59 protein-coding genes (2 of these 59 cut by a window edge) are annotated in these 57,671 nt (G+C 29.8%); 26 read left to right on the top strand and 33 right to left on the bottom strand.

Annotated features, from left to right (window positions below; translation table 11 throughout):
* The 5 genes from J3359_RS04305 to J3359_RS04285 all read left to right on the top strand — a co-directional run.
* On the top strand, window positions 1–1,182 hold the 3' portion of the coding sequence (locus tag J3359_RS04305; RefSeq protein WP_208079517.1) for a helicase HerA-like domain-containing protein. The gene continues 390 nt to the left of window position 1, outside the view; only the last 1,182 of its 1,572 coding nucleotides appear in the window; the start codon falls outside the window, past its left edge; the stop codon is at window positions 1,180–1,182.
* Window positions 1,183–1,226: 44 nt separating this feature from the next.
* A complete protein-coding gene (locus J3359_RS04300; protein WP_208079516.1) occupies window positions 1,227–1,793 on the top strand; it encodes a hypothetical protein in 567 nt (188 codons plus the stop codon).
* Window positions 1,794–1,953: 160 nt separating this feature from the next.
* Window positions 1,954–2,322 (top strand): cupin domain-containing protein, encoded by a 369-nt coding sequence (locus tag J3359_RS04295; protein WP_208079515.1) that lies wholly within the window; start codon window positions 1,954–1,956, stop codon window positions 2,320–2,322.
* A gap of 159 nt (window positions 2,323–2,481) precedes the next feature.
* A complete protein-coding gene (locus J3359_RS04290; protein WP_208079514.1) occupies window positions 2,482–2,916 on the top strand; it encodes a hypothetical protein in 435 nt (144 codons plus the stop codon).
* A 214-nt stretch (window positions 2,917–3,130) separates the two neighbouring features.
* Complete coding sequence (locus J3359_RS04285; protein WP_367890393.1) at window positions 3,131–4,468, top strand: transposase; 1,338 nt, start codon at window positions 3,131–3,133, stop codon at window positions 4,466–4,468.
* Window positions 4,469–5,090: 622 nt separating this feature from the next.
* On the opposite strand, the gene J3359_RS04280 is transcribed toward J3359_RS04285, so the two are convergent.
* The 3 genes from J3359_RS04280 to J3359_RS04270 are packed head-to-tail and all read right to left on the bottom strand — an operon-like array spanning window position 5,091 to window position 8,014.
* Window positions 5,091–6,476 carry a Sau3AI family type II restriction endonuclease gene (locus J3359_RS04280; RefSeq protein WP_208079512.1) on the bottom strand — a complete coding sequence of 462 codons (1,386 nt, stop codon included), beginning with the start codon at window positions 6,474–6,476 and terminating at the stop codon, window positions 5,091–5,093.
* Window positions 6,469–7,716, bottom strand: coding sequence for a DNA cytosine methyltransferase (locus tag J3359_RS04275; RefSeq protein WP_208079511.1), 1,248 nt, complete (start codon window positions 7,714–7,716; stop codon window positions 6,469–6,471). The genes J3359_RS04280 and J3359_RS04275 overlap by 8 nt, the downstream gene beginning before the upstream one ends.
* Window positions 7,706–8,014: a helix-turn-helix domain-containing protein gene (locus J3359_RS04270; RefSeq protein WP_208079510.1), complete on the bottom strand. Its 309-nt coding sequence runs from the start codon at window positions 8,012–8,014 to the stop codon at window positions 7,706–7,708. The genes J3359_RS04275 and J3359_RS04270 overlap by 11 nt, the downstream gene beginning before the upstream one ends.
* A gap of 429 nt (window positions 8,015–8,443) precedes the next feature.
* Here J3359_RS04270 and J3359_RS04265 point away from each other — a divergent pair, with 429 nt between their 5' ends.
* A complete protein-coding gene (locus tag J3359_RS04265) occupies window positions 8,444–9,478 on the top strand; it encodes an AI-2E family transporter (RefSeq protein WP_208079509.1) in 1,035 nt (344 codons plus the stop codon).
* A 309-nt stretch (window positions 9,479–9,787) separates the two neighbouring features.
* Here J3359_RS04265 and J3359_RS04260 read toward each other — a convergent pair whose 3' ends face one another.
* From J3359_RS04260 to msrB, 6 genes are all read right to left on the bottom strand, one after another.
* Window positions 9,788–10,294 (bottom strand): hypothetical protein, encoded by a 507-nt coding sequence (locus J3359_RS04260; RefSeq protein ID WP_208079508.1) that lies wholly within the window; start codon window positions 10,292–10,294, stop codon window positions 9,788–9,790.
* A 10-nt stretch (window positions 10,295–10,304) separates the two neighbouring features.
* Complete coding sequence (folD, locus tag J3359_RS04255; RefSeq protein WP_208079507.1) at window positions 10,305–11,180, bottom strand: bifunctional methylenetetrahydrofolate dehydrogenase/methenyltetrahydrofolate cyclohydrolase FolD; 876 nt, start codon at window positions 11,178–11,180, stop codon at window positions 10,305–10,307.
* Between the two features lie 96 nt (window positions 11,181–11,276).
* Window positions 11,277–12,605, bottom strand: a complete 1,329-nt coding sequence (gene ffh / locus J3359_RS04250; protein ID WP_208079506.1) for a signal recognition particle protein — start codon at window positions 12,603–12,605, stop codon at window positions 11,277–11,279.
* Window positions 12,606–12,680: 75 nt separating this feature from the next.
* A complete protein-coding gene (locus J3359_RS04245; RefSeq protein ID WP_208079505.1) occupies window positions 12,681–13,121 on the bottom strand; it encodes a hypothetical protein in 441 nt (146 codons plus the stop codon).
* Between the two features lie 16 nt (window positions 13,122–13,137).
* Entirely contained in the window at window positions 13,138–13,662 is a 525-nt protein-coding gene (locus J3359_RS04240) for a DinB family protein (RefSeq protein ID WP_208079504.1), read from the bottom strand.
* A gap of 312 nt (window positions 13,663–13,974) precedes the next feature.
* Window positions 13,975–14,457: a peptide-methionine (R)-S-oxide reductase MsrB gene (msrB, locus tag J3359_RS04235; protein ID WP_208079503.1), complete on the bottom strand. Its 483-nt coding sequence runs from the start codon at window positions 14,455–14,457 to the stop codon at window positions 13,975–13,977.
* A 209-nt stretch (window positions 14,458–14,666) separates the two neighbouring features.
* Here msrB and J3359_RS04230 point away from each other — a divergent pair, with 209 nt between their 5' ends.
* Complete coding sequence (locus tag J3359_RS04230; protein ID WP_208079502.1) at window positions 14,667–15,491, top strand: M48 family metallopeptidase; 825 nt, start codon at window positions 14,667–14,669, stop codon at window positions 15,489–15,491.
* A 71-nt stretch (window positions 15,492–15,562) separates the two neighbouring features.
* A complete protein-coding gene (locus J3359_RS04225) occupies window positions 15,563–16,858 on the top strand; it encodes an MFS transporter (RefSeq protein WP_208079501.1) in 1,296 nt (431 codons plus the stop codon).
* On the opposite strand, the gene J3359_RS04220 is transcribed toward J3359_RS04225, so the two are convergent.
* The 8 genes from J3359_RS04220 to J3359_RS04185 form a co-directional block, all read right to left on the bottom strand.
* Complete coding sequence (locus J3359_RS04220; protein ID WP_208079500.1) at window positions 16,855–17,619, bottom strand: CDP-alcohol phosphatidyltransferase family protein; 765 nt, start codon at window positions 17,617–17,619, stop codon at window positions 16,855–16,857. The two genes, J3359_RS04225 and J3359_RS04220, sit on opposite strands and share 4 nt — an antisense overlap.
* Window positions 17,620–17,764: 145 nt before the next feature.
* Window positions 17,765–18,337: a type 1 periplasmic binding fold superfamily protein gene (locus J3359_RS04215; protein ID WP_243765982.1), complete on the bottom strand. Its 573-nt coding sequence runs from the start codon at window positions 18,335–18,337 to the stop codon at window positions 17,765–17,767.
* Between the two features lie 10 nt (window positions 18,338–18,347).
* A complete protein-coding gene (locus tag J3359_RS04210) occupies window positions 18,348–20,753 on the bottom strand; it encodes a TonB-dependent receptor (protein ID WP_208079499.1) in 2,406 nt (801 codons plus the stop codon).
* Window positions 20,754–20,789: 36 nt separating this feature from the next.
* Entirely contained in the window at window positions 20,790–21,068 is a 279-nt protein-coding gene (locus tag J3359_RS04205; RefSeq protein WP_208079498.1) for a hypothetical protein, read from the bottom strand.
* A gap of 37 nt (window positions 21,069–21,105) precedes the next feature.
* Window positions 21,106–21,873, bottom strand: a complete 768-nt coding sequence (locus tag J3359_RS04200; protein WP_208079497.1) for a TerC family protein — start codon at window positions 21,871–21,873, stop codon at window positions 21,106–21,108.
* Window position 21,874: 1 nt separating this feature from the next.
* On the bottom strand, window positions 21,875–22,363 hold the full coding sequence (locus tag J3359_RS04195; RefSeq protein WP_243765981.1) for a hypothetical protein: 489 nt from the start codon (window positions 22,361–22,363) through the stop codon (window positions 21,875–21,877).
* 54 nt (window positions 22,364–22,417) lie between these two features.
* Window positions 22,418–23,761, bottom strand: coding sequence for an adenylosuccinate lyase (gene purB, locus J3359_RS04190; protein WP_208079496.1), 1,344 nt, complete (start codon window positions 23,759–23,761; stop codon window positions 22,418–22,420).
* 400 nt (window positions 23,762–24,161) lie between these two features.
* Window positions 24,162–24,755 carry a HEAT-like fold family protein gene (locus tag J3359_RS04185; RefSeq protein WP_208079495.1) on the bottom strand — a complete coding sequence of 198 codons (594 nt, stop codon included), beginning with the start codon at window positions 24,753–24,755 and terminating at the stop codon, window positions 24,162–24,164.
* A 34-nt stretch (window positions 24,756–24,789) separates the two neighbouring features.
* Between J3359_RS04185 and J3359_RS04180 the strand changes: the two genes are divergently transcribed.
* From J3359_RS04180 to J3359_RS04150, 7 genes are all read left to right on the top strand, one after another.
* Window positions 24,790–25,506 (top strand): toxin-antitoxin system YwqK family antitoxin, encoded by a 717-nt coding sequence (locus J3359_RS04180; RefSeq protein ID WP_208079494.1) that lies wholly within the window; start codon window positions 24,790–24,792, stop codon window positions 25,504–25,506.
* Between the two features lie 188 nt (window positions 25,507–25,694).
* On the top strand, window positions 25,695–26,882 hold the full coding sequence (gene mnmA / locus J3359_RS04175; RefSeq protein ID WP_208079493.1) for a tRNA 2-thiouridine(34) synthase MnmA: 1,188 nt from the start codon (window positions 25,695–25,697) through the stop codon (window positions 26,880–26,882).
* Between the two features lie 53 nt (window positions 26,883–26,935).
* Window positions 26,936–28,582, top strand: coding sequence for a S8 family serine peptidase (locus J3359_RS04170; protein WP_208079492.1), 1,647 nt, complete (start codon window positions 26,936–26,938; stop codon window positions 28,580–28,582).
* A complete protein-coding gene (locus J3359_RS04165) occupies window positions 28,582–29,526 on the top strand; it encodes an NAD(P)H-dependent flavin oxidoreductase (RefSeq protein ID WP_208079491.1) in 945 nt (314 codons plus the stop codon). Before J3359_RS04170 ends, J3359_RS04165 begins: the two co-directional genes overlap by 1 nt.
* A gap of 116 nt (window positions 29,527–29,642) precedes the next feature.
* Window positions 29,643–29,834 carry a cold-shock protein gene (locus J3359_RS04160; RefSeq protein WP_072554651.1) on the top strand — a complete coding sequence of 64 codons (192 nt, stop codon included), beginning with the start codon at window positions 29,643–29,645 and terminating at the stop codon, window positions 29,832–29,834.
* A 188-nt stretch (window positions 29,835–30,022) separates the two neighbouring features.
* Complete coding sequence (locus J3359_RS04155; RefSeq protein WP_046491490.1) at window positions 30,023–30,214, top strand: cold-shock protein; 192 nt, start codon at window positions 30,023–30,025, stop codon at window positions 30,212–30,214.
* 139 nt (window positions 30,215–30,353) lie between these two features.
* Window positions 30,354–30,512 (top strand): YwbE family protein, encoded by a 159-nt coding sequence (locus J3359_RS04150; RefSeq protein ID WP_208079490.1) that lies wholly within the window; start codon window positions 30,354–30,356, stop codon window positions 30,510–30,512.
* 151 nt (window positions 30,513–30,663) lie between these two features.
* Here the strand turns inward: J3359_RS04150 and J3359_RS04145 are convergent, their stop codons facing one another.
* The 5 genes from J3359_RS04145 to mtaB form a co-directional block, all read right to left on the bottom strand.
* Entirely contained in the window at window positions 30,664–31,911 is a 1,248-nt protein-coding gene (locus J3359_RS04145) for a transposase (protein WP_496559660.1), read from the bottom strand.
* Window positions 31,912–32,195: 284 nt separating this feature from the next.
* Window positions 32,196–33,116 carry a lytic transglycosylase domain-containing protein gene (locus J3359_RS04140; RefSeq protein ID WP_208079489.1) on the bottom strand — a complete coding sequence of 307 codons (921 nt, stop codon included), beginning with the start codon at window positions 33,114–33,116 and terminating at the stop codon, window positions 32,196–32,198.
* 45 nt (window positions 33,117–33,161) lie between these two features.
* Window positions 33,162–33,821 carry an alpha/beta fold hydrolase gene (locus tag J3359_RS04135; protein WP_208079488.1) on the bottom strand — a complete coding sequence of 220 codons (660 nt, stop codon included), beginning with the start codon at window positions 33,819–33,821 and terminating at the stop codon, window positions 33,162–33,164.
* Between the two features lie 3 nt (window positions 33,822–33,824).
* On the bottom strand, window positions 33,825–34,562 hold the full coding sequence (locus J3359_RS04130; RefSeq protein ID WP_208079487.1) for a DUF6438 domain-containing protein: 738 nt from the start codon (window positions 34,560–34,562) through the stop codon (window positions 33,825–33,827).
* 11 nt (window positions 34,563–34,573) lie between these two features.
* A complete protein-coding gene (mtaB, locus tag J3359_RS04125) occupies window positions 34,574–35,908 on the bottom strand; it encodes a tRNA (N(6)-L-threonylcarbamoyladenosine(37)-C(2))-methylthiotransferase MtaB (RefSeq protein ID WP_208079486.1) in 1,335 nt (444 codons plus the stop codon).
* Window positions 35,909–36,035: 127 nt separating this feature from the next.
* Between mtaB and J3359_RS04120 the strand changes: the two genes are divergently transcribed.
* Window positions 36,036–36,533, top strand: coding sequence for a GNAT family N-acetyltransferase (locus tag J3359_RS04120; RefSeq protein ID WP_208079485.1), 498 nt, complete (start codon window positions 36,036–36,038; stop codon window positions 36,531–36,533).
* Window positions 36,530–36,847 (top strand): antibiotic biosynthesis monooxygenase family protein, encoded by a 318-nt coding sequence (locus J3359_RS04115; protein WP_208079484.1) that lies wholly within the window; start codon window positions 36,530–36,532, stop codon window positions 36,845–36,847. The genes J3359_RS04120 and J3359_RS04115 overlap by 4 nt, the downstream gene beginning before the upstream one ends.
* Window positions 36,848–37,064: 217 nt before the next feature.
* On the opposite strand, the gene J3359_RS04110 is transcribed toward J3359_RS04115, so the two are convergent.
* From J3359_RS04110 to J3359_RS04075, 8 genes are all read right to left on the bottom strand, one after another.
* Complete coding sequence (locus J3359_RS04110; protein ID WP_208079483.1) at window positions 37,065–38,207, bottom strand: geranylgeranyl reductase family protein; 1,143 nt, start codon at window positions 38,205–38,207, stop codon at window positions 37,065–37,067.
* A 36-nt stretch (window positions 38,208–38,243) separates the two neighbouring features.
* Window positions 38,244–39,251 carry an endonuclease/exonuclease/phosphatase family protein gene (locus tag J3359_RS04105; RefSeq protein ID WP_208079482.1) on the bottom strand — a complete coding sequence of 336 codons (1,008 nt, stop codon included), beginning with the start codon at window positions 39,249–39,251 and terminating at the stop codon, window positions 38,244–38,246.
* A 1-nt stretch (window position 39,252) separates the two neighbouring features.
* Window positions 39,253–40,107 (bottom strand): rhomboid family intramembrane serine protease, encoded by an 855-nt coding sequence (locus tag J3359_RS04100; protein ID WP_208079481.1) that lies wholly within the window; start codon window positions 40,105–40,107, stop codon window positions 39,253–39,255.
* A complete protein-coding gene (locus tag J3359_RS04095; protein WP_208079480.1) occupies window positions 40,107–40,841 on the bottom strand; it encodes a rhomboid family intramembrane serine protease in 735 nt (244 codons plus the stop codon). The genes J3359_RS04100 and J3359_RS04095 overlap by 1 nt, the downstream gene beginning before the upstream one ends.
* Window positions 40,842–40,843: 2 nt before the next feature.
* Complete coding sequence (mutL, locus tag J3359_RS04090) at window positions 40,844–42,658, bottom strand: DNA mismatch repair endonuclease MutL (RefSeq protein ID WP_208079479.1); 1,815 nt, start codon at window positions 42,656–42,658, stop codon at window positions 40,844–40,846.
* The gene (locus J3359_RS04085; protein WP_208079478.1) at window positions 42,658–42,933 is read right to left on the bottom strand and encodes a riboflavin synthase subunit beta; all 276 of its coding nucleotides are present in this window, start codon (window positions 42,931–42,933) and stop codon (window positions 42,658–42,660) included. Before J3359_RS04085 ends, mutL begins: the two co-directional genes overlap by 1 nt.
* 197 nt (window positions 42,934–43,130) lie before the next feature.
* Entirely contained in the window at window positions 43,131–43,637 is a 507-nt protein-coding gene (ribH, locus tag J3359_RS04080; protein WP_208079477.1) for a 6,7-dimethyl-8-ribityllumazine synthase, read from the bottom strand.
* 71 nt (window positions 43,638–43,708) lie between these two features.
* The gene (locus J3359_RS04075) at window positions 43,709–44,476 is read right to left on the bottom strand and encodes a tetratricopeptide repeat protein (RefSeq protein WP_208079476.1); all 768 of its coding nucleotides are present in this window, start codon (window positions 44,474–44,476) and stop codon (window positions 43,709–43,711) included.
* A gap of 116 nt (window positions 44,477–44,592) precedes the next feature.
* Between J3359_RS04075 and recF the strand changes: the two genes are divergently transcribed.
* The 3 genes from recF (at window position 44,593) to J3359_RS04060 (ending at window position 46,894) form a co-directional block, all read left to right on the top strand.
* Window positions 44,593–45,672, top strand: coding sequence for a DNA replication/repair protein RecF (gene recF, locus J3359_RS04070; protein ID WP_208079475.1), 1,080 nt, complete (start codon window positions 44,593–44,595; stop codon window positions 45,670–45,672).
* 212 nt (window positions 45,673–45,884) lie between these two features.
* Window positions 45,885–46,181 carry a DciA family protein gene (locus tag J3359_RS04065; protein WP_208079474.1) on the top strand — a complete coding sequence of 99 codons (297 nt, stop codon included), beginning with the start codon at window positions 45,885–45,887 and terminating at the stop codon, window positions 46,179–46,181.
* Window positions 46,182–46,279: 98 nt separating this feature from the next.
* Window positions 46,280–46,894, top strand: a complete 615-nt coding sequence (locus J3359_RS04060; RefSeq protein WP_208079473.1) for a LysE family translocator — start codon at window positions 46,280–46,282, stop codon at window positions 46,892–46,894.
* Here the strand turns inward: J3359_RS04060 and J3359_RS04055 are convergent.
* Genes J3359_RS04055 through J3359_RS04045 form a run of 3 tightly spaced genes read right to left on the bottom strand, consistent with a single transcriptional unit; the run spans window position 46,891 to window position 50,279 of the window.
* Window positions 46,891–48,651, bottom strand: a complete 1,761-nt coding sequence (locus J3359_RS04055) for an APC family permease (RefSeq protein WP_208079472.1) — start codon at window positions 48,649–48,651, stop codon at window positions 46,891–46,893. The two genes, J3359_RS04060 and J3359_RS04055, sit on opposite strands and share 4 nt — an antisense overlap.
* Window positions 48,652–48,674: 23 nt before the next feature.
* On the bottom strand, window positions 48,675–49,973 hold the full coding sequence (locus tag J3359_RS04050; RefSeq protein WP_208079471.1) for an APC family permease: 1,299 nt from the start codon (window positions 49,971–49,973) through the stop codon (window positions 48,675–48,677).
* A 54-nt stretch (window positions 49,974–50,027) separates the two neighbouring features.
* Window positions 50,028–50,279 (bottom strand): hypothetical protein, encoded by a 252-nt coding sequence (locus J3359_RS04045; RefSeq protein ID WP_208079470.1) that lies wholly within the window; start codon window positions 50,277–50,279, stop codon window positions 50,028–50,030.
* 84 nt (window positions 50,280–50,363) lie between these two features.
* Between J3359_RS04045 and J3359_RS04040 the strand changes: the two genes are divergently transcribed.
* The 6 genes from J3359_RS04040 to J3359_RS04015 form a co-directional block, all read left to right on the top strand.
* The gene (locus J3359_RS04040) at window positions 50,364–51,221 is read left to right on the top strand and encodes a hydroxymethylglutaryl-CoA lyase (RefSeq protein WP_208079469.1); all 858 of its coding nucleotides are present in this window, start codon (window positions 50,364–50,366) and stop codon (window positions 51,219–51,221) included.
* A 49-nt stretch (window positions 51,222–51,270) separates the two neighbouring features.
* The gene (locus tag J3359_RS04035; RefSeq protein WP_208079468.1) at window positions 51,271–52,794 is read left to right on the top strand and encodes a bifunctional metallophosphatase/5'-nucleotidase; all 1,524 of its coding nucleotides are present in this window, start codon (window positions 51,271–51,273) and stop codon (window positions 52,792–52,794) included.
* 140 nt (window positions 52,795–52,934) lie between these two features.
* Entirely contained in the window at window positions 52,935–54,122 is a 1,188-nt protein-coding gene (locus J3359_RS04030; protein ID WP_208079467.1) for a DUF4856 domain-containing protein, read from the top strand.
* 88 nt (window positions 54,123–54,210) lie between these two features.
* Window positions 54,211–55,299, top strand: coding sequence for an imelysin family protein (locus J3359_RS04025; protein ID WP_208079466.1), 1,089 nt, complete (start codon window positions 54,211–54,213; stop codon window positions 55,297–55,299).
* Between the two features lie 163 nt (window positions 55,300–55,462).
* Entirely contained in the window at window positions 55,463–56,836 is a 1,374-nt protein-coding gene (locus J3359_RS04020; RefSeq protein WP_208079465.1) for an HTTM domain-containing protein, read from the top strand.
* A 1-nt stretch (window position 56,837) separates the two neighbouring features.
* Window positions 56,838–57,671: the 5' portion of a TonB-dependent receptor family protein gene (locus J3359_RS04015; protein ID WP_208079464.1), read on the top strand. Its footprint extends 1,575 nt past the window's final position; the window shows 834 of its 2,409 coding nt (coding positions 1–834); it begins with the start codon at window positions 56,838–56,840; the stop codon falls past the right edge of the window.

The following is a 57,671-nucleotide window of genomic DNA, read 5'->3' as shown; positions in this document are numbered from 1 at the left end:
ATGCGTGCCACAGTCTCGGAATTTGGACCTGTACTATTATCAAGAATTTTAGATTTATCGGAAACGCAAAGTGGCATTGTTGCCATTATTTTTAAATATTGCGATGATAATAAACTTCCATTATTAGATATTAAAGACTTCAAAAAAGTTTTACATTATGTTACAAACGAAGGAAAAGAAGAAATTCAGAACGAATATGGGCGAATTTCATCTTCTTCTACAGGCGCAATTTTGCGTAAAATTATAGAGATAGAACAGCAAGGAGGAGATTTGTTTTTTGGAGAAAAATCTTTCGAAGTAGAAGATTTAACAAGAGTAGACGAAGATGGAAGAGGAGTTATTTCTGTTTTGCGTTTAACGGATATTCAAGACAAACCAAAATTGTTTTCGACATTTATGTTGCAATTATTGGCAGAGGTTTACGAAACTTTTCCAGAACAAGGAGATTCAGGAAGACCAGAACTCATTATTTTTATAGACGAAGCACATTTGGTTTTCGAAGAAGCTTCCAAAGCATTATTAAATCAAATAGAAAGTATTGTAAAATTAATTCGTTCTAAAGGAATTGGGTTGTATTTTGTAACTCAGAATCCAAAAGATGTACCAGAGGATATTTTGGCACAATTAGGCTTAAAAGTGCAACATGCATTAAGGGCATTTACTGCAAAAGATAGAAAAGCAATTAAATTGGCTGCTGAAAATTATCCAAGTTCTAATTATTACGATACCAAAGAAGTTTTAACAAAATTAGGAATTGGAGAAGCATTTGTTTCTGTTTTAAATGAAAAAGGAATTCCAACACCTTTGGCAAGAACGATGTTGCGTGCGCCAATGAGTAGAATGGATGTTTTAACAGACAAAGAGTTAAAACAAGTTATCGATAATTCGAGATTAATCCATAAATACAATCAAGATTTAGATAGAGAAAGTGCTTACGAAATGCTAAATAGTAAAATTGAAAATATTAATTTAGCAGAAGAAAAAGCTATTAAAAAAGCTGCAGAAGAAAAAGAAAGAGAAAAAAGAGAAAAGGAGAGAGAAGAAGAGAGAAGAAGAGAAGAAAAAACAAGCAGAAGAACGTATTCTCGAAGAAGCACAAGGCAAAATCCAATTGTAAAAGTACTAACAAGTGCCACATTCATTAGAGCCGCATTTGGAATATTAAAAAAAGTATTAAAATAACAAAATCGAAAAAAAAACGTTATAAACGAAAAATATATTCAGCAATGATCAAAAACAAACTTTCAACAATCGCACTTATTCTAGTTTCAATATTTATAATCAGCTGTAGTGGAGGAGATAAATACAAAATCGAAAAAGGTAAAGTTGGTTACATCACTTCAAAAACCACCATTAAAGATTTAGACAATTTATTTAAAAACGATTCTATTGTTAAAAATTTAAGCGAAGGTGCTTTAGGAGACGATTATTTTCAGGATGATGATGAGTATTTAATCTTCGAAAAAGGAGGAAAGCACATTTTAACAGTCGTTCCAAAAGAACAATTAGATTCGGTTTCTACGATTAAAAGTGTCGAAATTCACGACTCTCGTTTCAAAACGGAATCTGGCATTAATTTAAACTCTAGTTTTGCAGAAATTAACAACAATAACAACATCAACAGAATAGAATCTACCATTTCTTCTGCGACTTTATTTATAAACGATTATAACATTACAATTGCGATTGATAAAGAAGAATTAGGACTTAAAAGCTTTAGCACACAAAAAGTTAGTTTACAACAAATACCAGATTTAGCGAAAATAAAATCATTAATTGTTTGGTTTAATTAGTGAAACTCATTTTTTAAATATTGCGAAGCAATGATTAAAAATTGTAAGTTGAACTAATCCCACTTTTTTAGCGGGATTTTGTTTTTATATTATTAAGATTTTATAATAAATTCGGGATTTTTCATAAAACCTTGGACTTTCTTTGTAATCATTAGTTATTATGGAAAAAAACTACAAAATTCAAAAATCGCCATTTGTGGTTCCAACAACCGATGGTAAATTAATAGAAGAACATTTTGGCAATGCAACCGATAAAAATTCTCAAATAAGCATTGCACACATGGTGGCACCTTCTGGTTGGAGCGAACCTTTTCAAACCCCAGAATTCGATGAATATACTTACATCATTAAAGGCAAAAAACAATTTATTATCGATGATGAAATTGTGGTTTTAGAAGCGGGACAATCTATAAAAATCAATAAAAACACTAGAGTTCAATATTCCAATCCTTTTGAAGAAGAATGCGAATATTTAGCCATTTGTTTGCCTGCATTTTCTATGGATTTGGTAAATAGAGAAGAGAATTAGTGATTTTTCAATATAATAATCAGTTTTAATTTAAAGAAATAATTCAATTGCAATGGTAACAAGTTTTTATATAATAAGCGTATTTTGGCTAAAGCCATTTGTTGTAATTTGCTTTATAACATCCAGTTACCTGTAAGCTAAAACCAATCTTACCCATTAATGAAAAAGAACGAATTTATTAAATCTGAAATTAAGATTTCAAATATTTTAATCCTTTTATTAGGAGCAATTGTTTACACTTTTTTTGGAATAAAATTCACAATTTCTGCAATGGAAAAACTTGGAATTCTTTTCGTAAGTATTCCTTTTTTATTTTTGGGAATTGCTTCAATTTACAATTTGATAAATTATGACATTCTTGAAATAACAAAGGAAAAATTAATTTTTAAATCTTTGTTTGGTTTTAAAAAGAAAGCTATTTACTTGTCCGAAATAAAATCGTATAATGAAATAAAAAAACAAAATGCGAAATTTAAGCACGAAATTGAATATATGGAATGGAAAGATTTGACTTTATTTGGAGATGATTTCAAATTTAAAATATCTTCCTCAAGTTATGGAAACTATCCTGAAATAAGAAGAGCATTAATTTAAGGAAAACAAAGAAACATAATATCGCAAAATGAATGGCAGAGAAAGAATAGTCTATATTATGGAATTGGCTTTTTAGGCACTTTCATAAAACAACGCATCCCTTGTTTTTACGAGGGATTTGTTGTATTTTGTAGCTATAATAAACCCCGAAAATGGCCAATATAGGCAAAAAACGGGGTTTTAATTTCGATAATTATGAAAGTACGAAGAATTTCTGAAATGCAACACCGCATTTCAATTTTTTCCCCTCAGCGAGAATTATGATGCTCATTATGCGCGATTTTTAGAGGGAGATTTAGGTAAAATCTACTCTGCAATTCCTTGGAATGATTTAGTTAGCTCTTTTGGTATTTCTGAACAATCAAAAGGGAGAAACTATCTTTTTAGTCCTAAAGGAAGACTAGGTTTAATGTTTTTAAAACATTATGCTAATTGTTCAGATAGAAAATTGATTGAGCAACTAAACTCGAATTTAGACTATCAATTTTTCTGTGATATAGAACTAGGTTTTGAACGCTTAACAAACTATAAAATAGTGAGCCAAATACGTTGTGAATTAGCAGAGAAACTCGATATTAATTCCATAGAAAAAATTCTATTCAACTCTTGGAAAAACGAAATTGAAAACCCCAATCAAATTGTAATGGATGCTACTTGTTATGAAAGTGAAGTTCGTTACCCTAGCATCCAAAAATTACTTTGGGAGTCGGTTCATTGGTTGTACAATCAATTACGTAAAACCTGCTCTATATTAGGGGTTAAAATGATTAGAAGTAAATATATCAAGTGGAAAAAACGTTATCAAGGATTTAGTAAAATGCGAAGAAAAACCAAGTCGAAACGTATTTCATTAACCCGAGGTTTACTCAATCTGTTAAGTAAATTTATCAACTTTGAAAAAGAGTTGTCAGAAAATCACAATATTGAGTTTATAGCTTTGTATTATAAGCGAATAAATACAATTCAAAGGATTTACAAACAACAAAAAGATCATTTTGATACAGGAGAAAAAATCAAAGATAGAATTGTAAGCATTCAAAAGGATTATATTCGTCCTATTGTTCGAGGAAAGGAAGTAAAACCTGTTGAATTTGGAGCAAAAGTTAACAAAGTTCAAATTGATGGAATTAGCTTTATCGAACATATTAACTTTAATGCATTTCATGAAGGAAATCGTTTTATTCAAACAGTCCAAAAAGCACAAGGATTAACTCGAAAAAAAGTAAAAATAGCTGGAGCAGATAAAATTTATGCCGCCAATAAAAATAGAAAACACTGTAGTTCTAAGAACATAGAAACAGACTTTATCCCCAAGGGAAAAAAGCCGAAAAATCATAAAGAAAAAAAGCAACTTAGAGCTATTATCGCAAAAGAAAGAGCTACAAGATTAGAAGGTTCTTTTGGAAAGGATAAAGAATATTATCACTTACGAAAAATAAAAGCCAAAACTAAAAAGAATGAAATTCTATGGATATTCTTTGGAATACACACAGGGAATGCTCTTGAAATTGGCCGAAGAAAAATAGCTAAAACAGCACAACAAGTAGCCTAAATTTGAAGCATTGAATATAGTTTTATGGGAGAGGTATGTCTTGTTGGGAAATTTTTAAGAAACTGAACCCTTAAAACAGCTTTAAAACAAAAATTGAGGGTAGAATTTAAATAATTATGCCCGCAATTTTAGCTGCATTTTTAAAAATAACCTATTTTCTGAATGTGCCTTTTTAATATTTGGAATTATTATTTCGATTTGGTTTGGAATAATTTCTAAAGAATTAAATGAAGTATTATTAAGCTTAACATTTTCATCTATATTTATAATTTATGGAATTTATCTAATTAGGAAAAATAGAAAAGCCTACAGGTAACGGTCTTGTGTATGAAACGTAGCGTGTAAATAGACACTAACTTTTCGGATTTAGCACGAGCCCAATTTTTTATTTTTATGTTTAATTTTCTTTTATAAATATAACCAAATAAAAAATTTGGCGTACTTTGTAAATATACAAAAACCTCTCGGGAAGCCTATAATAGCTATGTTTTATACACGTTGTTACCTGCTGGCTTTTCTTTCCGCAAACTTGCTAGCGTTGGCAAAGACATACTCTTTTGCAATTTTTGGCTTGTGTGGTGGCTGTAGCGAATTGCAAATGTGTATGGCTTTTAGCGTTGGCTTATTTCAGATATATTTCTTCTTTCACATAACTTGCGTTTAGCCAAAAACAATGCTTTGTATATTCAGTCAATCCTGTCAATTTATCTGCAATTGGTAATTCATACTTGTCTGCTGCATTTCTTGCGTGTGGTCTAACGTGACTCACTTTGTTTTCAGTCTTTTTTGGAAAATAAGTTTTTCTGACACCTTTTTCAGTTACTTCTTTTACTATTTCTCCATTTGAAACAGTCTTTACCATTTCTTCCCAAACATTTTTGGCTGTAAGAATATCGGAATGAGGCATATTCCAAAACTTTACCTTTCTTAAAATCAAATTTTCTCCCTCAAACTGATAGAACACAAAGAAAAATTTACTTTCTAAAATATTCTTAAAATCCGAATCTTCCCAATCGGTTTCTACAAGTTCTTGATATTCAAATGTTGGAAACGAAATATCTTCTTTTGGTAAATCATTTTCTTTAAGTCTAATTGTTTTTACTTGAATATCGGATTTTTCAAATTCCTCAATTTTTTGTCCGAGTTTAAGTCCAAGAATTGCATTTGTAAGATTTGCAAAATAACTTTTGGCGTTTTGATTTAATTCTAAACCCAATTCTTTTTCTATCTGTTCTGCTGATTTGCCATAAAATGGATGAAATTTTAAAATTACTATTTCTTCAATTGAACGTACTTTGTCTAAAATTTCAGGTCGCTCTATGATTTTTCCATAAACAGCAGTTTCTTCTTGAGCAATATTAGCAATTATGTGATTTACATAACCTTGTTTTAAAGAATATGCTCTTTGTTTTGCTTGTTCTTCACTAAATGGTTGATTTCTAAATGATTTTAGAGCAGTCGAACCTTTTGTACAAGCTCCAAGATAAAATGTATCTCCTTCTGATAATTCGTGAGCTTTTCCATCTTTTATTTTTTGATTGATAAATTCCCAATCTTGTTTGATGATTTTTAAATCTTCGTTTGGATATTTCCAACCGTCAACTAACTTTATTAAATAGTCAAGTAAATCTAAATCTCTGTCGTGTAAATAAAACACTAAAAGTAAATGTGCGTTTTTCTTCCAAAAAGTACTAGTCTCAAATTCTTCTTTATGAACTTCTAAATAGTTTATGATGTTTAAAACAAGTCTTTCTTTTGATCGAAAATCTCCGTTTTTTAAAGTTTTTAATGGACTTGATTTTAGTTCAATTCCTGCTTCTTTAAAATCTGGTTCTGCATCAGAATTTGGTTCATAGCCGAAATAAAACTTCTCTAATATTTGGCCAAAATTTCCTTTTCCTTTATAACCGTGTTTTTCTATTTCTGAACCACAAGCTTGTCTTAAAGTTTGGTTTTTAAGTTGTTTTGCAAATTCAATAATTGAATCAGCCGAAGTTATATCAAGCATATTCAAATTGGTTTATCTGTTTATAAAGTTCTTCTCCAATTTTCTCAATTACTCCAACAACTAAAGCATTTCCCATAAAAAACGCTCGTTTTGTATCTGTAATTCCCTCCAATTTGGTGTGATTATCTGGAAACATATTTAACCTTTCCAACTCTATTGGTGTTAATCTTCTCAAACCTCTGTTAGAAATAATTACGTGTTTAAATCTTGAAGGTGATTTTCCACCTTCTCCTGTTATAATTGTTCTTGAAGCATTGTCTAAAGCGTCTGGATAAATCATTCCACCTTCTGAATATTTATAAACAAAACCATCTGGCGACTTCCGTTCTATAGTTTTTGCACCTTTCAAATATTCCCATTTGTCTTTATCTTTTTCATCAATGAAAAATTCAGGTGTAACTTCTCCATTTTGCAATACGTCTGCTAAAACGGTTTTCTTTCCATCATAATTTGGTTCTGTTTTGGTAGTATAAACTTTACCTTTAATTAGTAAACCTGTATTTTGAAAAGGCGACAATTTTCCGTTTTTATTAAAATTGTTGGTTATTTCTACTAAATCTCCTTTTAATTCTACTTCTTGAATTGAATTTGTTTTAGCAACAGGAAAAGCGTTTGCAATAGTTCCTTCTTCTATTAGCCAATTTATTTTATTTGATTTTTGAAGTCTTTTGTAAACTTCTGTCGATTTATGATAGCCAATAAAGAAAACTCTTCTTCTCCTTTGTGGCATTCCATATTCAGCTGCATTTATAACTCGCCATTCTACTGCGTAACCTAAATCATTTAAGCTTTGAAGCATTACAGCAAAATCACGACCTCTTTGTTTTGCTGGCGATTTTAAAAGCCGATCAACATTTTCTAAAAACAAGTATTTTGGCTTGTTTTTTTTGTTTTCTAAAATTTGGTGAATTGACCACCAAAGAACACCTTTTTTACCTTTTAATCCTTTTGAATTGTGTAAAGTTGTTGCAACAGAATAATCTTGACAAGGAAATCCACCAACCAATAAATCGTGATCTGGGATTTCTTCAACATTTCTTGTTACTACTTCGTTTATGTCTTCGTTTGAGTGATTTTCTTCTCCAAAACGAGCTTCATAAACTTTAGAAGCGTGTTGCATTTTGGTTGATGGTTCCCATTGGTTGCTCCAAACAACTTCATAATTACTCTTTTCAAGTCCAAGACGAAAACCTCCAACTCCTGCAAATAATTCTGCAACTTTCATTTTCTTATTTTCCATTTTCTTGAGCTTTATAATAGTTAATTTTTTCTTCTGCTACTTTTAATATTTCGGAAGTAGATTCCGTGTATTTTAGTTCGTCCGCAATTTTTTCAGAGTACCAATTTATTACTAATTCACTTTCGGAAAGTCCATAAAAACTGGCAAGTCTCACGATTTGTTCCATTGTCGGTTTTCTTTCGTTTTTCTCGAACTTGCTAATCAAAGATTGATCAATATCGACTTCAGCTGCAACTTTTCGCAGTATCAAATTTTTTTCCTCTCTCGCACATTTTAAAGTGTCGCCTAATGTTTTCATTGGTCAAAATTGTTTTAGACAAATATTGTCCAAATATATAAAACATTTTTGAATTTCAAGATTTAATTCAGATTATTTTTCGGATTGTGGTGGTGGGAAAAGGCAAGCTCTTTTTGTTTTTTGAGGCACGAAAAAAATAAAATATGCTTGACTGTGCGGTTGGCTTTTCAGCTTGCAGGTAACACCGTATATAATTTATTGCTTGCTTCTTGCCTACTTGCGAAAGTCCTCGCGAACTTTCTTGGTCGGTAAATTTTTACTAAATTAGTTGCTTGAAACACGCAACAAACCATATATAAACACGCTAAGGTTAAACGCAATTGACAGGATTTAATTGATAGAAAATTATTGTTTTTATATAAGTCCATATAAAAATGGATTGTATTCATTTTAAAAGACTATTTTTAATAAATTGCAACAAAAAAATTTATGTCAAATACCATCGCTCCCAAAATAATAAGACAAGTTTTTGTTTTGTTATTAATTTTATTTATTGGAATTCTCATTTTTAGAGAAATGATGCCCTACTTATCTGGGGTTTTAGGAGCCATCACTATTTATGTACTATTAAGAAAATGGATGATTTATTTGGTTCGAAAAAAGTGGCATCCAGATTTGGCAGCTGCTTTTTTAATGGTTGTTTCCTTTGTTTGTATTTTATTACCAGTAACAGGAATTGTTTTAATGTTGGGGAATAAAATAGGCGATGCTGTAAGTAATTCCGAACAAGTAATGCAGGTTATTAAAGACCAATTTGGTAAAATTGAAGACAAATTTGGATACGATTTAGGCTCTAAGATAAACGTTTCGGAAGTTTCTAGTTTTATAACGAATAATTTAGAAGGTGTTGCAGGTAGTACCTTTAATATTTTTATTTCTGTAGGAATTATGTATTTCTTATTGTATTATATGTTTACCAATAGATCTCAATTAAGAGATTCTTTGTACCAATACATACCAATTAGCGAGAAGAATTTAAAAATAATTGGCAAAGAATCGCAAGCAATGGTCCGTTCGAATGCATTAGGAATTCCTTTAGTAGCAGTTGCACAGGGTATTATTGCATTAATTGGTTTTTTAATATTTGGAATAAAAGAGCCTTTCTTTTGGTTTACTATCGTAACAGTAGGTTCTATGATTCCGTTTATTGGAACCTTAATAGGTATAATACCTGTATTTATTTTAACAATGGCTTCTGGAAATGAATTTTCTGCTTGGGGAATTTTAATTTACGGTTTAGTAGTAGTTGGTTCTACAGATAATATTATAAGATTGTTTTTACTAAGAAAATTAGACAATGTACATCCATTAATTACATTAATTGGAGTAATTGTAGGAGTTCCTTTGTTTGGTTTTATTGGTCTTATTTTTGGTCCTTTACTAATTAGTTTATTTTTAGTAATTGTTAGAATTTATAGAAAAGAATTTGGACAACAACAAGTTTCTGAAGAATCTACTTTATAACGTGAGTTAGATGTGTTGCTGTTTTATTATCAATTATTTAAATTATTTTCTTTTGAGTATGAATGACGAAAGAAAAGTAATCTTGCAAATTGTAGTTATAAATAATGGAATGTATAAATAGACATGCTAATATCTACTTGTATTTTTACAAGAATTGCAATTCCTGTAACCACCACCTAAAAATTCGTTAGGTAATAGAAATTAAACCAATACTGGCGAGCATAATGCCAAAAAATATTTGAATGTACTCGTAGAAATTCCTAACAATTCTATTCTTTGTCATAATAGCTATAGGTTTAATACTTTTAATTAAGTGATTTTTAAAATTCTTTTATGTGTAATATTTACAATTAAAAGTCCAATTGTAAATACTGTAAAGAGCGTTGAAATTAAGAAAAATATTGTTGTTAAGCTTAAACTAATAAGTAAACTCGTAAAAACACCTAAAACATTTTCATCTTTCCAAGTTTTTATTAGAGTTCCAAATATAAATATAAAACCAATTAATGAAAATAACCTAATATTTATAAAAAGTGTAAAGAAAAAACTAGATTTTATTTCTGAAAATCCATTAGAAATATAGTGAGTTATTTTTCTACCTCCTTTCCATAAAAGTAATATGAAAGTAAATGGAATAAGACCTAAAGAAATTAATAGATTCCAAAATATATTTCCGTTAATAGTTGCAATACCAAAATCGAGCATTGGAAATAAAGAGAAATAGATAACATAGTATAAAAAAACTAAACCAATTGATGCTCCAATTAACAAGGCTGTTTTAGCTCCAATTTTTTCAAATTTTGATATATTATTCATTAATTATTTTTTAAGATCTTCTCTCACAAGCCAACAAAGTATTTTTTAGCAACATAGCAATTGTCATTGGTCCAACTCCTCCAGGAACAGGAGTAATAAAACTTGCTTTTTCAGAGACTTCTTTAAAAGCAACATCTCCTACTAATCTAAAACCATTTTTCTTAGAAGAGTCTGCCATTCTTGTAATACCTACATCAATAACAGTAACATCTTCTTTAACCATATCTGCTTTTAAAAATTCTGGAATACCAATTGCTGCTACAATAATATCTGCTTGTAAAGTAATGTTTTTTAGGTTTTTAGTTCTACTATGACACATGGTAACAGTAGCATTTCCTACTTTTCTTTTTTGTGAAAGTAAAATACTCATTGGACTTCCTACAATATGGCTTCTTCCTAAAACAACAACATGCTTTCCAGAAGTTTCCACATTATATCTATCTAACAATTCTAAAATACCAAAAGGTGTTGCAGAAATAAAAGTAGGTAGGTTTAATGCCATTTTTCCAACATTTGTTGGGTGAAACCCATCCACATCTTTATCAGGATCTACAGCCATTAATATTTTTTGTTCGTCTATATGTCTTGGTAATGGAAGCTGTACTATAAAACCATCGATATCTGTATCGACATTTAAGATATTAATTTCGTTTAATAAATCTTCTTCTGTTGTATCTTCTGGTAATCTTATTAAAGTAGATTCGAAACCCACACGTTCACAAGCTTTTACTTTTGCATTTACATACGTTAAACTTGCACCATCATTACCAACAATTATAGCGGCTAAATGAGGAATTTTTTTATCTCTATTTCGAAGTTCAGCGACTTCTAAAGCCAATTCTTCTTTAATATCTGCTGCTGTTTTTTTACCGTCTAAAATTGTCATACTATATTAATATTGGCTATTTTTTTAGTTTTAAAATTTAAAAAGAGACTGCAACTGCCAACTGAAAACAGCCAACTGAATACTGCCTACTAAAACTTACTTCATTCCTTTCATCATTTGCATCATCTTTTTACCTCCACCACCTTGCATCATCTTCATCATTTTACTCATTTGGTTGAATTGTTTCATTAACTGGTTTACTTCTTGGATAGAGGTTCCAGAACCTTTGGCAATTCTCTTTTTTCTGCTTGAATTTATAGTGGATGGTGTGCTTCTTTCAGAAGGAGTCATCGAATGAATAATAGCTTCAATTCCTTTAAAAGCATCATCATCGATATCTACATCTTTTAACGCTTTTCCAGCTCCAGGAATCATGCCCATAAGGTCTTTCATGCTTCCCATTTTTTTTATTTGCTGAATTTGGTTTAAGAAATCGTCAAAACCAAACTGATTTTTAGCAATTTTCTTTTGTAGTTTTCTTGCTTCCTCCTCATCATATTGGTCTTGTGCTCTTTCCACCAAAGAAATAACATCTCCCATTCCTAGGATTCTGTCTGCCATTCTATCTGGGTGAAAGATATCTATCGCATCCATTTTCTCTCCAGTACCAATAAATTTAATTGGTTTGTCTACGACAGATTTTATAGATAATGCAGCTCCACCACGTGTATCTCCATCTAATTTTGTAAGTATAACTCCATCAAAATTTAAAATATCGTTAAAAGCTTTGGCTGTATTTACAGCATCTTGCCCAGTCATAGAATCTACAACAAATAGTGTTTCTTGTGGCTCAATTGCTTTGTGAATGTTCGAAATCTCTGTCATCATTTCTTCATCAACAGCTAAACGTCCTGCAGTATCAATAATCACCACATTTTTTCCATTGGCTTTTGCGTGGGCAATAGCGTTTTTAGAGATTTCTACAGGATTATTATTGCCAACTTCTGCATACACTTCTACACCAATTTGTTCTCCAACAACTTGTAATTGGTTTATTGCGGCTGGTCTGTAAACATCACAACCTACTAAAAGAACTTGTTTTGTTTTTTTAGTTTTTAAGAAGTTTGCCAATTTTCCAGAAAAAGTAGTTTTACCAGAACCTTGTAAACCAGACATTAAAATTACCGTTGGCGAACCTCCTAAATTAATACCAACAGTTTCGCCCCCCATTAATTTGGTTAGTTCGTCTTTAACCAACTTAACCATTAATTGTCCAGGATTTAATGTAGTTAATACATCTTGGCCTAAAGCTTTGGTTTGTACTCTTTTGGTAAAATCCTTGGCAATTTTAAAATTTACATCGGCATCTAATAAGGCTCTTCGAACTTCTTTTAGTGTTTCTGCAACATTAACTTCTGTAATTTTACCATGCCCTTTTAAGGTGTGTAAGGCTTTATCTAATTTATCGCTTAAATTATTAAACATAATTTGTGTCTTTTTTTTGGAAGCACAAATATAGGAATTTAGAAGAATTTTTATGTTGAAAAATGGAGGTTTTTATCATGTTTTCTTTAAAAATAGGCTTGTAAAGAAGTTTACTAAATGAATAAATACAGAAAAAATAAAGATACTTATTGAAATTGCTATTATTAATTGTGCATTATTATTAAAAATAGGGAGTTCTTGTAGATTTTCTTTTCCAATCCAATTCCAATTTTGTTTGGTTAACAATAATAATAGGGAGATTGTTTGTAGAGAAATATGAGTAATCGTTAACCATTTTTTGGGTGTTTTTTCTGCCCAAGCCAAAGAGAAATAATTAAAACCTATTAAAAAGAAAAAAACAGCAGAGATGTAAAACCAAAAATCGATTGTTGTTACATAGTAAGTAGCATAAATGTTAATATCGATAGTAATTTCTCTATTTAAAAAACCTAAAATAAAAAAAGAAATTGTAAGCCCAAAGAAGAAAAGGTGTGGTTTTGCAATAATATTTTTCATTCTAAAACAACATTTCTTAGTATTTTTCTTTTAAAATGTTTGTGTGATGTTCTGTGTGATGAGCTGTCCACATAATAATTTCACGAATGGTCATTTTTCCCATTAATGGATGTGGAATTACCAAAGTATCTAAATTTAAATCACTAATTTTTCGTATTTTGTATTGTAATTTTTTTTGCTGAATTTGAAGTCTATTTAGCAACCTCTTTCTATTTTTTAATAATGGTTTTTTCAATTTTTTATTAAAAGCAACTGCTGTTTCTTTGTTTTTCATTAACTTTTTTTGATAATTTTTTACAATCGCATCATAATCTCTGGTTTCTCTGTTACAAGTGCCAAATTTATGTTTTAGAAAAAAACGAGGGTAACTTAAAACATTATTTAATAGTTGCAAACTATCTACTAAATGTTGTACTTGTTGGGCTGTCGTCCATTTTCCTTCAGGACCTTTTTCCCAAAGCTCTTCCGGTTGTTTGTTTAGCCATTCTAACAAATTACTATGTTTTTCTTCCAATAAATCTACAATAGCGTCTTTATTCATTTTCAGTTGTATTACATTTTAAATGTAATAAAAATTGATTTATAAGTAGTTAAAAAACAAAATGAATTTAATTTCAAATAAAAAGGATACATTTTTTATAGAAAACTTAAGATTTTTTAATTTACCCACTCAAATCAACATAGAGCCGATAATAACTATTTCAAAGAAAAAATAAGATTTAAAAAAAGATAAAATATCGTTTATTTCGCAAAAAAAGACTTGAAAACGTTAACTCTTTTTTAATTAAAATTTACCTCATAAAATAATTTAGAAAAATCATCTAAATTTGTAGAAATTTATATCTTAAAATCTCTATTTATTTTCAGGTATAAACTTTAAAGCGACTCCATTTATACAGTGTCGTTTTCCTGTTGTATTTTCTGGGCCATCATCAAAAGAATGCCCTAAATGTCCACCACAAGTATTACATTTTAATTCCGTTCTTGCATAGCCTATTTTATAATCTACGTCTAATTCTACATTTCCTTTTATAGCTCTGTCAAAAGAAGGCCATCCAGTTCCAGAATCGAATTTATGCTCGGATTTATATAGAGGTGTATTACACGCAGCACAAACAAAAGTTCCCTTTCTATATTCTTTGTTTAATGGACTTGTAAATGCTCTTTCTGTTCCTGCTTGTCTTAAAACGTAAAATTCTTGTTCCGAAAGTTGTTTTTTCCATTCGGCTTCAGTTTTAGAAATTTTGTAATTTTTTTTATTTTTTTTGGCAGATTGTGCGTTGCTAGAGCAGCCTATAAATAATGTTATTAATAATAAACCAAGTATTTTTTTCATAATATATTTTTAATTTTAAAATTTAGGTTTTATAAGAATAATCTAAACAAACCTCATAAAATAAGACGTTTTTTTATTGAAAACTAACAAATTTAATCATAAATATTCATAGTTTTTTTTCAAATAAGATATTTTAATTTCGTATAGAGTTCATTTTTTTAGTATAAAATGAATAAATTGCCATTGTTAAAAACTAAAAACATACAGAAATGAAAAAAATAGCAATTCTATTATTAACTGTTTTTTTACTTACAGAATGTTCTAAAGTACCAATTACTGGAAGAAATAGAATTAATTTTGTAAGTGATTCGCAAGTTTTACCTGCCAGTTTTGCAAAGTATAAAGGATTTTTAGAAGAAAATAAAATATCTAATAATCGCGAAATGACCAATCAAGTAAAAACCGTTGGTAAAAATATTTCTGCAGCTGTAGATCGTTTTATGCGTGCAAATAATATGGTGGAAGAAGCAAATTCTTATAGGTGGGAATTTAATTTAATTGAAGATAAAACAGTAAATGCTTGGTGTATGCCTGGAGGAAAAGTTGTTTTTTACACAGGTATCATGCCAATTTGCGCAAATGAAGATGGTGTTGCAGCAGTAATGGGGCATGAGATTGCACACGCGTTTGCAAAACATGGTCAAGAAAGAATGTCTCAAGGACAATTGCAACAAATAGGAGGTTTGGCAGTTGCTTTAGGAACTTCTGGAAAAAGTAAACAGTCTCAACAAATTTGGAATACAGCCTTTGGTATTGGTTCTGGTTTAGGAATGTTAAAATTTAGTAGAACTCACGAGCAAGAAGCAGATAGATTAGGTTTGGTTTTTATGATTATGGCTGGCTATAATGGTGCTGAAGCTGCAGAAGTTTGGGTACGAATGAGCCATAGAAAAGGAGGAAAGCAAGGTCTAGAAATTTTAAGCACACATCCAACAAATGCTTCAAGAATTAGAGATTTAAGAACATATTTACCAACTGCTAAAAAGTATGCAGAAAAATTTAATAGAACTGGAAACGCTACTATAAGGCAATAGAAGAAAACTTTTACTATATTGTATGCCGTTCAAAAAAAAAGAATATTTGAACGGCATTTTTTTAGATAATTATGAAACTAAAAATAGGAGATAAAAAATTAATAAACGCTTGGGCATTTTACGATTGGGCGAATTCAGTATATTCTTTAGTAATTAGTACAGCAGTTTTTCCATTGTTTTACAGTGCAATTACAGACGGAAAAACAGTTTATTTATTAGGAATGAAATGGGATTATCCAGACACTTTATACAGTTATGCTTTGTCTTTTTCCTTTTTAATAGTTGCATTTATGTCGCCAATTTTATCTGCAATTGCAGATTATACAGGAAATAAACTAAAGTTTATGAAGTTTTTCTGTTGGTTGGGAGGTCTCTCTGTAATGAGTATGTTTTTTTTTAAAGATTTAACGACTGCTTGGGTAGGAATTATTTGTACAGTTTTGGCAAGTGTTGGTTTTTGGTCGAGTATCGTTTTTTACAATTCTTATTTGCCTGAAGTTGCACATCCACATCAACAAGATAAAGCAAGTGCAAAGGGTTTTATTTATGGCTATGTGGGTTCTGTAATATTACTAATAATAAGTTTAGCGATGATTATGTCTCAATCAGATGATGCTATAAAACTAACCATGATGCGTTATTCTTTTGTAATGGTGGGACTTTGGTGGATTGGTTTTGCACAAATTACTTTTAAAAAATTACCTAACAATGTGCACAATAGAAAGCCAGAGAAAGATTACATCTGGAAAGGTTTTAAGGAGTTAAAAAAAGTATGGATTGAATTAAAAAACTACCCAACATTAAGAAATTTTTTAGTCGCTTTTTTCTTACTAAGTGTTGGAGTACAAACCATTATTTTATTAGCTACAATTTTTGGAAAGTCGGAGTTAGGTTTAGATACCATGAATTTAATTATAACTGTTTTACTAATACAAATTGTGGCAATTTTAGGAGCGAAAATTTTCACCAATATTTCTGAAAAATATGGAAATATTAAAGCATTAAAAATAACTTTAATAATTTGGATTTTAGTTTGTTTTAGTGCTTTTCTATTAGAAAAAAACTTACCTAATGTAGATATTTATTTTTACTGTTTAGGAGGTCTTTTAGGTTTGGTTTTAGGCGCAATACAATCGCTTACAAGATCTACATATTCTAAATTATTACCAAAAACGTATGACAATGCTACCTTTTTTAGTTTTTACGATGTAACTGAAAAAATAGCGATTGTTTTAGGAACTTTTGTGTTTGGATTCTTAATTTATTTAACAGAATCTATGCAATGGAGTGTGCTTTCTTTGGCATTATTTTTTGTTGCTTCTTTTATTGTTTTAAGTAGGTTAAAGAAGACAGAATATGTGTATTAATAAAACACTTTCCTTATCAATATAAAAACGAAAATCATTCCAGAATATGCAATAAAAAAAGGAATAATAATTTCTTTTATGCCTAAAACCAAAAAGAGACTAATTATTAATAATTGAAAACCTAAACCAAAAGTAGAAACCAAAGACATTAACCAATTAGGAAATGGTTTTCCTTTTGGTGCATTTCTGTCTAAAGCATAAATTATTTCATCAAAAATACCATATAAAGCTTTGTAAATAAAGTAGAGCGTATTTACATGTTTTTGCTTTTCTCCTGTTAAAGCAATAGGGGTGGAGTTTTCAAAAATTCTACTTGTGGTATCGCCTTCGAAACGATTTCTTAAAATTACATAATAGTAATTGTACAAAGTTCCTTGTAATTGAATTCCGAAAAAAGCGAGTAAAGTCCACCAAATACTAATTTCTGTCAATTGCCAAAGTGTAATAAAAATAATAAAGTTTAAAATAATATCGGAAACAGAATCTAAAAACCTGCCTGTGTAAGAAGGCGTTTCTTTTATTCTGGCAAGCTCGCCATCTGCAGCATCTAAAATAGATTTTAAAATAAAGAAAAAGGCAGCTAACCAATAATAACCTTTTACAATGCAAAAAACACCGATAAAACCAGAAACTACAAAGGCAATAGTTACATGAATAGGAGTAAAAGAGGTATTTTTTAAGGTGTTTGCAATAATCTTAGCAATTGGTCTCCCATAATCCGATAAATCTATAAATTGATGTTTTTTTGGTATTTTCGACATAAAAATGCTTTTGAATTAAGAGCATTTTTATCACATTATAAAGTTATAAAACAGCACTATTTTATTCACGTAAAAATATAAAAAAGGATATAAAAAAAGAGTCTAAAATTATATAATTTTAGACCCTTTACTAAAGAATTACTTTTTATTTAATAGTTACATTTTTAAAAGCAACTTCTACATCTGTACTTCCTCCTGCTTCAGATGCTTTACCACTGTTAGGTTTTTTTGGTTTATGTTTTAAGATAATAGTAATAGAACCAGAACCTGCAGCAGCTGTAGTTAAGGTACTTTTAATTCCTAAAGGATTATTGTTACGATCAACATCTGTTTTTTTAATTGTTATTCCAGAAATACTTGATGTATAGAAAAACTCATGTTCATCATTTTCTTTTTTAACTTCTAAAGTAATGTCTTCAGCAGGTTTTTCTGTCTTATTTTCTAATTTAATAACTCCTGTGTAAGTAGTATTTGCTTTTAAAGGTCCAGAGATTGAATATGTTCCTGCTTTACCTCCTTCTCCATCTAAATCCTCAAAAGCCAAAGTAACTACATTGTTACCATTTGTAAGTGTGTAGGTTACGTTTGTAATTAATTCTTCTTCATTTTCAGGACCATTATCATCTTTTGAACAACTTGTAAATGCTATAGATGTTACTACTAATAATGCCAATAATTTAATTGTTTTCATTGTTTTCATTGTTTTAATTGTTTTCATAATATTTGATTTAATAATTTAATTTAATTTTTATGTTAAAATTTCTGCCTAACTCATCCGTAAAATATCTAAATCGGTTTAAATAATTTCTGTAAGAAACATTAAAAAGATTGTTAATATTAAATGCAATTTTTAAATCTCCTTTTTTAAAGGCTTTAAAAACTGCAGATGTTTGTATATTGAATAGAGTGTACGCAGCTGGTGTAGAACTAATATCTACAAACACATCTTTTTGTGTTATTGGGTTAAATGTAAAAAAGTTATAATTTGGAAACTTGTCTTGTTGCAAAACCGTATTTTGATGTAAACTTATTGATAATTGATTCAGTTTTTGATTTCTGTACGTAATTGTATTGCCAAAATTGGTTGAAGGCATGTGTATCAATGGAATATCTTCTAATAAGTTATTACCTTGAATTAAACTAACCTGCCCATTATAATTAAAAGATTCACTAATTTTTTTATTCACATCTATATCAATTCCAAAAATATTGGCATTTGTTTGTTCGTATTCCCAAACAGGAAATGCGCCTCTAATTGTAGTTGTAATTCCTTTTGGAATTAGTTGAATAAAACCATTAATGTGCTTGTAATATGGGCCGATTACAAAACCAAAATTATCGTTTTGTTTCTCAAGAGAAATTGCAAATTTATTGGCAACTTCTTTTTTCATCGTTAACAAACCAGTTTCAATTCTTGCGGCACTATGATGCAAACCATCACTAAATAATTCTGATGGATTTGGAATTCTACTTGCCAAACCATAATTTATGAATAAGGATAAATTGTTTTCAAATTTCTTTGTATAACCTAAACTTGCAGAAATATTATGAAATGTGAATTTGGGTTTGGTTAAAATTTTTACTCCATCTATTGTACCTGTTTCAAATTCTGGAAACAACTCGTCATAATTATAAGTTTCATTCCAGTCAGTTACATTGTATCGTTTTCTTGCTTTAATTCTCGAAAAATCATATCTAAAACCTGCACTTAATTCTGATGTATCACTTAAATTATAACTACCTGTTGTGTACACTCCAAAATCATATTTAACAAAATCTGGAATTAAAGGCTTTGTTCCTGTGCCTGTAACAGCATCGTTTTGTTGATAACGTACCAATAAACCTGTGTTAATTTTAAAATTTTCAAAATAATTTATGTGAAAATTAGATTGAATACTATTGGTAAACAATCTTAAATCTACAACAGGTGTATTACTTCTGTCTCCTCTTCTTGAATCGAATTCTTTTCGTCTATTAACTTGAAAATCGTACTGAACAGATAATTTACCTAAATCTTTAAAACGTTTATAAGCTTCAATCCTTCCTAAATGATGTGTAATAGATTGGCGAGGAAAATTTATGTTATAAGAAAAACTTTCTTTAACTCTTGGTTCCTTGCTATTAATAGCGTTTACCAAATCATTTACATTACCTATATGTGAAGATTGTAAAATTGCAAACTCGTTGCTAACAAAACTATAAAATGCATTAAATCCTTTTTCATAACCATTCTTTCCAACAGCTACAGATGCATTAAAGTTTTTTAACCCAGTATTTGTAAGATAATAATCTGGTGCTTTAAAATCTCCAAATTGTTTGTAATTGGATTGTAGCTTTGCGTAAAAGCCAGATTTGTAAGTTTTTACAACTTCGGTATTTATGTTTCCGCCCAAACCATTACTATTAAATGAAGCTGAAGTGCTCCCAAAAATACTGTCTTTTGAGGCATACCTTTCGGGTTGAATTAAAATTAAGCCTCCAATTGCATCACTTCCGTATTTTAACGTATTTGCACCCTTAATAACATCTATTCTGCCAGATGCATTTACATCAATATTTGGTGCATGTTCTTCTCCCCATTCTTGGTCAAACATTCTAACATTATTATTTATAATTAAAAGCCTGCTACTATGCAACCCATTAATCATAGGTTTTACAATGGTACTTCCAGTATTTAAAGAAGAAACACCACTTATAGTATTCAAAGCATCACCTAAAGATTTATCGGAAAAATCCTCTAAAACTGTTTTTTCAAGTGTTGTTTCAATACTCGTTTTTTCAGTTTTAATATCTGCTTTTACCTCAATATTATTAAGCTCTTCTATATGGTGCTCTAAGAAAATATCTTTATAAGTATTTTTATTTACAAATATTGATATTCTTTTAGTTTCACAAGCAATATGCTTTACAATTAAGGTATATTTTCCTTTACAAATATTTTTAAACTCAAATTCGCCATCAAAATTAGTGGTTGTAAATCTGTTGCTATTTTCTATTTGTATAGATGCTCCAACAATGGTTGAGTTGTCGTGAAAATCGGTAATTTTCCCTTTTAAAGAGTACTTACAGTTTTGTGCAATTGTAGTTGTGTAAATACAACATACAAATACACAAAAACAAAATTGTTTTATCATTTTTTTGTTTTTATAATTCAAATTAATAGACTTAATTTAAATTACAGAAGGTGGACCTCTTAACGAAAATGATAGTTGAAGGTGATTTCTTTTAAAATTGTATTGTGGAAAATTTACTTCTAATTGAACTGTATTTAAAAGAACTTCAAAATTATGTTCAACCAAAAAAGTATTTCCTTGTTTTAATAGATGTAAGTTACAATCGATATCTTTTTTATGCACATGGCTTTCTACTTTAGAAATACAAACTTTATGTTCGTGTTCTAAAAAATCATGCACAGAATTTACTGCTATTGGTAGTAAAAAAACTATCAATAGAAAAATTCCTATATATTTTTGTAATTTTTTGATATTACTTCTTTTTTCTGATTCTTAAATTCAGCATTTCTACACCTAAAGAAAATGCGATCGCAAAGTACAAATATCCTTTAGGAATTGCACCTACAGTTTTGTTAAAAATTTCAGTATGCGATAAATGTGCACCTTCTGTTATTAACATAAAACCAATTAAAATTAAAAAAGATAATGCCAACATTTGTATGGTTGGGTTTCTATTTACAAAATTACTAATTGGATTTGCGAAAACCATCATAATTAAAATAGAAACAATTACAGCAATAACCATAATTATTAATGCACCATCCACGCCATTCGTCATACCAACAGCTGTTAAAATACTATCGAAAGAAAAAACAATATCAATTAATATAATTTGAATAATTACATTGGTAAAAGAAATCTTTTTGGGAGATTTTAAGACTTCGTCTTTATTGGTATTTTCCATTTTTTCTCTAATTTCTTTGGTACTTTTGTATAAAAGGAAAAGACCTCCAAGAAATAAAATAATGCTTTGTCCTGTTAGCCCTGTTTTAAACCAACCAGTATCGATTTTTAAAAACGGATCTTTTAAAGCAATTAAATAAGAAACACCAAAAAGCAAAATAATTCTGGTAATCATTGCCAAAGCCAAACCTAAAATAGTGGCTTTTTTAACTTGATTTTCAGGTAATTTATTGGCAGCAATAGAAATAAAAATAATATTATCGATTCCTAATATTATTTCCAGAAATGTTAAGGTTAACAGTGCAACCCAAGTATCTGCATGTAAAAATATTTCCATTTTATTTTACTTTAAAAACAGTGCCATCTTGTTTAAATTTACTGAATCCTATTTTGGCGGTAAAATCGTAAGAAGTATCTGTTACTTTGGTAATTTGTACATAAATAGGGTCTTTGTCCATCTCTTTTTTAGGAGATTTCATTCTTAAGGTGTAAAAGAAATTATTTTTCCATTTAATGTATAAAGTATCAATGTGTTTTATTCTTTTTTCTGATATTGTAGAATCGTTTGAAACACTAATTATCTTCTCATATTCTTCAATTTGAAGGCTATCTATTCTTGTAATAGTTGTTTTTCCATAACCATCTCCAGCAGGAATTTCAAAAACACCTATTTTAAATTTATCTGAATTGTCTTTAATTTCAGATTTACAAGAAAATAGAATAAATACTGAAGCAATAAGTACGAAGATTGAAATATGTATGTTAAAAAAACGTTTCCAATTTCCAACTTCCAAAGTCCAACTTTTATTTTTTTTTATAGAATTCATTCTTCTTAATTTTTTAAATTACTTCCAACTTCCAACTTCCAACTTCCAACTCAACTATATCCCAGTATAATTGGCAGGCGTAATCGCTTTTAATTCAGTCTTAATTTCATTAGAAACCTCTAAAGTATCAATAAAATTAGCAATTGAATTCTGGTTTATTTTCTCGTTTGTTCTGGTTAATCCTTTTAATGCTTCATATGGGTTTGGGTAAGCTTCGCGTCTTAAAATTGTTTGAATTGCTTCTGCAACCACAGCCCAATTGTTTTCTAAATCTTGTTCGAACTTTTCTTTGTTTAACAATAATTTATTTAAACCTTTTAAAGTTGAAGTAAAACCGATAATTGTATGTCCAAAAGGAACACCAACATTTCGTAAAACGGTACTATCAGTTAAATCTCTCTGTAAACGAGAAATTGGTAATTTTGCAGAAAGATGTTCGAAAATAGCATTTGCAATTCCTAAATTCCCTTCAGAATTTTCGAAATCAATAGGATTTACTTTGTGTGGCATTGCAGAAGAGCCAACTTCGCCAGCCTTAATTTTTTGTTTAAAATAATCCATAGAAACATAGGTCCAGAAATCTCTATTTAAATCGATAATAATGGTGTTTATACGTTTTAAACTATCGAACAAAGCAGCCATATGATCGTAATGTTCTATCTGTGTTGTTGGAAAAGAATGTTGTAAACCCAACTTTTCTTGCACAAAATTACTACCAAATTCTTTCCAATCGATATTTGGGTATGCAACTTTATGAGCATTATAATTACCAGTTGCTCCACCAAATTTTGCAGCACTTGGTATGTCGTTTAATAAATTGAATTGTTCTTTTAAACGAACCACAAAAACATCTATTTCTTTTCCTAATCTTGTAGGAGAAGCTGGTTGTCCATGCGTTCTTGCCAACATAGAAATGTCTTTCCATTCAATAACTAATTCTTGTAATTTCTCTAAGACTTCGAAATATTGTGGTACGAAAACAGCATTCATCGCTTCTTTTATAGAAAGCGGAATTGCAGTGTTGTTTATATCTTGAGAAGTTAAACCAAAATGAATAAATTCTTTAAACTTCTGTAAATTTAAAGCATCGAATTTTTCTTTGATAAAATACTCAACCGCTTTTACATCGTGGTTGGTTACTTTTTCGATATCTTTTATTTTTTGAGCATCTTCTGCTGTAAAGTTCTTGTAAATATTTCTTAAATCTTCAAAAAGAGAAGTATTAAAATCGGCTAATTGCGGAAGAGGCACTTCGCAAAGCGCAATAAAATATTCTACTTCTACTAAAACTCTGTATTTTATTAAAGCTTCTTCAGAAAAATAATTGGCTAATTTCTCAATTTTACCTCTGTATCTTCCATCAATAGGAGAGATGGCATTTAGTTGTGTTAAGTTCATTTTTTGTTGAATTGTAAGCGACAAAAATAAGGATTAAAAGACATTTATTTTAGTGATTTTTCATGTTTTTCGAGGGAATATTTATTTTTAGATTTTGTGGATAAAATGCCACGAATTCACGAATTATTCTATAAAATTTGATTGAAAAATAAAACACAGATTGCACGAATTACACTAAATATTAGATTTGTATACATTTTTATGTTACTCTAATAATATTGTATAAAATTATAAAGACACAGATTTCACAGATTTTCACGGATTATTACGTAAATAATTTTTGGTAAAGTTGCAGAGACGTAAAATTTAAATATTTAGCATAAAGATTGGCTATGTTTTCTATTGCTTTTTTGTGGTAAAATAAGTTAAGGGTATTTATAAATCAATTTTAAATTAACATTTATTGTATTTTTTGATGTTTTTCTATCAAGTCTATAATATGCTTTCCTCGTGCTTTTGTACCTTTACTTTCGTGAATAATTTTGGTTTCAATTAGGTGTTTTAATTCTGGATGAATCCAACCTTTTTCTAAACCAAAAAGGTATAAAGTGTTCATGGTGTATGCTCTTACTGCAATTTTTTGTGGTGTTATTAACCAATCGAAACCGGTTTCTACGATTGCATCTATATGTTTTATGGTTAGATTTTTTTTGATATCATTATCCGTTTTTGTATAATAAGCAGTGGCTAAATGTTCACAAATTTTAGCACAAGGTCTAATGGCACTATCGAATTTTAACGTATTAATTTTTGATGAAAACTCATCTAAATGAGGAAGGATCCAATTTAATTGATGGTGTGTACAAATCCATTCTAATATCCAAGCCGCTTTTATGGACACCTTATTATCAACATCAAAAGTTATAGAAACCAATTCTTTAAATAAATTTCTATTTTCTAATACAATATTTGCAACCCTTTGTCGGTTTTCTCTTTTAGCGTTTTCTATATTATTAAGTTGTTCTGTTATATAAAGAAGATTTGATTTTGGCACTATTAATGTATATTTGTATTAAAATTCTATTGAAATGATAAATATAAAAAGACTGTTTTTTGTTTTGGCATTTTTCGCTTGTTTTTTTATAAGTGAAGATGTTCAGTCGCAAAAAATAAATCAATTTAACGAAAATAAACAACGAACTGGAGTTTGGAAAAAGTACTATCCAAATAAAAGAATTCGTTATACTGGGCAGTTCGAAAATGGAAAAGAAGTTGGTGTTTTTAAGTTTTACGACATTACAAATTCAAATCATCCAACGATAATTAAAACTTTTTTCCACGATTCAGACTCTTTATTTGTTCAGTTTTATACCTTAAAAGGAAATATTAAAACAGAAGGTATTTTAAACAAAAGAGCAAGAGTTGGAAACTGGAAATATTATTACCCAGATGGAACGATTATGGCCGAAGAAAATTACAATAAAAATGGCGAATATCATGGAGAACAATTGGTATATTATCCAGATGGACAAGTAACAGAATTTGCAGTTTATAAAAACGGAAAATTGCATGGAACTACCAGTAAATATGCCAGTAATGGAAATCTTATCGAAGAAGTAGAATATAAAAATGGAAAAGAAAATGGTCTTGCAAAGTATTTCGAATTAAATGGAAAACTAAAAGAGAAAGGCGTCTATAAAGACGGAAAAAGAGTAGGAAAGTGGGAGTATTATTTAGATGGAGAATTAGCCGCAAAAGAGCTTAAAGAAAAGAAGAAAAAGTTTATTTTAAAGAAAGATAATTAGATGTCCCTTTTAATTCCCCTAGAAAGAGAAATTAGTTTCTACTAAATTTATTTTTTTTCCAACATTTATGTGAAAATTTTTCACTTCATTTTTATAAAAATAAACGCTGTGAATCTTTGTGTTTCTCTGTGAAACTCTGTGGAATAATAAAATTCTAATTTGTATCTTTGCAACCTCAAAAAATAAGAATGAAACGAGTAGTTGTAGGTCTTTCTGGAGGAGTAGATTCTAGTGTTACAGCACATTTATTAAAAGAACTAGGCTTTGAAGTTATTGGGCTTTTTATGAAGAATTGGCACGACGATTCTGTAACAATTTCTAACGAATGTCCTTGGTTAGAAGATAGTAACGATGCTATGATTGTTGCCGAAAAATTAGGAATTCCTTTTCAAGTGGTCGATTTAAGCGAACAATATAAAGAACGTATTGTAGATTATATGTTTGCAGAATATGAGAAAGGAAGAACGCCAAACCCAGATGTACTTTGCAATCGAGAAATTAAGTTCGATGTTTTTATGGACATTGCCCTAAAATTAGGTGCCGATTATGTTGCAACAGGGCATTATTGTAGAAAAGGAGAAGAAATTATCGATGGAAAACCAGTGTATAAATTATTGGCTGGAAAAGATACTAACAAAGATCAATCTTATTTTTTATGTCAGCTTTCGCAAGAACAATTAGCAAAAGCGTTGTTTCCTATTGGCGAATTAACCAAGCCAGAAGTTAGAGAAATCGCAAAAGAAGCCAATTTAATTACGGCCGAAAAGAAAGATTCGCAAGGATTATGTTTTATTGGTAAAGTTCGATTACCAGAGTTTTTGCAACAAAAATTACAGCCTAAAGAAGGAAATATTGTTCAAATTCCTGCAGATTTTTCTCAATATACAAGAGAGACTCCAAAATTCGATAATAAGGAAGTAGCACTCGATTATTTTGCCACAAAATTTAGCTATTTAGAAGAAGATGGAAAAGTAGTTGGGAAGCATCAAGGTGCGCATTATTTTACAAAAGGACAACGTAAAGGTTTAAATGTTGGAGGAACAAAAGAAGCTTTATATGTTATAGAAACAAATGTAAATACGAACACAATTTACACTGGAGAAGGAAAAAATCACCAAGGTTTGTACAGAAATACCTTGTTTGTTTCTAATGAAGAAATCCACTGGATTCGTGAAGATTTAACATTAAAAACTGGAGAAACTATGGAAGTCGAAGCCAGAATTCGTTACAGACAAGCCTTAGAAAAAGCAACTTTACACAAAGTTGAAAATGGTTTGTATGTGCAATTTGAAAATGGGCAATCTGCCATCCAAGAAGGGCAATTTGTAGCTTGGTATAAAAACGAAGAATTGTTAGGTTCTGGAGTTATTTCTTAAAAACTTTTTTTAGCATTTTTAAAGTAGTATTTTTATGACTCATTAGATGGGTTATGAAAAACAAATTACTTCTATTAATTATCTTTTTTACAGCAGATTTTTACTGTCAGCAACAAGATGCTTGGGTATTTTTTAAAGACAAACCTAACAAAGCCACTTTTTTAGCAAATCCATTAACTATGCTTTCTCAAAAAGCTTTGGATAGAAGAAACACGCAAAATGTTTCTGTAGATGAAACAGATGTTCCAGTAGAAAAAAATTACTATAATTCTATTAAAAGTACTGCGAATATTACTCTTTTAGGAAAATCGAAATGGTTGAATGCAGTTCATATTCAAGGAACAAAAACCGATATCGAACATTTAAAATCAACTTTTGCTTTTATTGATAAAATTGAATTTGCAGACAGGTCTTTAAATGGAAATAGTAAAAAATATTCAGCAAAACGAAAACGACATCATTACAATAAGTTCGAAAATTCTAAAACTGATTTTACGTATGGAAATACAGAAAATCAGATTACAATGTTAAAGGCAAATTTTCTTCATAAAGAAGGTTTTACAGGAAAAGATCAAATTATTGCTGTTATTGATGCTGGTTTTCCAAATGTAAATACATTATCGGCATTTAAAAGATTGCGAGATAATAATCAAATTTTAGGAGGATATGATTTTGTAGAAAGAAGCACTAATTTTTATACAGGTCATAATCATGGAACCAATGTTTTATCAACCATTGGAGGTTATCTAAAAGATGAGTTTGTGGGGGCTGCACCAGACGCTTTTTTCTATTTATTTAGAACAGAAAATGCATCAGTAGAAGTGCCTTTAGAAGAAACTTTATGGGTAGAAGCTGCAGAAAGAGCCGATAGTTTAGGAGTCGATGTTATTAATACATCTTTAGGTTATACCACTTTCGACAATCCAAAATATGATTATTCTTATAATAATATGGATGGCAAAACAACATTTATTACAAGAGGAGCAGAAATGGCTGCAAACAAAGGAATTTTGGTAGTAAATTCAGCTGGAAATGAAGGAAATAAAACATGGAAATATATTTCTGCGCCTGCAGATGCAAAATCTGTAATTACAGTTGGAGCAGTAGATAAAGATAAAAATATTGCTTCTTTTAGTTCTTTTGGATCAAGTTTCGATGGTCGTATAAAACCAGAAATTGCTGCAAAAGGAGCAGGAGCAACCATAATTAACCATACAAATGGTTCGATTGCAACTTCTAGTGGAACCTCTTTTTCTGCGCCAATTATGGCTGGAGTAATTGCTTGTTTAAATCAATATGAAAATTTACAAACTAAACAAAGAAATAATAGCTTTTTAAAAGAAGCAGTTTATAAATCAGCAAATAAATATGTAAATCCTACAGCACAAATGGGTTATGGAGTTCCTAACTTTCAAGAAGCATTTGCGTTGTATAAATCATCTCTTTCTGTTAAAGATGTTTTTTTTAAGGATTTAAAAGTAGTTCCCAATCCTATTTCTACCAATTTTAAAGTCGAAGGGATTAAAAATGATTTAAAAGATATTAGAATTTATATTTTCGATATTTTAGGAAAACGAGTTTATCAACAAAACAGAGTTTTTTCGAAAGAAATAAACATTTCAACTTTAAAAAAAGGAATTTATTTTTTTAAAATTGAAAAAGGAACAAATATAAAAACAGTTAAAATAATAAAACAATAATGACGAATAATAGTATTACTAAATTATTTAACATAAAATACCCTGTAATTCAGGGAGGAATGATTTGGGTTTCTGGTTGGAAATTGGCTTCTGCAGTTTCCAATGCTGGTGGTTTGGGCTTAATTGGTGCAGGTTCTATGTATCCAGAAGTTTTGCGAGAACACATTCAAAAATGTAAAAAAGCGACAGACAAACCTTTTGGCGTAAATGTGCCCATGTTATATCCAGATATTGAAAAAATTATGGATATTATCTTAGAAGAAGGCGTAAAAATTGTTTTTACTTCTGCAGGAAATCCAAAAACGTGGACTTCCTTTTTACAAGAAAAAGGAATAACAGTGGTGCATGTAGTAAGTTCTGTAAAGTTTGCCCTAAAAGCAGAATTAGCTGGAGTAGATGCTGTGGTTTGCGAAGGTTTTGAAGCTGGTGGACATAATGGAAGAGAAGAAACAACCACTTTTACCTTAATACCTATGGTAAAAGAACAAGTAAAAATACCAGTAATTGCTGCAGGAGGCATTGGAACTGGACGTGGAATGTTGGCAGCAATGGTTTTGGGGGCAGATGGAGTACAAATAGGAAGTAGATTTGCAGCTACAGTAGAATCTTCGGCTCACGAAAATTTTAAAAAAACGATTATAGATGTAAAAGATGGAGATACACATTTAACTTTAAAGGAATTGGCTCCTGTACGTTTGGTAAAAAATAAATTTTATAATGATGTCCAAGAATTGTATTTAAAAAAGTCATCTTTAGAACAATTAAGAGAACTTTTAGGTAGAGCACGTTCCAAAAAAGGAATGTTTGAAGGAGATTTAGAAGAAGGAGAGTTAGAAATTGGACAAATTGCAGGATTAATTAACGATATAAAGCCTGCTAAAGAAGTTTTAGAAAATATTATTAAAGAATTTAACGAAGTTAAAGCCTTGGTAGATAGGTTTTAGCATTGTTTTAGATTAATTGTTAATAATTTTTGTGAAATTAATTTATTGGCATTATCTTTGTTATTCAATAAACGTTGTTTGTAATGAAACAAACAACACATTTAATATTATTTATTATGAATAAAGGTACCGTAAAATTTTTCAATGAGTCTAAAGGATTCGGATTCATCACTGAAGAAGGAAACAACAAAGAACATTTTGTACATGTTTCAGGTTTAATTGATGAAATTCGTGAAAACGATGAAGTTGAATTTGATTTACAAGATGGAAGAAAAGGATTAAACGCAGTAAACGTAAGAGTTATATAATTATATATTATTACTATTTAAAGTTTTATCTAAAAGCCTATCAAATTTTTGATAGGCTTTTTTTATGCGCAAACTTTATTTTTATTATAATTAAGATATTAATGCGTTCTTCCAATTAATGGCACTATCTTTGCAACTCAATAAATGTTGTTAGTAATGAAACAAACAACATATTTAACATTATTATTATGAATAAAGGTACCGTAAAATTTTTCAATGAGTCTAAAGGATTCGGATTTATCACTGAAGAAGGAAACAACAAAGAGCATTTTGTACATGTGTCAGGATTAGTAGATGAAATTCGTGAAAACGACGAAGTTGAATTTGATTTACAGGATGGTAAAAAAGGATTAAACGCAGTAAACGTAAGAGTATTATAATATATATTTATTACTAGTTAATTTTTTAACGAAAAGCCTATCAAATTTTTGATAGGCTTTTTTTATGTTTGTATTTTAAAATTTTAAAGAAAATATAGTAAATTTATATTGTATCTTCTTAAAACCAAATTATATTATAATGATTGACGGAAGACAACGAAAAAACATACAAATTGGTCTGTTTGTAGAAATCGTTCAAAAGCCACACCAAAGAAGTGGAGAATTAACAAGTGGTAAAGTGGCTAAGATTCTTACAAAATCGCCAAATCATCCTTATGGAGGCACATTCAGAAAATAGGTTATTTTTAAAAATGCAGCTAAAATTGCGGGCATAATTATTTAAATTCTACCCTCAATTTTTGTTTTAAAGCTGTTTTAAGGGTTCAGTTTCTTAAAAATTTCCCAACAAGACATACCTCTCCCATAAAACTATATTCAATGCTTCAAATTTAGGCTACTTGTTGTGCTGTTTTAGCTATTTTTCTTCGGCCAATTTCAAGAGCATTCCCTGTGTGTATTCCAAAGAATATCCATAGAATTTCATTCTTTTTAGTTTTGGCTTTTATTTTTCGTAAGTGATAATATTCTTTATCCTTTCCAAAATAACCTTCTAATCTTGTAGCTCTTTCTTTTGCGATAATAGCTCTAAGTTGCTTTTTTTCTTTATGATTTTTCGGCTTTTTTCCCTTGGGGATAAAGTCTGTTTCTATGTTCTTAGAACTACAGTGTTTTCTATTTTTATTGGTGGCATAAATTTTATCTGCTCCAGCTATTTTTACTTTTTTTCGAGTTAATCCTTGTGCTTTTTGGACTGTTTGAATAAAACGATTTCCTTCATGAAATGCATTAAAGTTAATATGTTCGATAAAGCTAATTCCATCAATTTGAACTTTGTTAACTTTTGCTCCAAATTCAACAGGTTTTACTTCCTTTCCTCGAACAATAGGACGAATATAATCCTTTTGAATGCTTACAATTCTATCTTTGATTTTTTCTCCTGTATCAAAATGATCTTTTTGTTGTTTGTAAATCCTTTGAATTGTATTTATTCGCTTATAATACAAAGCTATAAACTCAATATTGTGATTTTCTGACAACTCTTTTTCAAAGTTGATAAATTTACTTAACAGATTGAGTAAACCTCGGGTTAATGAAATACGTTTCGACTTGGTTTTTCTTCGCATTTTACTAAATCCTTGATAACGTTTTTTCCACTTGATATATTTACTTCTAATCATTTTAACCCCTAATATAGAGCAGGTTTTACGTAATTGATTGTACAACCAATGAACCGACTCCCAAAGTAATTTTTGGATGCTAGGGTAACGAACTTCACTTTCATAACAAGTAGCATCCATTACAATTTGATTGGGGTTTTCAATTTCGTTTTTCCAAGAGTTGAATAGAATTTTTTCTATGGAATTAATATCGAGTTTCTCTGCTAATTCACAACGTATTTGGCTCACTATTTTATAGTTTGTTAAGCGTTCAAAACCTAGTTCTATATCACAGAAAAATTGATAGTCTAAATTCGAGTTTAGTTGCTCAATCAATTTTCTATCTGAACAATTAGCATAATGTTTTAAAAACATTAAACCTAGTCTTCCTTTAGGACTAAAAAGATAGTTTCTCCCTTTTGATTGTTCAGAAATACCAAAAGAGCTAACTAAATCATTCCAAGGAATTGCAGAGTAGATTTTACCTAAATCTCCCTCTAAAAATCGCGCATAATGAGCATCATAATTCTCGCTGAGGGGAAAAAATTGAAATGCGGTGTTGCATTTCAGAAATTCTTCGTACTTTCATAATTATCGAAATTAAAACCCCGTTTTTTGCCTATATTGGCCATTTTCGGGGTTTATTATAGCTACAAAATACAACAAATCCCTCGTAAAAACAAGGGATGCGTTGTTTTATGAAAGCGCCTATGGAATAAAAGTGCAATTAGAAACTGGTCTCGTAGGTAGAGTAAAAAATGTAATTACTTTGCAGGAATCTTAATTTCGTACATTTTTCTACTTTTATTATTCAGTTTATTTTCTCTTAACCAAGGATTAAGAATTTTAAACTCCTTATAATTCATACCATAATTTTTAGCAAAATGGGTAATGTTAGAAATTGCAGTATCTACTTTTATTGTTCTTGTTTTTTCTATCGTATATAAATCTTCTTTTTCGAAGACAAATCCGTATTTTTTAGGGTTAGAAATAATTTCTTTTAAAGCTAAAATTCTAAATACATACCTTTCTGTTTCATCTGGTAATTTTGCATCGTAATAATTGTTTACTTCTTGCGTTTTTAATCTTTTAGCAACTCCATAATTACCAGCATTATAAGCAGCAGCAGCCAATGTCCAAGAATTAAAACGATTATACGATTTTTTTAAGTACTCTGCAGCAACTTTGGTCGATTTTTCGATATGGTAACGTTCGTCTACATTGCTATTTATTTCCAAACCATATTCTTTTCCAGTAGTTCGCATAAAATGCCACATTCCTGCAGCTCCAGCAGAAGAGGTTTCATCAATAAAAGCACTTTCAGCCAAGGCTAAAAATTTAAAATCGTCTGGTAAACCATATTTTTTTAATAAAGGTTCTAAAACAGGAAAATATTTATTTGCACGTTTTATAAGTAACAATCCATTAGATTGCCAGTAGGTGTTTACCAACAATTCTCTTTCCATTCGTTCTCTAACATCTTCAATTTCTACAGGAACTCTTTCTCCTGCCAAATTTAAATTTTCTGGAAGTTTTAAAGATTTTATTTTATAGGTTATAGCAGTTTGTGTTTCAGGGTCTGTATTCGAAGAAACATTTGTCTCTGATTTTTGTATTGCACTAAAAAATACTGCGGTTACAATAATTACACTTAATAGAGATAAATAACGTTGAGAAGTTTTCATATAGTTTACAATTTTATAGCATAAAAATATGAAAATCACTTTGGTTTAGCAAGTTAAAACGTCATCAATAATTTTTGATATTTTTTTTGCTTTCGTTAAAATCATAATATGAGTACCATCTTTAATTTCGATGGCATTTTTTATGTTTTTTAAAGGAAAAACATTGTCTTTTGTGCCATGTATGTGTACAATATCTTTTAATGGATTTATTTGTTTCCATTTAATAAGATTATAAATAGACCATTTTAAATATTTCTTGCTTCTAACCGAAAGATATTTTTTATAGAGTGCAGCTTTTTTCTTTAAAGATTTTCCTAAAAAGTAACGTGCATATTCTTCAAAATTTTCTACAACTTTCGTTGGAAAAAATTTGTAAACCTTGGTGAATTTTGCAAACTTGAATCTTTTAGGAAGTTCTTTTTGATTTTTTACACTAGAGATAATAATTACTTTTCTAGGGTTTACAAATTTTGCCATTTCTTGTACCATAATTCCACCAAAAGAAACGCCTACCAAAACAGGGTTTTTCTCTTTAATTTCATCACTCATTCTACAGGCATAATTATCAATATCTTCTTCTAAGGCCAATGGTTTTATCCATTTTAGGTAATGAAAACGATACTTTTCTGGGTTTAATTCTAAGTTTTCGAAAATTTCTGGACCAGCTGCCAATCCTGGAACAAAATATATTGGGATTTTTTCCATTTTTTATTCAATTAAATTTTCATCAATTAAAATTCCTTCAATATAGTCGTAAGCGAAAGCAATTTCATCTGAAATGTTTATCCAAACTTTTACTTTTATTTTATCATCATTATACGTAATAAAAGTGTTGGAATAATCTTGTAATTCCTCTGAATCTTTAGCGTTTTCAAAATCTTTAAACGCAGTCTTTTCAAATAAATTACTTAATTCTTTTAATTGTTGCTCTTTTAACTTAAATTTATATATACCTTTTACTAAAGTGTATTCTTTGCCTAAGAAAACCACATTTCCATCTTTAAAAAAAGTAACTTCGAAAACTGGGCAATCTCCAAAACAAGGTGTTTTTAAAACACTTACCAACCTGTTTTTAGAAAAGTAGTTTACTTTGTGTAAGGCTTCTTTGGTGTTTTTTTCAACAGAAGAAAAATGATTCGTTTTTTTAAGATTTTCAATCCAAAATGAAGTTTTATCTGCAGGAACTTTTATGATAACAGCTTTGTAGGTTTTGTTGTCCACAACAACTTGGTTTATAGATAAATTGTTGCTTTTTAAATCGTGCTTAATTTTAACCAGATTTTCTGGATTTTTTAAAACCACTAATATATCTTTATATAAAATCTCATTCTCCACTTTAACATCTTTAATAATAGAAGGTTTTTCTCTGGTTTTTTTTACTTCATTTTTTTTAGATTGGTTACAACCGAACATCAATAAGAATATTAAAATGAAATAAATTTTCATAAAATTTGTTTTTATACTATTGCTTTTTCTTTTACAAAATCGAATCTTACCAAACCATCTTGATCTATTTCTGTAAGTGTTATTGTGTGTAAACTATTAATTAATGCTGGGTTCCAAGGAGTTTTTACTTTTACATAATTTTCTGTAAAGCCATAAATATAGCCTTCTTTATTCTCACTTTCGAATAATGCAGTTAGAGTGTTTCCTAATTGCGATTCATAAAAAGCACGTCTTTTTTTAGCAGATAAGCCTCGTAACATTTTACTACGTTTTGCACGTACTTTTTTAGGAACAACTCCTTGCATTTCTACAGCTTCTGTATTGGGTCTTTCAGAATAAGTAAAAACGTGTAAATAAGAAATATCTAAATCGTTTAAATAATTATAGGTTTCTAAAAAAAGTTCGTCTGTTTCACCAGGAAAACCAACAATAACATCTACACCAATACATGCATTTGGCATTACTTCTTTTATTCTGGAAACCCTATTTGTATAGGTGTTTTTAAGATATCTACGTTTCATTTTCTTTAGCAACTCGTCACTTCCAGATTGTAATGGTATATGAAAATGGGGTACAAAAGAGTTCGATTTCGAGACGAAATTAATGGTTTCGTCTTTTAATAAATTAGGTTCGATAGAAGAAATTCGCAAACGATGGATTCCATCTACTTTGTCTAATTCTTTAACCAATTCTAAAAAAGTATGTTCGTGTTTTTTGTTACCAAATTCGCCTTTTCCATAATCGCCAATATTAACTCCTGTTAATACAATTTCTTTAATTCCTTTAGATGAAATTTCTCTGGCATTTTCTATGACATTTTCTAAAGTATCGCTTCTAGAAATGCCTCTCGCTAAAGGAATTGTACAATATGTACATTTATAATCGCAACCATCTTGGACCTTTAAAAAAGCACGAGTTCTATCGCCAATAGAGTAGGAACCTACGTAAAAATCGGCATCCGAAATTTCGCAAGAATGCACTTCTCCAATATTATTTTTGGTTAAATCGTTTATGTAACTTGTTACATTAAATTTTTCTGTTGCTCCTAAAACCAAATCTACACCATTTACATTTGCCAATTCTTCTGGTTTTAATTGGGCATAACAACCTACAGCTATTAAAAAAGCTTCGTCGTTTTTCTTTAAAGCGTTTTTTACAATCGATTTAAAACGCTTGTCTGTATTATCTGTAACAGAGCAGGTATTTATTACGTAAACATCTGCTTTTGTATCGAAATCTACACGTTCGAAACCTTCGTTTATAAAATTTCGGGCGATTGTAGAAGTTTCCGAAAAATTTAATTTGCAACCTAAAGTATAAAAAGCAACTTTTTTATCTGTGTTCATTCTTCCTTAATTAAATAACTAAAAAAATAGAAACTTAAAATAAGTTACTTATTTTTAAAGTCAAATAGTATATTTACAAAGCTGCTTATAAAAACAGTTTGTAGAGTGCAAAAATACGATTTTATTCATGATTTTTGAAACAGAAAGGCTACTTATTAGAAAACTAAATGTTAAAGATTTGCAAGGTTTTCATACGCTCGAAAGTAACCCAAATGTCTTAAAATACGCTACAGGAAATGTCAAAAATTTTCAAGAAAATAAAAAAGAACTACAAGATTTAATTCGAAGATATAATTTAGCCCACAACGATTTTTGGATTTATGCAATAATTTTAAAAGAGCATACTACTTTTATAGGAACTGTAGCTTTGGTAAAAGATGGAGCAGATAATGAAATTGGTTATCGGTTTTTAGAAGAATATTGGGGAAATGGATTTGCAACAGAGCTTTGTAAAGGTTTAATTTCCTATTGTAAACAATTAGGGATGCCTAAAATAGTAGGTTATGTTGTTGATGAAAATACTGCTTCAGCAAAAATCTTAAAACGATTTAGTTTTAAAGTTGTGAAACATTTTATAAGTGAAGATATCCAATTACCAGAAACAAAATACGAACTTATTTTATGATAGAAGATCAATTAACGCCACCTTATTATGCCGTAATTTTTTCCACAATTTTAGCTAAAAATATTTCTGGGTATTTAGAAATGACAGAAAAAATGGAAAAACTTGCCCAAAAACAAAAAGGGTATTTAGGCATAGAATCTGCCAGAAACGAAATAGGAATAACCGTTTCTTATTGGCAAACTTTAGAAGATATTGTTGCTTGGAAAAATAATTTCGAACATACAGCAGCCAGAAATTTAGGAAGAGAAAAATGGTATAAAAAATACCAATTACGAATCTGTAAAGTAGAACGAGAATATGGTTTTGAAAAGTGAATTTTTTAGTTAGCAGTCTTCAGTCTTCAGTCTTCAGTCTTCAGTCTTCAGTCTTCAGTTTTCAGTAGCAGTTTACAGTTATAATGTGAGCAACAATACTATGTTTTCTATGTTCCTATGTGGTTAAAATAGTTTTCAGTAGCAGTTTTTAGTTGGCTGTTTCCTCTTACAGTTTAGAGCATTCAACTTTGCAATTTTACGTCTTTGCGATAAAAATCTAAAATAACTTCTCTTTAATCTTAGCCTTTAATTTTTTAGAAACATTTGTTGGAAAAGGCTTATCTCCATGTAAAATATCGACCATTAAATCGTTAAAATGCTGACCATGATTTTTAAGGATGTAATTTCTTACAGCATTATTATTGTAAAAGAATTTAGATAAAATAACACCCGATTTTAATTCAGGCAACAATTTAATATTTAGTTTTTCTATGTATAATTTTTCTGTTTTCTCTTTGTTTAAATCACTTTCTATAATGGCATCTGCTACATATTTTCCACTTAAAATGGCATTAGAAATTCCTTCTGCAGTTATTGGTTCTGCAAAACCTGCAGCATCTCCAATTAAAAAAACATTGTTTTTTACAAAACCATCGGTTCTTGGTGCAATCGGAATTTGAAAACCATGTGCATCTTCTTTTATAATTTCTTTAATTCCAAGTGATTTTAAGTATTTTTTGTAGTATTCTTTTAAATTAATTTTTCCTTTTTTAGTTGTTAAAACACCTAACGAAAGATGATTTTTCTTAGGAAAACTCCAAGCATATCCAAAAGGAACAGCATCAATATCGAAACGAACCTGTTTTGAAAGTCGTTTAAAATCTTCCTTAGAAACTTCAACTTCATATTCTAAGGCAGGTATTAGTTTTCGAGTTTCTTCTTTCCAACCCGCCATTTTTGCAGTCGGACTTAAAACACCATCTGCTGCAATTACAAAATCTGCGGAAATTTCTCCTTGTGAAGTTTCTAAAATTGCTTTGTCATCTTTGAAACCGATATTTTTTAAAGTATGATTCTCTAATAAAGTAACACCAAATTCTTTTGCTTTCTCTACAATTAAATTATCGAAAGCATCACGCATTATCATCGTAACAATTGGAGTGTCTTTTCCAGATTTATAGTGTATTTTACCATTGTTAAAATAACTGTCAACCTCAAAAAACTCACGTTCTATTACCTCAGAAATATCAAAAGGCATGTCTTTTTTTCCACGATTTACAAAGCCACCACCACACGTTTTATAACGAGGTAATGTTTCTTTTTCTATAATTACAGTAGAAATTCCTTTTTTACCTAAATGAAAAGCTGTGGATGCTCCAGAAGGTCCACTACCAATAATTGCTACTTGAAAATGTTGCATAGAAAATGTTCTTTTATTTGCGAATATAAAAGAATCTTACCAATTAACTTTCGCCTGAATAGGAAAGTGGTCGGAATATTCTTCGGAAAAAGATTTAAACTGGTTTATAATCGCATTTTCATCCGTTAAAATAAAATCGATTCTCATAGGAAACCAATAGTTAAATGTTTTTCCTAAACCTTGGCCTGCTATTATAAAAGCATCTTTTTTATGTTCTGCAATTTGGTTGTACACCCAAGAGTAAGCAGTGTTGTTAAAATCGCCACATATAATTTTTTTGCCTTGCCATTTTTGTTCATGTGTTAAAAATAGCTTGGTTTGTTCGGCTTGTTTTTCAAAAGAGTTCGTAACCCTTTTTAATAATTTTTCAGAATTTTCTTCACCGAAATTTTCTTCATTTGGTTTAATCCTTAACGATTCTAAATGCAAATTATAAATACGAATGGTGTCTTTTTTCTTAACAACATCCACATAAATAATATTATTAGAAGTTCCTTTAAAATCTAATGAACCAGAATTTATAATTTTATATTTAGAATAAATTGCCATTCCAAATTTTCCCTTGTCATTTTTTCTTTTGATAAATTTATAAGGGTAAGAAAGGTGAATTTTTGTAGATTGATAATATTCTTGAATCGCTAAAATATCTGGATTTTTATCAGTAATAAAATCGTAACCAGTATTGGATGTAGAATCTTTTTTATTGGTAAATAAATCGAATGCTTTTACATTGTAACTCATTACTTTTAAATCGCTGTTTAAATAAGAATTTCTACTAGATATTTTATAAAATGGCGAAGAAAAAAACCAACCAATGATTAAAACAAATACCGATAAAAATGCTTGTTTTTTCAGCTTGATTAACCAATAAATAAAGAAAACAAGGTTAATTATGATTAAAACAGGTACAAATAGACTTAAAACAGCAAAAAATGGAATAGTACTTGGAGAGATAAAAGGCAATAAATACGATAAAAGCAATAAGGTTGCTAGCAACGAATTTAGTAAATAGAAAATCTTGTCTAAAAAGGATAAGTTTTTCATACTATCTTTTACCTTGTTTAAATAAAAATTCTTTTTCGGATTTGGTTAAGGTATCGTAACCAGATTTGCTAATCTTATCTAAAATTGCATCTATTTGTTGCTGATTAGGTGTATTATTTTTAACTGTACTTTGTTTTTTCTTTCCAGATTTATGCACCGTTTTTAACGGTTTTTCTTTCTTTTCGAACCAAGATGAAAAGGTTCCCCAAAGATTTAATTCTTTATTACTTGCTTTGTAAACATATAAAAAACCGAATAAACTTCCACCTAAATGTGCGAAATTTCCACCAGCATTGTTTCCAATTAAGCCTAAAACGTCGAAACCAACCCAAATTGCTGCCAAATGCCAAACTTTTATAAAACCAATTAAAGGAATTTTTAATTGATAGTTAGGCATATATGTCGCTATTCCTATAAAAATAGCAGAAATTCCTGCTGAAGCTCCTACTAAAGGAACAAATCTATCTTCAAAAAGTGGAAAATAATTATAACTTAATACAAACAAAAGACCTCCAAATAATGTTCCTAAAATATAAAAATTAAGTAATTGCTTTTGTGTAAAATACTGAATAAATAAATTTCCAATATAATACAATGCAATAAGATTGAAAATAATATGTATGAAACCATCATGTAAAAATCCGTATGAAATAATTGACCATGGTTTTACTAATAATTCTGAAGCATATGGTCTTAATGAAAACCACTCCATAATATAATTGGTATTATTCTTATATAATTTAAAAAAAACTTTCGATAATAAAGTAATAACAAAAACAGCAATGTTTATGTAGATTAATTTTTCTACAATATTTCCACCTTTATAACGTGATTTTATTTCGTTTATAAAACTCATTAATTTGTTTTAAATTGATTTTTTTTCCAATACCAAGCGATTAAAAAACCGATTAATGCTCCACCAACGTGTGCAAAATGTGCTATGTTTCCAATAGAATATTTTGTCATTCCAAAGAATAAATCTCCTAAAATCATTATTGGAATAAAGTATTTTGCAGCGATTGGAACTGGGAAAAAGATTAAAGCCAATTTAGCATCTTTAAAATACAAACCAAAAGCTACCAAAACTCCATAAACTGCTCCAGAAGCTCCAACTGCAGGTGTATTGTAAAGCATAGAAATTTTATTGAATTGCTCTTGTGTAATTGCGGCTACAACTCTAGCATCATTAGTGTTTCCTTTTTTTAATATTGATAAAATTTCATCGGGGTTTAAACCAGCATTAACAAAAAGTTCATAAATTCCATTAAACTGATAATAATTAACCAAAGTATAAATTAGACCTGCACCAATTCCTGCTGAAAAAAAGAAAAATAAGAATTTTTTCTTTCCCCACATTTGTTCTAAAGGTGTTCCAAATGCCCACAAACCATACATGTTAAATAGAATATGAGCGAAACTTCCATGCATAAACATGTGTGTTACATATTGCCAAATGCCAAAATGTTCGTTTTTGGGGAAATGCAATGCCAAAATATTGGTAAAATCTAATTTTAATAATTGTGGTGCAATAAAAACAATTACGTTAATTATAATTAGATGCTTTATGGCGTCTGTAAGTTTAAGATTCATATTTAGCTATTGAATAAATTATCGATTTCGTGGATTGTTAATGTTTTAAAAGTTGCTTTTCCAAAAGGAGAAATCGTTGGTTCTTTACACGAAAACAAGTCGTTAACCAAACCTTCTTGCTCTTTTTCGGATAATAATGTGCCTGTTTTTATGGACAATGTTTTGGCGAATGATTTTGCCATTACATCAAAATGACTAAAACTCGCATCTGGCACTTCCAAATCGATATCATTTAGCAATTCTTCTAAAATGATGGTAATTTTACTTTCGGTTACCGAAACCGGAATTCCCTTAATGGTTACACTGTCTTTTGTAAATTCATCAAACGAAAAACCTGCATTTTCTAATTCGGTTTTAATCGTGTAAATCATTTCTATTTCTGCAGATGAAAATGCAATTTTCACAGGAAATAATAATTGCTGACTGTTTGCTTCTTTAACGGTAATACTTTCTAAAAATTGTTCGTATAAAACACGTTGGTGTGCCAAAGATTGGTTGATTAAAACCACTCCAGATTTTATGGAACTCAGCACATATTTACGCTGTATTTGAAATGTTTTCTGCGCTTTTGCTTCTTCTTGATGTTGAAACAAATTCTCTTGTGGAGTTTGTTCAATTGTATCTACAGAAGTATATAAAGATTCCCAACTTTGGGTATTTTTCCCTCTTTTAAATGGAAAATTGTTTTCTTTTTTCTGTTCTTCTTTAAACGGATTAAAATCTGGATTTACAGAAATTTTAGGAACACTCGCTTTTTTTCCATTCGATTTAAAACTATAAGGAGTATCTAAATTCGCATCTCTATTAAAATCTAAAACGGGTGCCACATTGTATTGCCCTAAACTGTGCTTTACAGTGGCTCTTAACATGGCATACAATGCTTTTTCGTTATCGAACTTTATTTCGGTTTTTGTAGGGTGAATATTGATGTCAATAGAACTTGTAGGAACCGTTAAATATAAAAAATAGGAGGGATGTGCTCCTTGTTCTAACAAACCATCGAAGGCATTTACAACTGCGTGATTTAAATACGAACTTTTTATAAATCGATCGTTTACAAAAAAGAATTGTTCGCCACGTTTTCGTTTCGAAAATTCTGGTTTTGCAACAAATCCTTCAATTTTAAGAATGTCTGTAGTTTCGTCTATTGGAACTAATTTTTCATTCATTTTAGCTCCAAAAACCGCAACAATTCGTTTTCTAAGATTGCTTCCTTTTAAATGATACACCTCGTTGTTGTTATGGTGTAATAAAAAAGTAATATTTGGATGTGCCAAAGCTACTCTTTGAAACTCGTCTATAATATGTCTTGTTTCAACAGTATCCGATTTTAAAAAATTTCGTCTTGCAGGAATGTTGTAAAACAAGTTTTTAACCGCCAAACTTGTGCCTTCACTTGTAGAAATAAAATCTTGTGCAACAACTTTGCTACCTTCAACTTTAATACAAGTGCCTAATTCTTCGTCTTTTTGCTTCGTTTTTAATTCAACATGCGCAATTGCAGCGATTGAGGCAAGTGCTTCTCCACGAAAACCTTTAGTGCACAAATTAAATAAATCTTCCGCTTTTTGTATTTTAGAGGTTGCATGTCTTTCGAAACACATTCTTGCATCTGTGGCACTCATTCCTTTGCCATTATCTATAACTTGAATTAGCGTTTTACCAGCGTCTTTTAGTAATAATGTAATATTAGTTGCACCAGCATCAATTGCATTTTCTAGCAATTCTTTTACAACAGAAGCTGGACGTTGTACGACCTCTCCTGCTGCAATTTGGTTGGCAACATGATCTGGTAAAAGTTGAATAATGTCTGACATTAATTTCTAGTAAATATGGATAAATCGAAATCGATGATGTATAAAAAAATTAGTACTAAAACAGCAATAATTATTAAAAGTGTTTTGTTTACACTTTTGTCCGAATTTTTTAAATCGTCGAAAGCGTCGTTAAACTTGCCTTTAATTCCTTTATTTTTTCCTGCAGTTTTTCTAAACTGATCTAGTTTGTGCTCGATTTTAAAAGGGTTTCCTTCTCCTTTATAATAACGAGGTTGATAATCAAATTTTTTGTTTGTACGTTTTAAAAATCCCATAGTTTTAGAAATAATTGGTGAATATTAATTCTGATAAATCAATTTCTGTACCAATTTTAAAGCATTTCAAATTTAAAGAAATTAAAGGAATTTCTCAAAGATTGATGCTAAAAGTATTCTTAAATTATTTGTGTAACTTTTTAGTAGAGTTTGCAAAGGAATATTTTATAAAAAACCTTGAAGGAAAGTGAAAAGTTTTAAAAACCAATGTTTTCTTTACTTCTGTTAATGTTTCTTAGAGCCGCCATTTTTACAGCAGCAACAGCACATTCTATTCCTTTATTCCCTAATTTACCACCAGATCTTTCTAAAGATTGTTGTTTGGTATTATCTGTTAAGACACAGAAAATAACAGGAACATCGTATTTTATATTTAAATCTACAATTCCTTGGGTAACGCCTTCACAAACAAAGTCGAAATGTTTGGTTTCACCTTGAATAACATTTCCAATGGCAATAATGGCATCTACTTGTTGCGATTGAATCATTTTTTTGCAACCAAAAACCAATTCGAAACTTCCAGGAACTTCCCAAGAAATAATATTTTCTTTGGAAGCACCACAGTCGATTAAAGTTTCGATTGCTCCTTTTTGTAAGTTTTTTGTAATTTCTGGATTCCATTCAGAAACAACAATCCCAAATCGAAAAGATTTCGCATTTGGGATTGTTGCTTTATCGTAATAAGATAAATTGGTTGTAGCCATAATTTTTAGTTTTCAGTTTTCAGTTGCAGTTTACAGTAAGTTTACTGCTTACTGAGACTGTATACTGCATACTATTTACCAGCGTATTTTGCTGCGTAGATAAATTTCTCTACATCTCTACCTTGATCTGAATTTGGGTAGTTTTCTTTAATTTTTGTGAATAACGACTCAGCTTTATCGAACTTCTTTAATTGCATTGCTGTTTGACCAGCTTTGTATAAATATAAAGGAGTTGTAAATGAATTTTCTTTTTTATTCGCTGCTTTTTCGTAATAATCTAAAGCGTCTTCTGGCTGATTGATATCTGCAAAAGCATCTCCAATGGCACCTAAAGAAACAGGACCTAATAAGGCATCGTTTGAATCGAATTTGTTTAAATACTCAATTGCTTTGTCGTATTTTTTTAATTGTAAATAAGAAACACCAGCATAATAATTCGCTAAGTTTCCAGCATCTGTTCCGCTATAAGAATTTGCAATATCTAAAAAACCATATTTTCCATCTACACCTTCTAAACCTAAGTTTAATAAAGAATCGATTCCAGAACCTGCAGTTGCAGCTTCGTCGAAATATTTTCTTGGAAATGCCAATTCGTTGGAGGCCTCCAATTCATTTGGCTCTACAATATATTTGTTATACCCTAAATAAGCTAAGAAAATAACAACAGCTGCAACTAAAGAGTAAAACAACGGTTTGCTGTTTTTTTCTATCCATTGCTCGGATTTCGAGGCAGTTTCGTCTAAAGTATTAAATACTTCTGCAGTTGTACTCTCCATATTGTCAACATCTTGTTGCTCTTTTTTACCTTCTGGTTTGTATTTCTTCTTGTATGTTGCCATCTTTTACTTAAAAAATTAGTGGCGACAAAAATAGTTTTTTTAATTGGATTTTAAAAGGCAATAATTCGCAAAATTTTCAATAATTTGCAAATCGTTTTTAAGAACATTCTTTATTTATGTATTTACAGAAACTTTCTTTGGTTAATTTTAAAAATATTGAGTCGCAATCTTTTGATTTTCAGCAGAAAATAAATTGTTTTGTGGGCGACAATGGTGTTGGTAAAACCAATGTTTTAGACGCCATTTATTATCTTTCTTTTGCAAAAAGTTACTTTAATTCGGTCGCAATACAAAATATTAGACATGGAGAAGGTTTTTTTATGATAGAAGGAGACTATCTTTTAAAGGATAGAAACGAGAAAATTGTTTGTAGTTTAAAAAAAGGACAAAAGAAGGTTTTAAAAAGAAATGGAAAAAGTTACGATAAGTTTTCGGAACATATTGGGCAATTGCCATTGGTTATTATTTCTCCTGCAGATAGAGATTTGGTTACAGAAGGTAGTGATACTAGAAGAAAATTTATAGATGGTGTAATTTCTCAGCAAAACAAAAAATATTTACAAGATTTAATTGCGTATAATAAGGTGTTGAGTCAGCGAAATGCATTGTTAAAATATTTCGCGGCCAATAGAACGTTCGATGCTTTAAATTTAAGTGTTTATGATGAACAACTTTCTGACTATGGATCTAAAATTTATGAGGTTAGAAAAACTTTTTTAGAGGAATTTATTCCTATTTTTAACCAGAAATATCAAATTATATCAGGAAATAAAGAACGTGTGAATTTAATTTATAAAAGTCAGTTACACGATTTTTCGATGCAAGATTTAATGCGAAAATCTTTAGAGAAAGATAAAATTTTACAATACACAACTTCAGGAATTCATAAAGACGATTTAAGTTTTGAAATAGGAGAGTACCCAATTAAAAAATTTGGTTCGCAAGGACAGCAAAAATCGTATTTAATTGCTTTAAAGTTGGCGCAGTTTGATTTTATTAAACAACAATCGGAAGTAATTCCTATTTTATTATTGGACGATATTTTCGATAAATTAGATGAAAACAGAGTTTTACAAATTATAGAATTGGTAAATAACGACGAATTCGGACAAATTTTTATTACAGATACGCATTCTGAAAGAACAGAGAATATTGTGAAGCAGAGTAATAAACCTTATCAGATTTTTAAGCTTTAGTTGGAAGTTAGAAGCTGGAAGTTTGAAGTTCAATTGGATTTTTTTTTCGAAAATTCGCAGATTGGCAAAGAATTATTTTTTTAAGTCGCTAAGTTTTTTAATTTTTATCTAATATCTAATATCTAATATCTAATATCTAATATCTAATATCTAATATCTAATATCTAATATCTAATATCTAATATCTAATATCTAATATCTACAACTAATTCATGTCAAAAAGAGAAAACGATTCTTTTTCGGTAAAAGATTTAATGCAGAGTTTTATCAAAGAAAATAATTTAAGCAAAGGAATGCAAAAAATTAAAGTGGAAGAAACCTGGACAAAAATGATGGGGCAAGGAGTTGCAACGCATACAACTTCTGTAAAACTTCAAAATAAAACGTTGATAATTAATTTAACTTCTTCTGTTTTGCGTGAAGAGTTGAGTTATGGGAAAGAAAAAATTATAAAAATGATGAATGAAGAATTGGGTGACGAAGTTGTGGGAAAATTGATGTTGGTGTAAAATTTAAACTAGCTTTTAAAGTTTTTGAATATGTTTATTTTAAAAACAAATAACGATATTTGTGCTAATCTGTGAAACCTGTCTCATCTTAATAATTTATGATTGAAACATTGATCTCCTTTATTTTAGCGACTTCTGTTCTTGCAGTTTCTCCAGGGCCAGACAATATTTTTGTGTTAACACAAAGTATTGTAAATGGAAGAAAATATGGTTTGGCAACTGTTTTTGGATTGATGACAGGTTGTATCATTCATACTACATTGGTTGCATTTGGAGTTTCCACAATCATCAAAGAAAATGAGAATTTATTTCTAATTATTAAAATTTTAGGTGCGAGTTATTTGTTGTATTTGGCATATCGTGTTTACAAAAGTGATTCAGAAATTTTAATTTCTACAGAAAATGTAACACAAAAAAGTACGTTTCAGTTGTTTAAAACGGGTTTTTTAATGAATGTTTTAAATCCGAAAGTAACCATTTTCTTTTTGGCATTTTTTCCTCAGTTTTTATTTTCTTCAGAAATGTCTACCATTTTACAATTTTATATTTTAGGCTTCCATTTTATCTTAGTTTCTTTTATTGTTTTTGGAAGTATTGCTGTTCTTGCTGGAAAAGTATCTATTTATTTAAAAGAACACAAAAAAACAGGTTTGTATTTAAAATGGGCACAAATTATTGTTTTTGTAGCGATTTCGGTTTTAATATTAATCTAAATAATTAAGCGAACACCACCTAGTTCTTCAATTCTATAAGGAAATTTTTTATCTAAAGAACCAATAAACATAAAGTTGATAGGGATTTGCCATTTTTCTGAAAGTTCTCTTATTAATTGCGGGTTGAATTCACCATCAATCTTTACAAGTTCAATTTCAATATCTGGATACTCTCTGTTTAAGAAATCTATTTCTTGTTCTAAATTTTTGTTATAGACATTTTCTTTTCCAACAACTGTTACAATTTTTATTTTTTTTGTGTGTTCGTTTTTAGAAATGTACAACATTACCTTATTTAGGGTTGCAATACTGTCTCCTCTCGTAAAAAACACAAATTCTTGGTCGTTTATGGTGTCAATTACTTTTTGAATATGCTTGTCTGATTTTTCAACAAATCTTCGAATTGGAATAAAAAAAGAATCTATTAGTTTTAAAACTAACTTTAATAAAAAAGTTCTATTTAACATTATTACAATTAGAGAAATGGTAGGTATAAAATAATATAGAAAAACGGTTATATTACTTGGTAAATCTTCTTTTGCTGGCATTAAGATGTTTCCAAAAAGCGCAATTAAAACTGCTCCAATGGCTATAAACACTGCTAGCCAAGAAGCTCTTTCTGGTCTTGGTAATTGGCTTCTTTTTACTTTCAATAAAATATTTCCAATTCCAAATAAAGCCATTACAGATAAGAATGAAATAGTATAAACACCCGCTAATAACTTTACATTTCCTTTTGTTATTAGTAAAACTGAAACAGATAACAGTAGAAAAATAATAATAATTCTATAAGAACTTCCTTTTTTGTTTTTTTTCAAGAAAAATGGTGGAATTATTCTATCTAAGGCCATTCTTTCTAAGAGTCCTGTTACACCTACAAAAGAGGTTAAAACAGCACCACTTAACACTAAAAAGGCATCAATGGCAATTAGATATGCAATCGATTCTCCACCAACATGTTTTCCCATTTTTATTAATAATGTATTTTGATATTCATCCGTTTGCAACACAGGAATTGTAAATAAAGCCAATGCAAAGACGGCCATTAAAGGATTTATAATACTTACAATGGACCACATATTTTTAAGCGTTTTTGGAAAAACACCTCTTTTTTGTTCTTCAACAAAATTTGCAGAGCTTTCAAAACCAGAAACCCCTAACATAGAAGCTGCAAAACCTAAGAAAATAGCGTTTGTAATGCTTCCATCTTTTAAAGGGAAATTCCAATTATCTATAAACGTAGGAATTCCATTTTCAGTAAAATAGTAAATAATAAAACCACTTAATATTACTAAAGAAGTTAAATGAAAAAGAAAAATACCAACTGCTACTTTTGCAGATTCAGAAATACCACCAATTACTAAAAAAGCAAACAACGCCAATAATATTATAGTTGCAATTATTATGGGCATAGATGGTATTATATAATGTAAATAATGGATTGCTTCATTTGCAGAAATAACAGCAGTTGCCATGTAAGATAATAGTGTAAGTGTTGCAGCAAAAGAGGCTGTAGATTTACTTGTTGTATTTAAAAGCGCATTATAAGCACCTCCATTTAAAGGTAGTGCACCAACAACTTCTCCATAAATTTTTCTAAATAAAAATAAGACAAAAGATACGATTAAAAGTGTAATCCAAGCATACTGACCAGCAAAGGCAATTGCTAAAGCAGATACATACAAAACAGAAGAACTAATATCGTTACCACAGATTGCTGTCGCAGATAGTTCGCTTAATTTTTTATTATTTTTCATTTTATTTACTTATTGTGTATATTTTAATTTTTAGAAAATTTCCAAGCGCCAAAACTTAGCAAAGCATATAATAAAAGTATTACTAACATTTGTTTCCATTCATTGGTAAATTCGTAATAAAGGATTAAAAAACCACCAATACTTAAACCTATAATAGAAATTATAGTTATAAGAGTAGAAGAGTTTGTTTTATCTCTAATTTTATAATTTGCAATAGCCATTAACAAAGAAACTAAGAGGAAAGTAACACTACCAAATTCTAATATTAACTCCAATCCACCAACTGTAATTAATATACAAGCTAATAAAGCCATAGCAATAATAGAATTTTGTGGGCTTCCATTTTTTCGAACAGCTAAAATTTTAGGAAAATAACCATCTTTAGCTACGACAGACATTTGTCTGGAAGAGCCAAAAATAGTTCCACTAATGGCACTACTAGTTGCTAAAAGTGCTCCTAAAATAACCAAGTTTGTTCCTATATTACCTAAAACGGTTCCTGCTCCAGAGGCCAAAGCAAATTCCTTATTTTTAATAATTTCTTCTTTAGGAATTGCAAACAAAGCCCCAATAGAAATTACAACATAAATTAATATTGCCAATGCAATCGCACTATAAATAGCTCTTGGAATATTTTTTTTTGGATTTGTCATTTCTCCAACTGCGTTTATTACCAATTGGAAGCCTTCATAAGCAACAAAAGTTAGAGAAGCAACAATTAAGATGGAAAACATGTTCGATTTTTCGAAATCTACAGACATATTTTCTACAAAAGTGCCAAAATCTGTATTTCCATGAGTTATTAATATAATTGATATAATTGTTAAAATAACGAGTTTTGTATAGACCATTAAATCTTCAATTTTACCCATTCCATTTACACTCCATATATTTATAAATGTAAAAATACCAATAACTGCAATTGCGATTCCTTTACGAACCCAAATATTGTTTGCAAAATCGCTGCTACTAATAGCATAAGAAGAAAATGTGTATGCATATAAGGCTAATGTACTTATATAGCCAAAAATAATAAACCAACCAATAGCAGATGCAGAAAAACTTGAGTTTGGGTATGTGTGTTTAAAAAAAGAGTACGTAGCACCTTCATCTTTATAATACAAACCAAGTTTCACGTAAGAATATGCTGCTAAAGAAGCAATTAAACCGCCAACAATTATGGCAATTGGAGTTAAACTACCAATCATAGAAACAGAAATTCCAAGAACTGTAAAGATGCCACCACCAACCATTCCTCCTAAAGCAATGGCAATAAGCTCTACCAAACCTAAATTTTTATTTCTTTTTCTATGTTGAGTCATTCTTATTTTTTAGAATACTTAACTATAATGTTTTTCTAAACATATAAACTCTACTTATTTTAACAAATTACGATTAAAATATACTTTAAATAGAGAAAAACGATTAGTAATTATAAACAAAGTAAAAAGTAGTAGCCCTGTAATAAAACTAAATTGTAACTCCACAGTTAAGTTTCTAAAAATAGATTTACTTATTTGAAAAACAGCAATTAAGCCTAAGTTAATTTTGTTTTCTACAAACCAAAGAGGTGTGTAGAAAAACTGGGCAGTAACAATAACTTGTAAAGTATGTTTTTTAACATTCATTATAGAATTGCAAAAGTACCAAAAAGCAATTAATAAATTCAATAAAAATTTTAGAACTACAGTAGTTTCTGTATATTTGAATTCATGAAAAAAGTTAAAATTATAGAATGTCCAAGAGACGCAATGCAAGGAATAAAATCTCATTTTATTTCTACAGAGAAAAAAGCATTGTATATCAATTCACTTTTAAAAGTTGGGTTCGACACGATTGATTTTGGCAGTTTCGTTTCGCCCAAAGCGATTCCGCAAATGCGAGATACAGCAGCTGTTTTAGCGAAATTAGATTTGTCTAAAACAAATAGTAAATTATTGGCAATTATCGCAAATGTAAGAGGAGCAGAAGATGCCTCTAAATTCGAAGAAATTGATTATTTGGGCTATCCCTTCTCTATTTCCGAAAACTTTCAAATGCGAAATACGCATAAAACCATTGCAGAATCGATAGAAACTTTAGACAAAATTCTAACAATTGCAGATAAAACGAATAAGAAAGTGGTTGCTTATTTATCTATGGGGTTTGGAAATCCTTATGGAGATCCTTGGAATGTAGAAATTGTAGGAAATTGGACAGAGAAATTGGCCAAAATGGGTGTGAAAATATTATCATTATCAGATACTGTTGGTAGTTCTACACCAAAAGTGATTGACTATTTATTTTCCAACTTAATTCCACAGTACCCACAAATAGAATTTGGTGCACATTTACATACGACTCCAAATAAATGGCACGAAAAAGTAGATGCCGCTTTTAAAGCAGGCTGCAATAGATTCGATGGAGCAATAAAAGGGTATGGAGGTTGCCCAATGGCAAAAGACGAGTTGACTGGAAATATGCCAACTGAAAAATTAGTTAGTTATTTTACAGCACAAAAAGCAGATACCAATATAAAACCCATGAGTTTCGAGAGTGCTTATAATAAGGCTTTAGAGGTTTTTATGTAGTTGTTATTTACCTTGTTAATTTATATTAATTAAAGTTTTTATTTGTTTTATGAAAAATAATATTCTATATTTTTTAATTTCTTTTTTAGTACTTATAACAGCCTGTTCTTCAGTAAAAAACGCAACAAAAGAAGATGGTAAAATAGATTTTACGTTTCTGCAATTAAACGACGTGTACGAAATTTCACCCATTCAAGGAGGCGAATTTGGTGGCATGGCAAGAGTAGAAACTGTACATAAGAATTTACTAAAAGAAAACAAAAATACACTGCTTTTTATGGCAGGAGATTTTTTAAATCCGTCTTTAATTGGAACGCTAAAAGTCAATGGAGAAAGAGTTCGTGGAAAACAAATGGTAGAAGTTATGAATGCCATGAATTTCGATTTGGTCGCTTTCGGAAATCACGAATTCGATTTATCGCAACAAAATCTTCAAAAACGTTTAAACGAAAGTAATTTCCCTTGGATTTCTGCCAATGTGAAACTAAAAACTAAAGAAACTGTTATTCCTTTTTATAAAGAACAAAATGGAATTAAAACACCAGTAAATAAAACGTTTATAAGAGAATTAGTAGATGCAGATGGTACAAAAATAAAGATAGGTTTTATAAGTGTTTGCATTCCATCTAACCCAAAAGATTATGTGGAATATGGAAATATGATCCTCAAAGCAAAAGAATCTTATAATTCCATAAAAGACAGTGTAGCTATAGTTTTTGGGTTGACGCATGTAAAATTAATGCACGATAAGAGAATCGCCAAATTACTACCAAATGTTCCTTTAATTATGGGAGGTCATGAACACACCAATAGTAATAATTTTGTGGGCAATGTTCAAATTTCGAAAGCAGATGCAAATGCAAAAACCGTATATATTCATCGTATTTCTTACGATAAAAAAACAAAGAAAACCATTGTAAAATCTGAATTGAAAGAAATCAATAAAACGATTGAAACAGACGAAAATGTAGGTGGAATCGTAGATAAATGGGAAAACATTTTAAATGCAAAAATTAAAGATGTTATTAAAAATCCGGAAGAGATAATTTATAAAACAACCATCCCTTTAGATGGTAGAGACAGTAATATTAGAAGCAAACCAACCAATTTAGGGCAAATTATTACCAAAGCAATGTCTTTTGCTTATAATGATAAAATTGATGGTGCCATTGTAAATGGAGGTTCTATTCGAATTGACGATCAGTTGGTTGGTAATATTACACCCGTAGATATTTTTAGAGTTTTGCCTTATGGTGGAGACATTGTAAAAGTAGAATTGAAAGGAAGTCTGCTAAAAAGAGTCTTAGATTATGGAAAAAAGGCGAAGGGAACAGGCGCATATTTACATATACATAATATTGAATTCAAAAACAATACTTGGTGGATTAATAACAATCATATAAATTCTTCTCTTACATACACAATCGCTTTTTCCGATTATTTGTTAAAAGGATTCGACATTCCTTTTTTATCAAATAAAAGTAACGAGGTTTTGTCTATTTATCATCCTAAAAAAGAAGAACTCGCACACGATATTCGAAAAGCTGTGGTAGCATATCTAAAAAAGCAATAATTTTAATTTCTCATTTTCAATAACATATAAGTATTTTTATTTTCTTATTTTAATTTATTCTAAATAAACTTTGCAAAACTCAATTTGAGTCTTATATTTGCTAAAAAATAAAATATTATTTATAGTTAATCTTAATAAAAATGAAAAAAGTATTCGTATCCTTAGCTGTAGTTGCAAGTTTAGTTTCTTGTAAGAAAGCTGAAAAAGATTTACCAAAAACGGTAGCTCCTAAAACCTATAGTTTTGAAAGAAATGGAAAATCTACAGTAAACTTTAATGGGCAAACCACCAGAATTAAAATGGCAGTAGAATTTGTTGCAGCATTAAAGAAAACGACAGAAACAGAAACCACTTTAGATGCTAAATTTGCACATACTGCTGGTAATGCAGATTTTTCTGATGCAGATTTAAACGCATCTTCAAAAAATATTCGTAGTAAAGTTGCGGCTTCAAAAGATTTTTTCTCAGCCAATTCTACAGATGCAACAGCAATTAAAAATCAGTTCGATGGTTGGATTGCTGCACAAGTTTCAGAAGTTTTTCCTAATTGGAACACAGATGCTGCTGCAGGAGTTGCTGGTAAAATTCAGCAAGCTGGAGGTGGTTCTACACGTTACGTAAATAAAAAAGGGGTAGAGTACAATCAATTAATTGCAAAAAGTTTAATTGGTGGTTTAATGGTCGATCAAATTTTAAACAATTATTTAAGTAAAGCTGTTTTAGACGAAGCTACAAATATAGCCGACAATAATGGAGGTGTTACTGCAAGTGGTAAAAACTACACAACAATGGAGCACAAATGGGATGAGGCTTTTGGTTATTTATATGGAGCTGAAGACGATATTACTGCCCCAGTTTTAGGTAAAGACAGTTTTTTAAATAAGTATTTAAGTAGAGTAGAAGGAGATGCAGATTTTGCAGGAATTTCTAAAGCTATTTACGATGCTTTTAAATTAGGAAGAGCCGCAATCGTTGCTAAAGATTATAATACAAGAAATGCACAAGCAGAAATTTTAAGAGAAAAAATATCTGAAATTATAGGAGTTAGAGCTGTATATTATTTACAACAAGGTAAAGGTAAGTTAGCTACAGATAAGGCAGCTGCTTTTCATGATTTGTCTGAAGGTTTAGGATTTGTATATAGTTTACAATTTACAAGAAAACCAAATTCATCAGAATCTTATTTTACAAAAGCAGAAGTTGATACCTTTATGGATACTTTATTAAAAGATAATGGTTTTTGGGATGTTTCTGGAGCTACTTTAGATCAAATATCGAATAGCATTGCTGGAAAATTCAACTTTACATTAGCGCAAGCAGCCAATTAAAATATTATTAAATATTCGTAGTAAAAAGCGGTTAATTTAACCGCTTTTTACTACTTTTGTATCTTTATTTAGAATAAATAGAAATAAGATGTTTAAAAAAATTAGTTTACTTTTTGTAGCCGCAATTATTTTTAATTCCTGTAGTTCTGGAGAAGAAGGTGGGGTTGAAGTCAAAGATAATTTTGATAGAAAAATAATGCTTACAAATATAGCAGATAACATTATTACTCCTTCTTATGATGAATTTGCCAGCAAAATGAAATCTTTAAAATCTATTGGAGATACGTTTATAAACAATCCTACACAAACAACATTAGAAGATTTAAGAGTAGCTTGGTTGGAAGCTTACAAAAAGTGGCAATATATAGAAATGTATAATATTGGTAAAGCAGAAGAAATTCAATATTCTTTCTATATGAATGTATATCCGCTTACTGTTGCAGATGTTGAAAGTAATATTTCTTCAGGAAGTTACGATTTAAACAGTGCTAACAATCATGATGCACAAGGTTTTCCTGCTTTAGACTATTTATTATACGGTGTTGGTGATAATGATAACGAGATTTTAGCAAAATTTACTACTGCAACTAACAACGATAAGTATAAAAAGTATTTAACAGATGTATTAAACCAAATGAACAACTTGACTAAAGATGTTGTTGCTAAATTTAAAGCTAATAGAAATACTTTTGTTAACAACTTAGAAAGAACTTCATCTGGTACTTTTAATAAAATTATTAATGATTATGTTTTTTTCTTCGAAAAAGGAGTAAGAACAAACAAATTTGGAATTCCTGCTGGTATTTTCTCTACAAATCCACTGCCAGAAAAAGTAGAAGCTGTTTATAAAAAAGATGTATCTAAAACATTAGCATTAGAAGCATTAACAGCGGTTGAAAACCTTTTTAATGGAAATGGTAGTATCAGTTTTAAAGACTATTTGTTGGCTTTAGATAGACGAGATTTAGCTACCAAAATAGAAGCTCAGTTTGCTACTGCAAAAATAAAAATTAATAGTCTAAATACAGATTTCTCAGCGCAAATTATATCAGACAATTCCAAAATGTTAAATGCTTATGACGAGTTACAAAAAGCAATTATTTTATTAAAAGTAGATATGATGCAGACATTTAATATACCTTTAGATGATGGCTATGTAGATAATGATGGCGATTAATTATAAAGTTATTAAGTATGTCTCCTCAAGGTTACCAAAATAAAAAAGGAAAGTAGCGAATACAATTCTTGAGGGTTTGTTTACTTGTAAGCTATCAACAAAAACAAGTCTCGACTGTGCTCGACCATACATACAGAAAGCTTTATTTTTTAGGTAGGTTTTTATGAAAAACAATTATTTTTCCTACAATTTTAACGCCCAAACAAAAGCAGCGCCTTTAGCCGTTTTTCGTTTATTTTTTGGGTTGATGATGTTTGGAAGTATCGTTCGTTTTTGGGCAAATGGTTGGATTGATAAACTTTACATACAGCCAAATTTTTTCTTTTCTTATTACGGTTTCGAATGGATAAAACCATTAGGAAACTATACATATCTTCTTTTTTTAATCTGTGGAATTTCTGCTCTTTCTGTGGCATTTGGCTATAAATATCGCTTGGCAATTACTACTTTTTTTCTATCATTTACCTATATAGAATTGATGGATAAAACGACCTACCTAAATCACTATTATTTTATAAGTGTTTTAAGTTTTTTATTGATTTTTTTACCTGCAAACGCCTATTTTTCAGTAGATGCTTACAATAAGAAAAAGCAGTTTAGTTTTGTGCCAAAATGGACAATAGATAGCATTAAAATAGTTTTAGGAATCGTATATTTTTATGCAGGATTGGCAAAAATAAATTCCGATTGGTTGTTTAGAGCAATGCCCTTAAAAATTTGGTTGCCCTCTAAATACGATTTACCATTTATTGGAGAAACCATTATGCAACAAGATTGGTTTTTTTATGCGATGAGTTGGGCTGGAATGTTATACGATTTGGCAATTCCGTTTTTGTTATTGTATAAAAGAACACGTTTGTTTGCCTTTTTTATGGTGGTGTTTTTCCACGTTTTTACAAGAGTATTGTTTCCAATAGGTATGTTCCCTTTTATAATGATTGTTTCTACCTTGGTCTTTTTTGATGCAAGTTTGCATGAAAAAATCATCCACTTTATTCGTAAATATATTTTAAAAACGAAAACGATTGTTCAAGATCTTAAAGAATATCATTTTCCAAAAGCAAAAAGAAAAGGGATTTTACTAATTATCGGTGCATTTTTACTACTACAAATAGTAATTCCTTGGCGTTATTTATTATATCCTGGAGAATTATTTTGGACGGAAGAAGGCTATCGTTTTTCTTGGCGAGTCATGTTAATGGAAAAAGCAGGCAGCACAAATTTTAAAATCGTAAATCTAAAAACTGGGAGCTCTTTTATGGTCGATAATACCGATTTTTTAACGTCTTTTCAGGAAAAACAAATGAGTTTTCAACCAGATTTTATCTTGGAATATGCACACTATTTAGGAGACCATTTTACAAAACAAGGGCATGAAAATGTGGGTGTTTTTGTAGAAAGTTATGTCGCTTTAAATGGAAGAATGAGTACAAAATACATCAACTCTAAAGTTGATTTATATCAGCAAAAACAATCGTTTAAACATAGAGAATGGGTGTTGCCATTTTCATCAGAAATAAAAATAAAAGGAATTTAAAATGATAAAAAACAAGATAGTTTTAGCATTTTTCTTAGGATTTCAATTCTTGGGATTCAGCCAGTATAAAGTTACAGGAACTGTTGTTTCAGAAGAAAATAATCCCATAAACAAAGTCGAAATTTATAACGAAACAGGTGTTTTATTAGCCCAAACAGGAGTTTTAGGAAAATTTTCTTTTACGACAGAAGCACAAGAAATTCCGTTGATATTTTACATCGAAAATTACCGATTAAAAAACGTCTATTTAAAATCAGATAATTATGTAAACGTAAAAGTCGTTTTAGAATCCTTTTCAGAAGAATTATCAGAAATTCAAATTAGAGCAAGAAAAGAAAGAGTTTTTGAATTGAAACGTTTAAAAGATGTTGTTGGAACTTCCATTTTTGCAGGAAAGAAAACCGAAGTTATTTTGGTAAATCAATCTACCGCAAATTTAGCCTCAAATAATGCGCGTCAGATTTTCAACCAAATTGCAGGTTTAAACATTTACCAAAATGATGATGCTGGTTTGCAATTAAACATTGGTGGTCGTGGTTTAGACCCCAATAGAACTGCCAATTTTAATACCCGACAAAATGGGTATGATATTAGTGCAGATGTTTTAGGGTATCCAGAAAGTTATTATACACCTGCAGCAGAAGGCTTAGACGAAATTCAGGTAATTAGAGGAGCTGCCTCTTTGCAATATGGAACGCAATTTGGAGGACTTGTAAACTTTGTAACTAAGAAACCAAATGCAAATGAAGCTTTCGAGGTTATCACTAGAAACACAGCAGGAAGTTATGGTTTGTACACAAATTTTACGAGTGTAAGTGGTACCAAAGGAAAATTT

Origin of the sequence: Polaribacter cellanae, assembly GCF_017569185.1 — a bacterium.
In the GTDB taxonomy this organism is placed as follows: Bacteria; Bacteroidota; Bacteroidia; order Flavobacteriales; family Flavobacteriaceae; genus Polaribacter; species Polaribacter cellanae.
Note: the sequence above shows the minus strand (reverse complement) of the source record. Positions and strands in the feature narration are given on the sequence as shown.

What these genes read in the sequence shown, in the direction of transcription:
- J3359_RS04275 (WP_208079511.1), bottom strand. Translation starts at nt 7,716, where the DNA reads ATGGAAAATAAGAAAATGAAAGTTGCAGAATTATTTGCAGGAGTTGGA.
- recF (WP_208079475.1), top strand. Translation starts at nt 44,593, where the DNA reads ATGTATTTACAGAAACTTTCTTTGGTTAATTTTAAAAATATTGAGTCG.
- J3359_RS04180 (WP_208079494.1), top strand. Translation starts at nt 24,790, where the DNA reads ATGATAAATATAAAAAGACTGTTTTTTGTTTTGGCATTTTTCGCTTGT.
- J3359_RS04055 (WP_208079472.1), bottom strand. Translation starts at nt 48,651, where the DNA reads ATGAAAAATAATAAAAAATTAAGCGAACTATCTGCGACAGCAATCTGT.
- J3359_RS04265 (WP_208079509.1), top strand. Translation starts at nt 8,444, where the DNA reads ATGTCAAATACCATCGCTCCCAAAATAATAAGACAAGTTTTTGTTTTG.
- J3359_RS04120 (WP_208079485.1), top strand. Translation starts at nt 36,036, where the DNA reads ATGATTTTTGAAACAGAAAGGCTACTTATTAGAAAACTAAATGTTAAA.
- J3359_RS04040 (WP_208079469.1), top strand. Translation starts at nt 50,364, where the DNA reads ATGAAAAAAGTTAAAATTATAGAATGTCCAAGAGACGCAATGCAAGGA.
- J3359_RS04060 (WP_208079473.1), top strand. Translation starts at nt 46,280, where the DNA reads ATGATTGAAACATTGATCTCCTTTATTTTAGCGACTTCTGTTCTTGCA.
- J3359_RS04140 (WP_208079489.1), bottom strand. Translation starts at nt 33,116, where the DNA reads ATGAAAACTTCTCAACGTTATTTATCTCTATTAAGTGTAATTATTGTA.
- J3359_RS04075 (WP_208079476.1), bottom strand. Translation starts at nt 44,476, where the DNA reads ATGGCAACATACAAGAAGAAATACAAACCAGAAGGTAAAAAAGAGCAA.
- mutL (WP_208079479.1), bottom strand. Translation starts at nt 42,658, where the DNA reads ATGTCAGACATTATTCAACTTTTACCAGATCATGTTGCCAACCAAATT.
- J3359_RS04165 (WP_208079491.1), top strand. Translation starts at nt 28,582, where the DNA reads ATGACGAATAATAGTATTACTAAATTATTTAACATAAAATACCCTGTA.
- J3359_RS04150 (WP_208079490.1), top strand. Translation starts at nt 30,354, where the DNA reads ATGATTGACGGAAGACAACGAAAAAACATACAAATTGGTCTGTTTGTA.
- mtaB (WP_208079486.1), bottom strand. Translation starts at nt 35,908, where the DNA reads ATGAACACAGATAAAAAAGTTGCTTTTTATACTTTAGGTTGCAAATTA.
- J3359_RS04300 (WP_208079516.1), top strand. Translation starts at nt 1,227, where the DNA reads ATGATCAAAAACAAACTTTCAACAATCGCACTTATTCTAGTTTCAATA.
- J3359_RS04135 (WP_208079488.1), bottom strand. Translation starts at nt 33,821, where the DNA reads ATGGAAAAAATCCCAATATATTTTGTTCCAGGATTGGCAGCTGGTCCA.
- J3359_RS04065 (WP_208079474.1), top strand. Translation starts at nt 45,885, where the DNA reads ATGTCAAAAAGAGAAAACGATTCTTTTTCGGTAAAAGATTTAATGCAG.
- J3359_RS04240 (WP_208079504.1), bottom strand. Translation starts at nt 13,662, where the DNA reads ATGAATAAAGACGCTATTGTAGATTTATTGGAAGAAAAACATAGTAAT.
- J3359_RS04100 (WP_208079481.1), bottom strand. Translation starts at nt 40,107, where the DNA reads ATGAGTTTTATAAACGAAATAAAATCACGTTATAAAGGTGGAAATATT.
- J3359_RS04115 (WP_208079484.1), top strand. Translation starts at nt 36,530, where the DNA reads ATGATAGAAGATCAATTAACGCCACCTTATTATGCCGTAATTTTTTCC.
- J3359_RS04020 (WP_208079465.1), top strand. Translation starts at nt 55,463, where the DNA reads ATGAAAAACAATTATTTTTCCTACAATTTTAACGCCCAAACAAAAGCA.
- J3359_RS04110 (WP_208079483.1), bottom strand. Translation starts at nt 38,207, where the DNA reads ATGCAACATTTTCAAGTAGCAATTATTGGTAGTGGACCTTCTGGAGCA.
- J3359_RS04160 (WP_072554651.1), top strand. Translation starts at nt 29,643, where the DNA reads ATGAATAAAGGTACCGTAAAATTTTTCAATGAGTCTAAAGGATTCGGA.
- J3359_RS04245 (WP_208079505.1), bottom strand. Translation starts at nt 13,121, where the DNA reads ATGAAAAATATTATTGCAAAACCACACCTTTTCTTCTTTGGGCTTACA.
- msrB (WP_208079503.1), bottom strand. Translation starts at nt 14,457, where the DNA reads ATGAAAAAAATACTTGGTTTATTATTAATAACATTATTTATAGGCTGC.
- J3359_RS04050 (WP_208079471.1), bottom strand. Translation starts at nt 49,973, where the DNA reads ATGACTCAACATAGAAAAAGAAATAAAAATTTAGGTTTGGTAGAGCTT.
- J3359_RS04195 (WP_243765981.1), bottom strand. Translation starts at nt 22,363, where the DNA reads ATGAATTCTATAAAAAAAAATAAAAGTTGGACTTTGGAAGTTGGAAAT.
- purB (WP_208079496.1), bottom strand. Translation starts at nt 23,761, where the DNA reads ATGAACTTAACACAACTAAATGCCATCTCTCCTATTGATGGAAGATAC.
- J3359_RS04025 (WP_208079466.1), top strand. Translation starts at nt 54,211, where the DNA reads ATGTTTAAAAAAATTAGTTTACTTTTTGTAGCCGCAATTATTTTTAAT.
- J3359_RS04170 (WP_208079492.1), top strand. Translation starts at nt 26,936, where the DNA reads ATGAAAAACAAATTACTTCTATTAATTATCTTTTTTACAGCAGATTTT.
- J3359_RS04035 (WP_208079468.1), top strand. Translation starts at nt 51,271, where the DNA reads ATGAAAAATAATATTCTATATTTTTTAATTTCTTTTTTAGTACTTATA.
- J3359_RS04085 (WP_208079478.1), bottom strand. Translation starts at nt 42,933, where the DNA reads ATGGGATTTTTAAAACGTACAAACAAAAAATTTGATTATCAACCTCGT.
- J3359_RS04220 (WP_208079500.1), bottom strand. Translation starts at nt 17,619, where the DNA reads ATGTCGAAAATACCAAAAAAACATCAATTTATAGATTTATCGGATTAT.
- J3359_RS04225 (WP_208079501.1), top strand. Translation starts at nt 15,563, where the DNA reads ATGAAACTAAAAATAGGAGATAAAAAATTAATAAACGCTTGGGCATTT.
- J3359_RS04105 (WP_208079482.1), bottom strand. Translation starts at nt 39,251, where the DNA reads ATGAAAAACTTATCCTTTTTAGACAAGATTTTCTATTTACTAAATTCG.
- J3359_RS04270 (WP_208079510.1), bottom strand. Translation starts at nt 8,014, where the DNA reads ATGAAAACATTAGGCGACACTTTAAAATGTGCGAGAGAGGAAAAAAAT.
- J3359_RS04260 (WP_208079508.1), bottom strand. Translation starts at nt 10,294, where the DNA reads ATGAATAATATATCAAAATTTGAAAAAATTGGAGCTAAAACAGCCTTG.
- J3359_RS04295 (WP_208079515.1), top strand. Translation starts at nt 1,954, where the DNA reads ATGGAAAAAAACTACAAAATTCAAAAATCGCCATTTGTGGTTCCAACA.
- folD (WP_208079507.1), bottom strand. Translation starts at nt 11,180, where the DNA reads ATGACAATTTTAGACGGTAAAAAAACAGCAGCAGATATTAAAGAAGAA.
- J3359_RS04155 (WP_046491490.1), top strand. Translation starts at nt 30,023, where the DNA reads ATGAATAAAGGTACCGTAAAATTTTTCAATGAGTCTAAAGGATTCGGA.
- J3359_RS04045 (WP_208079470.1), bottom strand. Translation starts at nt 50,279, where the DNA reads ATGAATGTTAAAAAACATACTTTACAAGTTATTGTTACTGCCCAGTTT.
- ffh (WP_208079506.1), bottom strand. Translation starts at nt 12,605, where the DNA reads ATGTTTAATAATTTAAGCGATAAATTAGATAAAGCCTTACACACCTTA.
- J3359_RS04095 (WP_208079480.1), bottom strand. Translation starts at nt 40,841, where the DNA reads ATGAATCTTAAACTTACAGACGCCATAAAGCATCTAATTATAATTAAC.
- J3359_RS04130 (WP_208079487.1), bottom strand. Translation starts at nt 34,562, where the DNA reads ATGAAAATTTATTTCATTTTAATATTCTTATTGATGTTCGGTTGTAAC.
- mnmA (WP_208079493.1), top strand. Translation starts at nt 25,695, where the DNA reads ATGAAACGAGTAGTTGTAGGTCTTTCTGGAGGAGTAGATTCTAGTGTT.
- J3359_RS04290 (WP_208079514.1), top strand. Translation starts at nt 2,482, where the DNA reads ATGAAAAAGAACGAATTTATTAAATCTGAAATTAAGATTTCAAATATT.
- J3359_RS04230 (WP_208079502.1), top strand. Translation starts at nt 14,667, where the DNA reads ATGAAAAAAATAGCAATTCTATTATTAACTGTTTTTTTACTTACAGAA.
- J3359_RS04280 (WP_208079512.1), bottom strand. Translation starts at nt 6,476, where the DNA reads ATGCTTGATATAACTTCGGCTGATTCAATTATTGAATTTGCAAAACAA.
- J3359_RS04200 (WP_208079497.1), bottom strand. Translation starts at nt 21,873, where the DNA reads ATGGAAATATTTTTACATGCAGATACTTGGGTTGCACTGTTAACCTTA.
- J3359_RS04030 (WP_208079467.1), top strand. Translation starts at nt 52,935, where the DNA reads ATGAAAAAAGTATTCGTATCCTTAGCTGTAGTTGCAAGTTTAGTTTCT.
- ribH (WP_208079477.1), bottom strand. Translation starts at nt 43,637, where the DNA reads ATGGCTACAACCAATTTATCTTATTACGATAAAGCAACAATCCCAAAT.
- J3359_RS04210 (WP_208079499.1), bottom strand. Translation starts at nt 20,753, where the DNA reads ATGATAAAACAATTTTGTTTTTGTGTATTTGTATGTTGTATTTACACA.
- J3359_RS04215 (WP_243765982.1), bottom strand. Translation starts at nt 18,337, where the DNA reads ATGAAAACAATTAAAACAATGAAAACAATGAAAACAATTAAATTATTG.